The sequence below is a fragment of the Tindallia texcoconensis genome (assembly GCF_055383815.1).
Genome location: NZ_AP042431.1, coordinates 461082 through 518752 on the forward strand (window position 1 = coordinate 461082; position 57671 = coordinate 518752).

General features: G+C 38.4%; 58 protein-coding genes, 1 pseudogene and 1 riboswitch (2 of these 60 cut by a window edge). Of the genes and pseudogenes, 7 read left to right on the plus strand and 52 right to left on the minus strand.

Features of this window, described 5'->3' with window-relative positions:
- From ACZ47N_RS02190 to ACZ47N_RS02205, 4 genes are all read right to left on the minus strand, one after another.
- Window positions 1–535, minus strand: partial view of an RtcB family protein gene (locus ACZ47N_RS02190; RefSeq protein WP_464887509.1) — the beginning only. 680 nt of this gene lie to the left of the window's left edge; the window shows 535 of its 1215 coding nt (coding positions 1–535); its start codon is at window positions 533–535; the stop codon falls past the left edge of the window.
- Window positions 536–563: 28 nt separating this feature from the next.
- Complete coding sequence (locus ACZ47N_RS02195) at window positions 564–935, minus strand: hypothetical protein (RefSeq protein WP_464887510.1); 372 nt, start codon at window positions 933–935, stop codon at window positions 564–566.
- 71 nt (window positions 936–1006) lie between these two features.
- Window positions 1007–1633, minus strand: coding sequence for an aldehyde ferredoxin oxidoreductase N-terminal domain-containing protein (locus ACZ47N_RS02200; RefSeq protein ID WP_464887511.1), 627 nt, complete (start codon window positions 1631–1633; stop codon window positions 1007–1009).
- A 510-nt stretch (window positions 1634–2143) separates the two neighbouring features.
- Window positions 2144–3001, minus strand: coding sequence for a Cof-type HAD-IIB family hydrolase (locus tag ACZ47N_RS02205; RefSeq protein WP_464887512.1), 858 nt, complete (start codon window positions 2999–3001; stop codon window positions 2144–2146).
- Window positions 3002–3114: 113 nt separating this feature from the next.
- Here ACZ47N_RS02205 and ACZ47N_RS02210 point away from each other — a divergent pair, with 113 nt between their 5' ends.
- The gene (locus ACZ47N_RS02210) at window positions 3115–3609 is read left to right on the plus strand and encodes a ferritin (RefSeq protein ID WP_464887513.1); all 495 of its coding nucleotides are present in this window, start codon (window positions 3115–3117) and stop codon (window positions 3607–3609) included.
- Between the two features lie 47 nt (window positions 3610–3656).
- On the opposite strand, the gene ACZ47N_RS02215 is transcribed toward ACZ47N_RS02210, so the two are convergent.
- Window positions 3657–3908 carry a GIY-YIG nuclease family protein gene (locus ACZ47N_RS02215; RefSeq protein ID WP_464887514.1) on the minus strand — a complete coding sequence of 84 codons (252 nt, stop codon included), beginning with the start codon at window positions 3906–3908 and terminating at the stop codon, window positions 3657–3659.
- 160 nt (window positions 3909–4068) lie between these two features.
- Here ACZ47N_RS02215 and ACZ47N_RS02220 point away from each other — a divergent pair, with 160 nt between their 5' ends.
- Window positions 4069–5385 carry an aspartate kinase gene (locus ACZ47N_RS02220; protein ID WP_464887515.1) on the plus strand — a complete coding sequence of 439 codons (1317 nt, stop codon included), beginning with the start codon at window positions 4069–4071 and terminating at the stop codon, window positions 5383–5385.
- A gap of 125 nt (window positions 5386–5510) precedes the next feature.
- Entirely contained in the window at window positions 5511–6095 is a 585-nt protein-coding gene (locus ACZ47N_RS02225; RefSeq protein ID WP_464887516.1) for a nitroreductase family protein, read from the plus strand.
- 74 nt (window positions 6096–6169) lie between these two features.
- On the opposite strand, the gene ACZ47N_RS02230 is transcribed toward ACZ47N_RS02225, so the two are convergent.
- The 3 genes from ACZ47N_RS02230 to rpsD form a co-directional block, all read right to left on the minus strand.
- A complete protein-coding gene (locus ACZ47N_RS02230; protein ID WP_464887517.1) occupies window positions 6170–6928 on the minus strand; it encodes an alpha/beta fold hydrolase in 759 nt (252 codons plus the stop codon).
- A 378-nt stretch (window positions 6929–7306) separates the two neighbouring features.
- Complete coding sequence (locus ACZ47N_RS02235; RefSeq protein WP_464887518.1) at window positions 7307–7987, minus strand: hypothetical protein; 681 nt, start codon at window positions 7985–7987, stop codon at window positions 7307–7309.
- 150 nt (window positions 7988–8137) lie between these two features.
- Window positions 8138–8737, minus strand: a complete 600-nt coding sequence (rpsD, locus tag ACZ47N_RS02240) for a 30S ribosomal protein S4 (RefSeq protein ID WP_464887519.1) — start codon at window positions 8735–8737, stop codon at window positions 8138–8140.
- Window positions 8738–9379: 642 nt separating this feature from the next.
- Here rpsD and istA point away from each other — a divergent pair.
- Window positions 9380–10846 carry an IS21 family transposase gene (istA, locus tag ACZ47N_RS02245; protein WP_464887520.1) on the plus strand — a complete coding sequence of 489 codons (1467 nt, stop codon included), beginning with the start codon at window positions 9380–9382 and terminating at the stop codon, window positions 10844–10846.
- 414 nt (window positions 10847–11260) lie between these two features.
- Here istA and ACZ47N_RS02250 read toward each other — a convergent pair whose 3' ends face one another.
- Window positions 11261–11479 (minus strand): ATP-binding protein, encoded by a 219-nt coding sequence (locus ACZ47N_RS02250; RefSeq protein ID WP_464887521.1) that lies wholly within the window; start codon window positions 11477–11479, stop codon window positions 11261–11263.
- Between the two features lie 197 nt (window positions 11480–11676).
- Between ACZ47N_RS02250 and istB the strand changes: the two are divergent.
- Window positions 11677–12327 (plus strand): annotated as a pseudogene (gene istB / locus ACZ47N_RS02255) (IS21-like element helper ATPase IstB).
- Window positions 12328–12567: 240 nt separating this feature from the next.
- Here istB and ACZ47N_RS02260 read toward each other — a convergent pair.
- From ACZ47N_RS02260 to ACZ47N_RS02335, 16 genes are all read right to left on the minus strand, one after another.
- A complete protein-coding gene (locus ACZ47N_RS02260; protein ID WP_464887522.1) occupies window positions 12568–13005 on the minus strand; it encodes a plasmid pRiA4b ORF-3 family protein in 438 nt (145 codons plus the stop codon).
- A 33-nt stretch (window positions 13006–13038) separates the two neighbouring features.
- Complete coding sequence (locus ACZ47N_RS02265) at window positions 13039–13593, minus strand: super-infection exclusion protein B (RefSeq protein WP_464887523.1); 555 nt, start codon at window positions 13591–13593, stop codon at window positions 13039–13041.
- Between the two features lie 189 nt (window positions 13594–13782).
- Entirely contained in the window at window positions 13783–14724 is a 942-nt protein-coding gene (locus ACZ47N_RS02270; protein WP_464887524.1) for a hypothetical protein, read from the minus strand.
- A 146-nt stretch (window positions 14725–14870) separates the two neighbouring features.
- Entirely contained in the window at window positions 14871–15638 is a 768-nt protein-coding gene (locus ACZ47N_RS02275) for a hypothetical protein (protein ID WP_464887525.1), read from the minus strand.
- 10 nt (window positions 15639–15648) lie between these two features.
- Complete coding sequence (locus ACZ47N_RS02280; protein ID WP_464887526.1) at window positions 15649–16446, minus strand: SMODS domain-containing nucleotidyltransferase; 798 nt, start codon at window positions 16444–16446, stop codon at window positions 15649–15651.
- Between the two features lie 427 nt (window positions 16447–16873).
- Window positions 16874–19009, minus strand: coding sequence for a GmrSD restriction endonuclease domain-containing protein (locus ACZ47N_RS02285; protein ID WP_464887527.1), 2136 nt, complete (start codon window positions 19007–19009; stop codon window positions 16874–16876).
- Between the two features lie 37 nt (window positions 19010–19046).
- Entirely contained in the window at window positions 19047–19268 is a 222-nt protein-coding gene (locus tag ACZ47N_RS02290; RefSeq protein WP_464887528.1) for a YdbC family protein, read from the minus strand.
- Between the two features lie 21 nt (window positions 19269–19289).
- Window positions 19290–20006, minus strand: a complete 717-nt coding sequence (locus ACZ47N_RS02295; RefSeq protein ID WP_464887529.1) for a M48 family metallopeptidase — start codon at window positions 20004–20006, stop codon at window positions 19290–19292.
- 1 nt (window position 20007) lies between these two features.
- The gene (locus ACZ47N_RS02300; protein ID WP_464887530.1) at window positions 20008–23097 is read right to left on the minus strand and encodes a type I restriction endonuclease subunit R; all 3090 of its coding nucleotides are present in this window, start codon (window positions 23095–23097) and stop codon (window positions 20008–20010) included.
- Window positions 23094–24302, minus strand: a complete 1209-nt coding sequence (locus tag ACZ47N_RS02305; RefSeq protein WP_464887531.1) for a restriction endonuclease subunit S — start codon at window positions 24300–24302, stop codon at window positions 23094–23096. The genes ACZ47N_RS02300 and ACZ47N_RS02305 overlap by 4 nt, the downstream gene beginning before the upstream one ends.
- Window positions 24296–26656: a type I restriction-modification system subunit M gene (locus ACZ47N_RS02310; protein ID WP_464887532.1), complete on the minus strand. Its 2361-nt coding sequence runs from the start codon at window positions 26654–26656 to the stop codon at window positions 24296–24298. Before ACZ47N_RS02310 ends, ACZ47N_RS02305 begins: the two co-directional genes overlap by 7 nt.
- A 20-nt stretch (window positions 26657–26676) precedes the next feature.
- Window positions 26677–26859, minus strand: a complete 183-nt coding sequence (locus ACZ47N_RS02315) for a helix-turn-helix domain-containing protein (protein ID WP_464887533.1) — start codon at window positions 26857–26859, stop codon at window positions 26677–26679.
- A 381-nt stretch (window positions 26860–27240) separates the two neighbouring features.
- Window positions 27241–28608 carry a 23S rRNA (uracil(1939)-C(5))-methyltransferase RlmD gene (rlmD, locus tag ACZ47N_RS02320; protein ID WP_464887534.1) on the minus strand — a complete coding sequence of 456 codons (1368 nt, stop codon included), beginning with the start codon at window positions 28606–28608 and terminating at the stop codon, window positions 27241–27243.
- Window positions 28609–28690: 82 nt separating this feature from the next.
- Entirely contained in the window at window positions 28691–29455 is a 765-nt protein-coding gene (locus ACZ47N_RS02325; protein ID WP_464887535.1) for a class I SAM-dependent methyltransferase, read from the minus strand.
- Window positions 29456–29473: 18 nt separating this feature from the next.
- Window positions 29474–30025: a DUF6648 family protein gene (locus tag ACZ47N_RS02330; RefSeq protein WP_464887536.1), complete on the minus strand. Its 552-nt coding sequence runs from the start codon at window positions 30023–30025 to the stop codon at window positions 29474–29476.
- 94 nt (window positions 30026–30119) lie between these two features.
- A complete protein-coding gene (locus ACZ47N_RS02335; RefSeq protein ID WP_464887537.1) occupies window positions 30120–30635 on the minus strand; it encodes a CDP-alcohol phosphatidyltransferase family protein in 516 nt (171 codons plus the stop codon).
- Between the two features lie 200 nt (window positions 30636–30835).
- On the opposite strand from ACZ47N_RS02335, the gene fba reads away from it, so the two are divergent.
- Window positions 30836–31765, plus strand: a complete 930-nt coding sequence (fba, locus tag ACZ47N_RS02340; protein WP_464887538.1) for a class II fructose-1,6-bisphosphate aldolase — start codon at window positions 30836–30838, stop codon at window positions 31763–31765.
- Here the strand turns inward: fba and ACZ47N_RS02345 are convergent, their stop codons facing one another.
- The 8 genes from ACZ47N_RS02345 to ACZ47N_RS02380 form a co-directional block, all read right to left on the minus strand.
- Window positions 31766–32458 carry a metallophosphoesterase gene (locus tag ACZ47N_RS02345; protein WP_464887539.1) on the minus strand — a complete coding sequence of 231 codons (693 nt, stop codon included), beginning with the start codon at window positions 32456–32458 and terminating at the stop codon, window positions 31766–31768.
- A gap of 16 nt (window positions 32459–32474) precedes the next feature.
- The gene (locus ACZ47N_RS02350; protein ID WP_464887540.1) at window positions 32475–33296 is read right to left on the minus strand and encodes a GTP pyrophosphokinase; all 822 of its coding nucleotides are present in this window, start codon (window positions 33294–33296) and stop codon (window positions 32475–32477) included.
- Between the two features lie 149 nt (window positions 33297–33445).
- Window positions 33446–34462, minus strand: a complete 1017-nt coding sequence (gene gap, locus ACZ47N_RS02355) for a type I glyceraldehyde-3-phosphate dehydrogenase (RefSeq protein ID WP_464887541.1) — start codon at window positions 34460–34462, stop codon at window positions 33446–33448.
- Window positions 34463–34665: 203 nt separating this feature from the next.
- Window positions 34666–35088 carry an ATP-binding protein gene (locus ACZ47N_RS02360; RefSeq protein WP_464887542.1) on the minus strand — a complete coding sequence of 141 codons (423 nt, stop codon included), beginning with the start codon at window positions 35086–35088 and terminating at the stop codon, window positions 34666–34668.
- A 102-nt stretch (window positions 35089–35190) separates the two neighbouring features.
- Complete coding sequence (gene mnmL, locus ACZ47N_RS02365; protein ID WP_464887543.1) at window positions 35191–36150, minus strand: tRNA modification radical SAM protein MnmL/YtqA; 960 nt, start codon at window positions 36148–36150, stop codon at window positions 35191–35193.
- Window positions 36151–36175: 25 nt separating this feature from the next.
- Window positions 36176–36562: an adenine nucleotide alpha hydrolase family protein gene (locus ACZ47N_RS02370; RefSeq protein WP_464887544.1), complete on the minus strand. Its 387-nt coding sequence runs from the start codon at window positions 36560–36562 to the stop codon at window positions 36176–36178.
- 109 nt (window positions 36563–36671) lie between these two features.
- Complete coding sequence (locus tag ACZ47N_RS02375; RefSeq protein WP_464887545.1) at window positions 36672–38288, minus strand: peptide chain release factor 3; 1617 nt, start codon at window positions 38286–38288, stop codon at window positions 36672–36674.
- Window positions 38289–38381: 93 nt separating this feature from the next.
- Window positions 38382–39344: a DMT family transporter gene (locus ACZ47N_RS02380; protein WP_464887546.1), complete on the minus strand. Its 963-nt coding sequence runs from the start codon at window positions 39342–39344 to the stop codon at window positions 38382–38384.
- A gap of 194 nt (window positions 39345–39538) precedes the next feature.
- On the opposite strand from ACZ47N_RS02380, the gene ACZ47N_RS02385 reads away from it, so the two are divergent.
- Window positions 39539–40747 carry a 6-phosphofructokinase gene (locus tag ACZ47N_RS02385; protein WP_464887547.1) on the plus strand — a complete coding sequence of 403 codons (1209 nt, stop codon included), beginning with the start codon at window positions 39539–39541 and terminating at the stop codon, window positions 40745–40747.
- A 35-nt stretch (window positions 40748–40782) separates the two neighbouring features.
- Here the strand turns inward: ACZ47N_RS02385 and ribH are convergent, their stop codons facing one another.
- The 19 genes from ribH to mtaB all read right to left on the minus strand — a co-directional run.
- Window positions 40783–41244, minus strand: a complete 462-nt coding sequence (ribH, locus tag ACZ47N_RS02390) for a 6,7-dimethyl-8-ribityllumazine synthase (RefSeq protein WP_464887548.1) — start codon at window positions 41242–41244, stop codon at window positions 40783–40785.
- A 36-nt stretch (window positions 41245–41280) separates the two neighbouring features.
- Window positions 41281–42489, minus strand: coding sequence for a bifunctional 3,4-dihydroxy-2-butanone-4-phosphate synthase/GTP cyclohydrolase II (locus tag ACZ47N_RS02395; RefSeq protein ID WP_464887549.1), 1209 nt, complete (start codon window positions 42487–42489; stop codon window positions 41281–41283).
- A gap of 14 nt (window positions 42490–42503) precedes the next feature.
- Window positions 42504–43145, minus strand: a complete 642-nt coding sequence (gene ribE, locus ACZ47N_RS02400) for a riboflavin synthase (protein WP_464887550.1) — start codon at window positions 43143–43145, stop codon at window positions 42504–42506.
- A complete protein-coding gene (gene ribD, locus ACZ47N_RS02405) occupies window positions 43118–44245 on the minus strand; it encodes a bifunctional diaminohydroxyphosphoribosylaminopyrimidine deaminase/5-amino-6-(5-phosphoribosylamino)uracil reductase RibD (protein ID WP_464887551.1) in 1128 nt (375 codons plus the stop codon). Before ribD ends, ribE begins: the two co-directional genes overlap by 28 nt.
- Window positions 44246–44348: 103 nt before the next feature.
- Window positions 44349–44464: riboswitch (FMN riboswitch) on the minus strand.
- A gap of 61 nt (window positions 44465–44525) precedes the next feature.
- Complete coding sequence (gene recO / locus ACZ47N_RS02410; RefSeq protein ID WP_464887552.1) at window positions 44526–45266, minus strand: DNA repair protein RecO; 741 nt, start codon at window positions 45264–45266, stop codon at window positions 44526–44528.
- Between the two features lie 12 nt (window positions 45267–45278).
- Window positions 45279–46169, minus strand: coding sequence for a GTPase Era (gene era / locus ACZ47N_RS02415; RefSeq protein WP_464887553.1), 891 nt, complete (start codon window positions 46167–46169; stop codon window positions 45279–45281).
- Window positions 46159–46584: a cytidine deaminase gene (locus ACZ47N_RS02420; RefSeq protein ID WP_464888403.1), complete on the minus strand. Its 426-nt coding sequence runs from the start codon at window positions 46582–46584 to the stop codon at window positions 46159–46161. The genes era and ACZ47N_RS02420 overlap by 11 nt, the downstream gene beginning before the upstream one ends.
- A gap of 28 nt (window positions 46585–46612) precedes the next feature.
- Window positions 46613–47728: a DUF3048 domain-containing protein gene (locus tag ACZ47N_RS02425; RefSeq protein WP_464887554.1), complete on the minus strand. Its 1116-nt coding sequence runs from the start codon at window positions 47726–47728 to the stop codon at window positions 46613–46615.
- A 31-nt stretch (window positions 47729–47759) separates the two neighbouring features.
- A complete protein-coding gene (locus tag ACZ47N_RS02430) occupies window positions 47760–48461 on the minus strand; it encodes a diacylglycerol kinase (protein ID WP_464887555.1) in 702 nt (233 codons plus the stop codon).
- 18 nt (window positions 48462–48479) lie between these two features.
- Complete coding sequence (ybeY, locus tag ACZ47N_RS02435; RefSeq protein WP_464887556.1) at window positions 48480–48935, minus strand: rRNA maturation RNase YbeY; 456 nt, start codon at window positions 48933–48935, stop codon at window positions 48480–48482.
- A 1-nt stretch (window position 48936) separates the two neighbouring features.
- The gene (locus ACZ47N_RS02440) at window positions 48937–51078 is read right to left on the minus strand and encodes an HD family phosphohydrolase (RefSeq protein WP_464887557.1); all 2142 of its coding nucleotides are present in this window, start codon (window positions 51076–51078) and stop codon (window positions 48937–48939) included.
- 35 nt (window positions 51079–51113) lie between these two features.
- Window positions 51114–52070 carry a PhoH family protein gene (locus tag ACZ47N_RS02445; protein ID WP_464887558.1) on the minus strand — a complete coding sequence of 319 codons (957 nt, stop codon included), beginning with the start codon at window positions 52068–52070 and terminating at the stop codon, window positions 51114–51116.
- A 206-nt stretch (window positions 52071–52276) separates the two neighbouring features.
- On the minus strand, window positions 52277–52783 hold the full coding sequence (locus ACZ47N_RS02450; protein WP_464887559.1) for a hypothetical protein: 507 nt from the start codon (window positions 52781–52783) through the stop codon (window positions 52277–52279).
- A 12-nt stretch (window positions 52784–52795) separates the two neighbouring features.
- Window positions 52796–53791, minus strand: a complete 996-nt coding sequence (gene floA, locus ACZ47N_RS02455; RefSeq protein ID WP_464887560.1) for a flotillin-like protein FloA — start codon at window positions 53789–53791, stop codon at window positions 52796–52798.
- A gap of 12 nt (window positions 53792–53803) precedes the next feature.
- A complete protein-coding gene (locus tag ACZ47N_RS02460; RefSeq protein ID WP_464887561.1) occupies window positions 53804–55117 on the minus strand; it encodes an NfeD family protein in 1314 nt (437 codons plus the stop codon).
- Window positions 55118–55245: 128 nt separating this feature from the next.
- Entirely contained in the window at window positions 55246–55692 is a 447-nt protein-coding gene (locus ACZ47N_RS02465; RefSeq protein WP_464888404.1) for a GatB/YqeY domain-containing protein, read from the minus strand.
- 36 nt (window positions 55693–55728) lie between these two features.
- On the minus strand, window positions 55729–55911 hold the full coding sequence (gene rpsU, locus ACZ47N_RS02470) for a 30S ribosomal protein S21 (protein ID WP_464887562.1): 183 nt from the start codon (window positions 55909–55911) through the stop codon (window positions 55729–55731).
- A 130-nt stretch (window positions 55912–56041) separates the two neighbouring features.
- A complete protein-coding gene (locus ACZ47N_RS02475) occupies window positions 56042–56389 on the minus strand; it encodes a histidine triad nucleotide-binding protein (protein ID WP_464887563.1) in 348 nt (115 codons plus the stop codon).
- Window positions 56390–56477: 88 nt separating this feature from the next.
- Window positions 56478–57671: the 3' portion of a tRNA (N(6)-L-threonylcarbamoyladenosine(37)-C(2))-methylthiotransferase MtaB gene (gene mtaB / locus ACZ47N_RS02480; RefSeq protein WP_464887564.1), read on the minus strand. Its footprint extends 117 nt past the window's final position; only the last 1194 of its 1311 coding nucleotides appear in the window; its start codon lies beyond the right edge, outside the window; it ends in the stop codon at window positions 56478–56480.

Here is a 57671-nt window from a genome sequence, read left to right on the forward strand (position 1 = left end):
TGCACAGATTGCCGCTCTCATTTTCCTGAAACTCAATGAAGTGATTGCCTCCACCTAAAGTTCCCATTTGATAAGAAGCCGCCTCCAGTTCCTGCCAGAGTTGAAAATGTTGTTTTTCTTCTGGATATTGTTTTTTATACTGTTTGATGCATTCTGGATTTTTAGGGGTTTTATGACGATTAAACCCTTGGGGAATCTGACGCATGGTTTCTTTAACCAGTGTATCTAATTGATCCCTTGAAATTTCTTCCATGGGGATATTCGTTTCACTAAAAGCAACGCCACATCCAATATCTACGCCAACCGCATTAGGCACTAGAACCTCTCTAGTAGCCATCACACCACCTATAGGCATTCCAAATCCTTGATGCGTATCAGCCATTAAGGCAATTTGATTCACGGCATAGGGATAGCGGGACAAATTTTCAGCTTGATGAAGACACCCTTTCTCTAGCCAGTTTGGATCTGGAAGCCATACTTTAATGGGTAAATTTTCCTGTTTTACAGCATTTTTCTCAGGGATAATTGTAAACATATCTCCACACGGCCTTTCTACCTGTTCATCATACGCGACTCAAGTAATAAATAATTCCAGAAATGGAAAAGATAAACATAATTATTAAATTCATCCGATAGGAATCTTCTTTACGCTTGTTTCGAGTTTTATTGATCAATAGACCTGTTCCAGATAAAAACATTAATAAAAGCATTAAATAGAATGCATACCGCAGTACTTCGTAATCCCACCCAGCTTTAACTTGAATATCAAAGTAACGATCAAAGAAGGTTTCAAATTGCGGCTGTGCTCTATCCATTAATACTAATAGCGGAACCATTAAAATCCATGATATCAACCCAATCCATTGAATTAGCTTGAGCCCTACATCCTGTCCTTTACGCCTGTTTCTTCGATCCTTTGCTGGTTTTTGAAGCATCGGCTAAACACCCTTTCTTCATTTCACTGCTTTGCATATACGTGTCTTCCGCCTTCGAACCTATTCTTTAGCTATTCTATTGAACGGTTCATCACAATCGCTTTTAAATTCTTGGATCCCATGACGGCACCGGTACCACTTCTCCCATTGGCTCTATTCGTCATCGAAATAATACAAGAATATTTTACCATGTTTTCTCCAGCAGGCCCAATCTGAACAATTTCTACATTCTCTTCATCAGACTCTTTTTTAAGGATTCTTGCTGCTTCATCAGACACTTTTCCCCATACACCCTTTGCGCTTCTTATGGAAAGATGGTCCCTGCCTATATGCAGATAAACAGGTGTTTTCGCTTTTCCTCTGAAAACAATAGCATGAATTTCTCTTTCCTTCAAAAGATTTGGCAAAGCACTAATCACTTTACTATCTCCAATGGAATTGTTTAAGGGACTCTTCGTGGTAATTATCAGATCATTCTCTGCTTTTTTTAAATCTATACTTGCCGCATAGGTAAAAATAAGGGCATTAGATGGAGACAACGGGTCTGCATTCTGGTCCATTTCCTGAAGCAATAAGTATAAGCCAAAAGAAGCTCCATCCGAATATAGCTTTACTATTTCCTGCGGCAACTCACGTTCTTCAATGATTTCATTGCTTAAATTAATATCGAGTACGTTTACTTTCGGATTAGACTCCATTCTTTTAATCCTCCCACATATTTAACGGTTTTTCACTACCTTCGGAAACCTGTCGATATCTTCTGTGTTTTTCATTATATCTGAATATTTGATCCAAATCACGAGTTTTATTTTATTATTACTTGTTTTGGGTAAGATAGTTAAAGTACTCTCTAAGAACACAATCCTATCTATAGAAAGGCATGATCCCTATGAAAGAAATTAAGTCAAAACTTATGAGCATTGGAGCCATTGGTGGAGCTGGACTATCGGCTTTTTGCTGAGTGATGCCTATATTATTTGTGTCGCTCGGTCTGGGCGGCCTCAGTCTTTCCTTCGCTTCAGCTTTAGCTCCATTTCAAACTTACTTTCAGCTTTTCGCTATTGGAATGATTTTCTGGGCTCATTATCGGATGGATCGCGATTCTATGAAAAAAAGCACCCAACGCTTTATATGGATTGCAACCATTCTGGTGATTGCCATCACCATGCTCCCCTTCATCCTTCGACTACTTTTGCTTTCAAATTGATTTATGGATGAAACAACCTATCGAAAGCACAGGACAATGCATCTTGATTGTTCTCGCAGACTACCAAGTCTGCATTTTTTTTAAGCAATGGTGTTGCATTTTCCACTGCTATACCCACGCCCGCATACTCAATCATCGTAAGATCATTATCATGATCTCCTATGGCAACAATGGTTTCTGGCAATATATCAAGATGATCCGCTAAAACTTTCAAAGCATTTCCTTTGGTTGCACTTTTGTCTAAAATTTCTATATTGTCTTCACCAGACCGGGTTACAAATAGACCAGGCAATTTTTTTATTTGTTTTTTCTTTGCCTCTAGCAAAGAATGATCAGCAGAAATAACAATTAAATTTGTCATGCGATATCCCCGCTCTATAAAGGTTTTAAACTCAACCAATTGGTAAGTCGATGTAAACCAAGCTGAATTCAGTGCACGTCCCAATGAACTTAAGGCACTCTTTTTACTTTTCCTTTCAAAACGATATGCCTTTTCAAAGTGGCTCCATCTACTTTTAACATAGGTACACCCTTCATCAGATCCATGAAAGTACAAAGAGGGTTTTTCAGCAAGAATTTTCAACACCTGACTCAAGGATCTTTCATCAATGTACTGAGTTTTTACTATTTCTTGATCTGGTGTTCGAATCACGGCGCCATTATTTGTAATCAACCAGCACTTCATTCCAATTTGTTTTAAGTATGGTTCCACATTATGAAATGGTCTGCCCGTACACAAAGCAACCTCCACTCCCATTTTATATGCTTTTTGCAATGCACGAACATTTTTTTCCGACAGATTCTTCCCATCATCCAGTAATGTTCCATCCATATCCGTAGCCAACAGTCTATATCTCAATGCAATGCACTCCTTTTATTCAAATAAACTTGTTTAATTTCTTGGTATTTGCGTATATATAAATAGAGTATTATTTTAATAGGATCATCAGTATCCCAATAGGAGGAATTTGAATGCTTTCAGAAAAACTTTTAAAAGAAATGAACGATCAGGTTAAACACGAAATGTTTTCAGCTAATTATTACCTTGCCATGTCTGCCTACTTTATGGATTCAGATCTCCCTGGCTTTGCACAATTTTTTCGAATCCAAGCACAGGAAGAACAAATGCATGCCATGAAGTTTTTTGATTTTATCGATGAGGTGAATGGACGAGTTCGCATCCAAGCCATGGATGAACCAAAAGGCGACTTTGAATCTGTAGAATCCGTTATCGAAGATGCCCTTGCACATGAACAGTTTGTCACAAAGAAAATCCATTCCCTAATGGAAATTGCCATCGAAGAAAAAAATTATCCAGCTGTTTCTTTTTTGAACTGGTTCGTTGACGAGCAGGTAGAAGAAGAAGCAACCTTCCAAGAACTACTGGCTAAAATCAAGCGAGTTGGTGCTAAGGGGCATATCCTTTACCTTCTTGATAAAGAAATGGGAGCCAGACAACCCGAATAAGCATTTCTACATTAACTATCGATTTTATATTTTAAGATACCGCAGGCTTAGCCTGCGGTATCTTTATTGATCAATTGATGCTTATGTATCCTGCTTAATTGTTTAATAAAATACTCTCGCCTTAATGCTTCATTTTTATTCGTCAACTGTTCACAATATACCAATCGAATCGGAAGTCTACTTCTCGTATAACGAGACCCTTTACCTCTCGCATGCATTTTAATTCTCTTCTCCAGAGCATTCGTCCACCCAGTATAGTAAGAGTTATCCCTACACTTTAACATATACACCCAAACCATATCTTTCTCCTATCCCTTATTTTTAGCATTATGTACCCTTAGTATACCAGAGTCGTTTTCTTGGATCAATCCATCTGTTCCAAATATGAATAAACCATTGACTATTTCTGAAAATTTGAATTATAATGCTTGTATCATAAAAGTAGGGAGTGTCGTTTCTATGAATATAAAAGTAGCAAAATTTGGTGGGAGTTCCTTATGCGATGCCAACCAATTTCAAAAAGTGAAACAAATAATCGCTCAAGACCCAAATCGAAAATTCATCGTCCCTTCTGCCCCAGGCAAAAGGCATCATGAAGATATTAAAATTACAGATTTACTTTATTTATGCCACGCCCAGGTCTCTCACCGGGTTCCTTTTACAGAAATTTTCAAGGTCATTTCAGATCGATATATTCAGATCGCAAAAGATCTATCCATCTCCATAGATCTGAACGCCATCCTTCAAGATATACAAGACCAAATTTCCTCAGGTGCTTCCTTAGATTACGTGGCAAGCAGAGGCGAATACCTAAATGCACTTTTACTGGCAGCTTATTTGGATTGCAAATTTCTGGATGCCGCTGATGTTATAAAGTTCCACCCAGATGAAACCATCGACCTAGCATCAACACAAGAAAAAATGGAGTCTTATGTATTGGATGAACACACATATATCATTCCCGGCTTTTATGGTAGTCTTCCAGATGGTGCCATTAAAATATTTCCAAGAGGTGGATCAGATATTTCTGGTGCTATTATTGCAAAAATAAGCAACGCTACCATTTATGAGAACTGGACAGACGTATCTGGTTTTTTAGTCACAGATCCTAGAATCGTACCTGGCTGTCAACCTATTAAAACCATCACCTATCGGGAACTCCGAGAGTTATCTTATATGGGAGCACAAGTATTGCATGAAGAAACTATATTTCCAGTTTTAGAAGCTGGCATCCCAATTAATGTAAAAAACACCAACGAACCAGAAAATCCTGGAACGATGATTGTGAGCTACCGAGATCCTATTGATCCACCAGGATCTATCACTGGAATTGCAGGCCGAAAAGATTTTACCGTCTTAGCTATTGAGAAGAACTTAATGAAAAATGATATTAGTTTTGTCCGAAAACTCCTTTCTATTTTAGAGAATCACCAAGTGCGTTTTGAACACACACCTTCCGGCATCGATAGTTTATCTTTGATTATTAAAAGCGATGAACTCTGTGGTAAATTAGATGCTTTAATTCAAGATATCCATGTTCACTGTAAACCTGACCTAGTTGAAGTGCATCCTAATATGGCTCTAGTTGCTACGGTTGGTCACGGAATGGCTTACACGCCAGGCATTTCTTCCAGACTTTTTACGGCTTTATATGAAGCAGATGTCAATGTACGAATGATTGATCAAGGATCTAGCGAAATTAATATTATTGTTGGAGTAGAAAACAAAGATTTCGAAAAAGCCGTCACTTCCATTTATCACGCTTTTATTGAATAACATCGCTAAAAACAAACATCAATATTTTTGTTTTGAAGCCTGTGTAAAATGGGTATCCTATTCATAATTAAGAATATTCACATTCAACTATCAAAGCTTGTATCTATAAGAAATGGAGGGTTACTATGTCTTTTCAATCCGAAAAAACTGCTTTTATGAAAGATATTCGGAGTATTCGTTCTTACAAAAGCGATCCCATTAATAAAGAAATACTAATGGATATCGTAGATGCCGCCCGAATGGCTCCCACAGCACGAAACATCCAGCCTTGGGAGTTCATCGTAGTGACAGACAGATCTATTTTGCAGGCACTTGGAGAGATTCATGTAAATGGTAAGTTTCTTAAAGATTCACCAGCTTGTATAATCGTACTGTGCAATACCCATACAGAGTACTTTGTAGAAGATGGTTCTGCAGCCACTCAAAACCTTATCGTAGCTGCCAAAATTCACGGATTGAAGAGTTGTTGGATCGGAGGATGCAAAGGACCTTTCTACGAAAATGATGATATTCCCATGTGCGAAGGAGAACCTTGCCAAATTTTACCACTTTATGATGATTTATCTTTAAAACTCAAGGAGGTTGTAAACGCTCCTAAAGAGCTTGAATTAATATCCATTGTCTCTTTAGGGTATAGTGATGAGTCTTTTGTGGCAGAAAAGCGACCTTTAAATGAAGTTCTTCATTGGAACACTTTCGGACAAAAATAGAGAACCTTTTCATTTTATTTTCTTACAGATTAGAAAGAACCCACCAAGTCTGGGTTCTTTCTTGATTATATGCATTAGTAGCTATCTGTTTTTTCTAGATTTAGTATCTCGTCCAAATCTTTCGTAAATTCCTTTTGATGATCTAGCATCATGAAATGACTGCTATTAGGATAATAATAGAGTCTTTCTTCCTTTATGCTTTTGATCCCTGCTTTTTCCCTCATATTTTTGATTTCTTGCCTATTCTTTCCTGCAATAGAGGAATAAAAACAATGAATTGGCGCATGTAATCGATTGAGCTTATTAGTGTAATCCGCTTCCAACAATTCTTTCATATACTCATAATAAGCTGTTTCATCGGTCATCAATGCCTCTTTTACGACGACATCTCTTAAATCCTCATCTTCAATTAAATGCTTATAATGGGCTTGAATAACAACTGTTCTATTTCTTTTCAACTGTTCCAAATCAAGCTGTCTAATTAGTTTAAATGATTTCCGTCTAGGAAACATATCCATGAGGATAAGACGAACTACCTTACTGCGATTATAAAAGGCTAGTTCTGTAGCAATCATACCACCAAGGCCATGCCCTACTAAAACCGCATTTTCAATCTTCATTTCTTCCAGCTTCTTATTTAAATCTTCCGCTGTTTTTTCAATACTAATATGATCTGGCACGTCCGTACATGTTCCATGTCCATAATAATCCACCAAAATCAACTGGTATTTTTCCTTTAATTCGTCAACCTGATACTTCCATATTCCATAAGATGACCCTATTTGGTGCAACAGTACCGCTGGTCTTCCCGATCCCTGAACACAAAGTTTCATCTTGCATCTTCCTTCCTATTAGACCTTCCAACCCACCTACACATAAACCTCAGCTACACATCTCCTTTTAGTAAGGACCTTGACAGTCAGGATTGTTAATTTTTCAGATTATTCCCTTTCTTTTTTAGGCTTTATACCCAAGGATAGATCTTCCTACCAAAAAGCTATTGATTGAAACAAAATTCTACCTTTCAAAAAAGCCATGGAACTTTCCTTAATACATGATGGACTCCCTTATTCTCTATTTCCAACATCCTAATTTACTAATGACAAAAAATCAACCATCCTCCTCTTATCAGTAAGAAAACTTGTTCTTTCATCATAATTAACGGGTGTGTTTGTGATTTAGGCTGATTACATACAACTCTTTTTTGAGTATTAAAACCATAGAGGAATTATATTATTTAACATTTTGATCATATTCCTATTAATCAATGGCTGCTCGTAAGCTTGATCACAAATAAACTTCAAGTCTTCCAAAGGCATAGATATTTCTTCTTCAATCACTTCTTGGAATTCACCTTCACAGATATGCTGATATATCTCTGCAGGTTTCTGGAAAATTCGTATATATATTTTTTGATCTGGTTCTCTATTCCATATTTTATTAAAATCATCACAAAAAATTTTCAATTTCATCAGCTTTTCCTTCTGCCCTATCCCCCACATATTACTTAACAAACCATATTTTTTTTCCATCTTTTCAGCGTCTACCAATACCCTCTCTTCTACCCCATCTACTGCCTTCAGCACCTCATGCTTTAGAACATCAAATGGTGATAAAGGAATCCACAATCCTTCACTTTTCCTTTCTACCCATGTATAATAAGCTGTTGGTATAAACACATATTGCAAAAATCCATGGGCTGTATCTATGTCTTCATAGCTGCTCCATCCTGATCTTAAGATATTTTTTTGCCTATCGATAATTTCTATGTACATCATGATCGTTTCTGAAGTTATTCTTCTCTCATCATTTCCTCCAATTAAAAGACGATCCGTTTTTTTTATTTGATCTTCCCAGAAATGAAAATTATCTTTTACATGTCCTCTCTTCATAAGATTTCTCCTAACTTTGGTTGTCTACCAGATTAATCCATAGATTGTTTAGCTACCACTAAAAAAAGAACTATTTCAGATTATTTTCACCATAAGTAATCCGAAATAGTTAATGAGGATTTAGAAAAAAATTACGACTACAAGAATTTGTTACACTATTTTTGAATAAAATTCAACAACTAACTGATCGTTTATCTCTATTGGCACTTCATGGCGCTCAGGCAATTTTATCAGCTCACCCGAATAGTTAGTTTCATCTTTTGTAAGGTAGGGATATAACGACGCTGGATTTTTAAGAAAGTTTTCTTGAAACATATCATTTTTGCAAGACTTTTCTTTAAGTGATATTTTATCGCCTACTGAGACAGCAAAAGAAGGCCTATCTATCTTTTGTCCGTTCACACATATATGTCCATGAACAACCAATTGTCTTGCCTGCCTAATCGTACTTCCAAATCCGATCCTATATACTAAATTATCTAATCGACACTCTAATCGTTTAATTAAAGAGTCTCCAGTGGTTCCACTATCTTTCATAGCTGCCTTCACATAAATCTTAAATTGTTTTTCCATCACTTCATAATAAGCTCGCAACCTCTGCTTTTCCAAAAGATGAGTTCCATAGGTGGATAGCTTTCTATTATTCCTCGCTTGTCCATTATTAGCTCTTTTCATTGCTTTTGGAAGTCCAACAACATTTAATCCTAATCTTCTACATTTTTTTATTCTTGGGTCTCTCATTCTTGCCAAAAAATCATCTCCATCACATAAATTTGCCGCGATAATTTATGCCTTATTCTTGAAATTGATAATCATTTTCGATTAAATGGTATCAGAAGATTTTTTATTTGTCAAGAAACACAATAAAATTATTTAAGTTACGCCGAATGGGGGTATACCACTCCATCAAGAGGGAGCAGGATTACTTTTAGAAATTATGAGTATGTGTTATCAGCAAAATAACTTGATCATTACAACCAACCTGGAGTGTAGCCACTGAAAAATTTCTTATTCGATGAAAAACTGACTGCTGCCATCATTGACTGTGTCATTGATTATGCACATTTATTTTTCTTTTATGGGCTTAGTTTCAGAAAAGAAAACGCATTATTAAAGTAAAGCGAAACTTCGGATTGTACTATCAAAAAGTTTTGCCATTTTTATTAAAAAACGATTGCCACACACACTTTGATTATTACATGGAAATGCAGCTCCACCTACTTGGTTGCGTATGCTAATCTAAAAGTGAGCCAAAAACAGCTCTTGTGCTGATGAAAAAGTGAGCCACTCTGCGAATTTTAACAACAAAAATGCTGACGAAAAAGTGAGCCACCAAACCCAAACTCCGATACAATTGAGAGAAATAATTCAATTGACAGGAGTGTGAAAGGTGTGATCGTGGACGTGGACATTTATGGCCGAATCCGGCATATTCATACCCAGGAAGGCATCGGTCAACGTGAAATAGCCCGCAGGCTGGGTATATCAAGAAACACGGTAAAAAAATACTGTGAAGGCGACCATGTACCCTGGGAGAGAAAACCCTATGAACGAGCAGCCACTGTTGTAACAGAAGAAGTCAGAGAGTTCATTCAGAACTGCCTGAAACAAGACCAGACAGAAGGCCTGAAAAAACAGCGCCATACCGCGAGAAGGATTTATCACCGCCTGAAGAAAGAAAAAGGATACACTGGTGGCGAGTCCACCATTCGCAATATGGTCAAGGAAATGAGGCCCAAGTATAAAGAAGCCTTTATGCCCCTGGAATTCGATCCCGGTGAAGCCGCCCAGGTGGATTGGGGTGAAGCTACCATCTATCTGAAAGGCGTCAAAACCAAAATCCAACTGTTCTGTTACCGATTATGTTACAGTGCGGACATCTATGTGAAAGCCTTTCATCGGCAGAACCAGGAATCTTTTTTAGAAGGCCACGTAGATGCCTTCACCCACTTTAACGGCGTTCCCAGTAAAGTCATCTTCGACAACGCCCGGGTTGCGGTAAAAGAAGGCTTCGGATTTCATGCTAAACCACAAGCTACCTACCAAGCACTCGGTGCCCATTACGCCTTTGAGATGCATTTTACCAATATTAACAGCGGCAACGAAAAATCCTTGGTGGAAAACCTGGTGGGCTGGTTTCGCCGTAACCTGATGGTTCCGATCCCACGAGTAGACAGTATCGATGAACTTAACCAGCTTTTTAGAACCGGCTGCCTGGAATACCGACAACACCAAATACAAGGCCGAAACCAAACCGTGGGAGAACAATCAACAGCGGATTGCCACGCCCTACACAAATTACCGGCCTACACCTTTGACACCAGTCGAACAGCCAGCGCAAGGGTCTATGATGACAGCACTGTTCAGTTTGATCGAAACCGTTACTCCGTTCCTGTCAAGTTGGTCGATCGTCAGATCAGCGTCAAAGCCTACGGTAACGAAGTTATCTGCTATTACAAGGCAGAGAAAGTCGCTATCCATCAACGAAGTTACAAGCGGGGAGATGTCTTGTACCAGTTGGAGCACTACCTGCCCCTACTGGAACAAAAACCCCGGTCCGTATACCATGCAAAGCCTGTTCGCAAGTCCGAGGCAATCGCCCTCCTTGATTGGGGTAGAACCTTTCCCAACGAGGCCAAAGACACTGTCAAACTGTTAAAACTGAGTGTCGATCATGGTGTTGACCGCCTACTGGCCATCCGAGATAGGCTACCAACAGGCATTCAACCCACTATTGAACTGGTCAGAAGTGAGCTAAGTCCACCCATGGAACCTATTACAAGTCTTCCTACCGGCATCCCCGTTCATCCCGTGGATCTGTCAGCCTATGACCGAAAATACCAGGTGGTGGCTCAATGAAAGGAAAAAAAGAAGTCATCGCACTGTATGTGTTTACAGCGATCAAAACGAGCCAGTAGTGTGAAGATTTAGAGCCACTGTGTTCAACATATAGAGCCATCCTGTGATTTGGAGAGATCCAGTAAATACATTATTGGTAAATCCTTCATTAATCAATTCGATCTTTGAAATAGTAAAAGAAGAAATCATGGTCAAAAACCATTACCTTTATCAGGCCAAATGCGAGAGGTCGCGGCAAAGCATTCTTTGCTTTGCCTTTCCAAGGCGACCAGCTCGCATAGAGGCCCCGTAGTTTGGGGCCGTGACCCTCTTTTCTTTAAAGCGTTGTTGTTTTAGCTAAGAGACTTTCTTCGCGACGATTCGCTAACGATTTGGCACTTCCTTGTTCGCGCCTTAAAGACCATGTTTTCCTTCTTAAGCTCCGTGAAGCCCTTGCCGTTCTCGCATGGATACTTTCCCATCAATAAAGATGACGTGTGAATCATGTACGATTCGATCCAGGATGGCGTCAGCAAGTGTCAGTTCACCAATACGACCATGCCAGTCTTTTGTTGGAAACGGGGTACAAAAGACAGTGGAAGCCGTTTGATGACGCACCTCTATGAGTTCCAAAAGCTCTCGGTACTTAGTCATTTGATCTACCTCCTGATACATAATTTGTACAGTGTTGTACATGGATTCATTATATATCAGGTGGCTCTCGTCAGGACCATCGTGGCTCCTTATGACGAACATGGTGGCTCTATTTTGTCACACATGTGGCTCATTTTGAAAATATTACTCAGTATGCCAAGCAATTGCGAATTCCTAGTTTTTCCCGGTATCAGGAAGTGCTCCGCCAAACAGACCAGCCGGGGTATGAAGATTTTCTCCTGGCCATCATGAAACAAGAACTGGAATCCCGCCGGATCAATCAAGAGAAAAGAAGAATCAAAGCAGCCGGATTTTCCTATCTCAAAACTCTGGATGAACTGGATCTGAAACGACTGCACCACGTGGAAGATGCCTTTATCCACGAACTGGCCTCCTGTGATTACATCCGAAACCGACAAAACATCGTTATGATCGGCAGTTCAGGCGGCGGCAAAACCCACTTGAGCATTGCCCTTGGTCTAAAAGCCTGCGAAGCTGGGTTTCGGGTCAAGTTTTTTACAGCTGCCAACCTGGCCACACAATTAGTAGAAGCGAAAGACCAACGGGAACTGCAAAAGCTAGAAAAACAGCTTCAAAAAACAGAACTGCTAATCATTGATGAACTGTCCTATCTGAGTTTTAACCGCCATCAATCCGAACTTCTCTTCAAGGTCATTTCTGACCGGGCGGAAAAAAGCAGTGTCATCATCAGCAGTAACCTGGAATTCTCAAGGTAGACCGAACTTTTTGAAAATCCTACCCTGATCACTGCCTTAGTCGATCGCCTCACGTTTCGGTCCCATATCATTAACATGAACAACCCCTCCTACCGAATGGAGCAGGGATGAAGGGCCATTAAGATGCCGCAGTTATGGATTCTATGGATAACTCCCTTACAGGAGTTACCCACAGAGCCCACAACTGCTTGGAAAACGCCTTTGGCGTTGACCACATCTTAACAGCCTCGGCGACGGACTTTTTGATTATTTCTGGTTGCCAAAGATCAAAAGAGAAAAAATTCAAGCTTACTGGCTCATTTATTCGATAGCACAGTGGCTCAAAAATTAATCAGCACATGGCTCAAAAATTCATTGACATTCGGAGAAGCGCCAGTTATCACCAAAATCATAGGTATATCTGATTTCCTGATACTTCTCCAAGTAATCATCTACCTTTAAGCCACTTGGTTTTCTTACTTCTATCTTTAGTCTTTCCTGGTGATGCTTTTCAAACTCTAGCATATCCTCTGGCATGGTCTTTAACCGCTCTTCATACATTTTTCTATTCTTCTTATAGTGTTGATGTTCCAGATATGCTTCTTCATCATCAGTAACAATTCTGTTTTCCTCTACCAGTTGAATTTCGTAGAGGTGATATCCTGAATGCGGATACCCACTTTGAAAATTCGTCACGTTTTGAATAATATCATGAAGCCTTTTAAACGTCGCTCCTACTGGCATAATGACCCTTCTCCAAATGAGTGGATTTGATTCTTCTAGTTCTATTTTAATGATATATGATTTCATTTTGGTTTTACCTCCTTTCCGACTCCATACATATTAGTAAAATAGACTATTATAACGTTTGTAAAGGTTTTCTAATTCTGACTTGCTGTAACCTTCAATCAACTCAGGATTCCTATCAATATACTCTTGCGCAATCGGTGTGATGGTAAAAGGTATATGCAAATCATCTCCGTAAGCAAGATTATTTGATGAAGTGAACTGTATTACTTTCTTGCTAATAAGGCGTACTGTAACTCCATCCGTGTATGGTAACCTAGATGTGTAATTCGGTGACCTATATAGTAGTGCAACAACAGCAAGCTCCTCGCTTCTCAAATTCTTCATTACTTTAGGAAATATTTTCTTGAATCGTATTCTATAATAAGTTGATACAATAGACTTCACAACTTTGATTATAAAATAAATGACAAGTAAAGATGAAGAAATAATAAATGATAGCCCTAGGATGGTTCTCCAAAGTTCTGGTATATTTTCAAGGCCCAATCTTTGAAGAATATTAGACGGAAGAAATAAAATCAACCCTGTACCCAGCGTGATTGCCGCTAATATCGATGGTGGTAATTTCAATAATTGTATAAAATCTTTCATTTTCCACTTCCTCTTCACACTATTTAACAACTATTCCTATGACTCCCTATGATTAGCCATTTCTTAGTTTACTCACTCTTCGTGTATCCTAAGATATACAACTTCTAGCTCACTTAGAATAGAACCCACTTCATATAAGTTCCTACTGGATGTGCCATTAATAATGTCTTTCTTTACTTCTCGCTATACTTATTTTCCATTAATATTTCTAGATTCCATAAGCTTTATAAGATGTTCTTGTTGCTCAATAAGCCTCTTCTTTTTGTCCTCAGATAAACAAACCTTTTTATCTTTGGTTAGAAATGCAAAGTGTATTATATTCATATCTGTAAAATTTATAGCATCCATCTTGTTCTTGAGATAAATTTTCCATCTTAAATTAAAATCAGTATTATCTTCACAATCTGCATAAAAAGTATTTTTAACATAAAGATTATCATCAAAGCATAAATATAATTCAGCAATAATATCTAGCAACAAAAATATTCTTGTATTATTATCCCTTAAAACTCGAGGATCTTCTATATTATCTAAAAGGTGTAAAACTCTATTTCTGTTAAACTCTCTCTGTACACCATCTTCCGAATCTTTAAACCTAAGATAAAAGACTTTATCCATCATAAACTGAAAATATTTAATCTGATTACTTACCCACTGTTGAAACTTAGGGTTCGTGTTTCTTTGCTTATTCTTTTCCTCTAAATAACTGACTAGATTTTTTGAAAAGATTTTTATCTTGAAATCACTATTCTTATTTGATGATTCAATTTCATCAAATTTCTCAGCAGTCCATTCTCTTAATACCGCTTCAACAACCGGAACTAAGCTAATATATGAACATACGTAGTTACCAATCATTAAATCATACGTAGCACTTTCAATAACTCTCATCGAACCTGCAAATACTTTTGATGGCTTGTATCTATATTCGATTTGATATGCTCGTTGCCAAGGGTTAATAACCATCCTTAATATTTCTCCATCCAATCCTCCCCAAGCTGGATCTGGATTTTCTAGACAATCTAATAACTTCTTTACCATACCTCCTGAAACGCATGGATACGGGGGAATTGTAAGTAATTTTTCATTCAGATATTCATCGATTTTATCATACGCTTCCCACAAGTTCATACAATCACCTCCAATTTAATAGCATAGACAAGATATGTATGAGAGGCCTCATCTAAGGATCTAGTTAACCTTATTTTTGGTTGAATTGATGTTATGATATCTATGAAGGTTTATTTGTCTATAATCTGTAGGCCTCAATTTTACATTTACTTTATATCCAATTTTTCTTTTATTCGCTCCCATTCTTCAGTAAATTCATCATTTATTTCGAAGAAGATTTTTGATGATTGTTTAACTCCTGAATATGCTTTTGAAGCTTCATATGAAACGAAACAGTCTAAGAATTTAGCAGATAATCTTTCATCGTTATTTTCTTTATACAATAAAAATAAATCATATAAACATTGGTATATTTGCTCATTTTTATTTCTCAAAAATTCTAACTTCAACCATTTAGTTAGCAAAGTTGTTGCAAATAGTGTCTGAGATATAATTGTTAAGAATTCTAGATTAACCGTTCTTAATAGTAGAGCACCAACCCATAATAGTGCATATAATATTATTTTTTTCCTTTCTTGTGAACACATTCTTATTGTAACTTCTTTAGAGAATAAAGAATTCTCAAAAATATGAGCTCCTAGTTTCAAAATTGATGGCTCTAAATCATTATTGTAATATTTATTAGTTATTTCATTATCTAAGGGAACATCAAGTGACTTAGAAATAAGGTGTACCCTTCTCTTCCCTTCTACTGAAGGTATCAAATAAATACTAAGGTAATTATCAGTTATAAAATACAACACAGTATTAATAATGAAGATATATGTCAAAACTGTTCTAACTTCTGGATAGCCTTTCAAAAAAAATATTAATATCGAAAACGAAGCATTTAACCAGAAAAGCACACTACTAACCCGGTCAACAAAGTTTAATTGTTCATAATACTTATCTAAGGAATCAACACGCTCACTCATAATACCACCTCTACATTTCTAGAAAGAGTTTTTTTATTTCGCTTAAAGCAGAATATGACATCCCATTTGCTTCATATTCTTTGCACTTCTTAATAATATCTTTAGAAGAGTTTAGATTGCTTTTAAATGTTTCAGAGGCATCCCCATTATATGAAAGAGATTCTATAACTTCATAAACATAATCTTTAACTGAAGTCTTAGAAAGATATGAGTACTTATCTACAATCCATTCTTCAAGAGCATATGATGAATAATATCCTTTCAATTTCCCTCGGTTCCAATATTTCATAAGACGAATTACTGGTTTTAATTTTGAGCTATTTCTGGTATTTGCGTCAGTAAGCTTCTTATTAAATCCCGTTGGATCGGTACTCATCCACTCTGTAAGTAAATTTGATTTTGATGGAATTGATAAGTTTCCAAAATAATCTTGAGTTGCAGGTACTAACTCAAATTTTATGTGGTTCAGATTTAACACCATTGTTGGGCTATCTCTGTAAATTTCTGATGTTGAATAATAGGTTTCCATAAATTTCCTAAGATATCCAAGTAAAGTATCAGGCTTATAATTATTAGGATTCTTAAAAACCACCATATAATCAATATCCGATCGCGAGTCAGCTTTTCTAGGTAAAATTGTCCCTCTGGTACTAGACCCAAACCGAAAATGCTTGTGTAGTTCTCCATTGTTAAAGTACAAATCTAATCTTCTTGATAATGTATCAATAGAAATTCCTATACTTGACTTTTCATCAGATGACAAAACAAGATCACTTGCTAATTCTGTTAAATATGAATTAATTGACATGATTTTCCCCCCTTAACTTATAGGTTCTTTCCGCAACAACTTTATAACAACTAATATTTACTTTAAATCCTAAAGATCAGGCACCCAGCTTCCCAAATTTTATAATAGCAAAAACGAGCAATCCTTTATCCAAATTCATGCCCGTCCCAGATGTCTATTTTCTAATATTAGATGTCTACTCTCTCCTGCAACAATAACTCAGCTAAAGTGCTTGATTGCATCTCAAGTGACTCTAGGTGTTAGCGATAGGACAACAGTCGTTGTAAAACATGGTATCTGACACTTTTGCCATCATGCTACTATTGCCTTTTTGGCAGTTCTCATTTTAAGACATACTAGCTGCATTGAAATGACAGTGTTCTTAAATTATGAATTACTGAACTTCCAGATTGGTGTCATCTACTCTAATCGATCAGTCTTTTATTAACTATTCAGAACCATTACTGTTATTCATCTGTCTCTCAAAGGATTGTCTCACCAAACTCATGATATAAGGCAAATCATCAATATGTGAAAATCCTACCTCGACATCTCCATTTCCCCAGCGACCAACACCTGCAACATTTTCACAGATGCCTCGAGGATCGGATATCTCAAAAAACGGCATATTTAGAGAAAGTCTGAGTCTTTTAGCTTGTGGAACCACATCTATAAAGTTGGTTTCAGCCTTAAAAGCGATGTATAACTTCAGATGTTCTTCTACAACTACTGGATCAATTGCAAGGACCTCTTTTCTTAACGCGTCAAATAAATTCCTCATCTTTTCAACATATGAGGTACTTTTTGGAGATAAAAAAGGATAATCGTCTATTGTGTAACCATTTTTCTCTTTAGTGCTTGGCCGATAACTATCCAGTACATCATTCGATAACTTTGGGGACTCCCAAACCTTTACTGCAATATCACTCAGAGCCTTAGCTCTTTCAGTTATGGCCTCTTCATTCCAAATATCAATATTTCTTAATGTCTGATTCATCTTTATGGGACTATCTCTGAAGCCATTTTCCATATCTCTTTTTTCAATAAAGGATCGATCGCTGTACTCAGAATTATACCCAGTTAAGGTTAAGTTACCTAGTGTATGTAACCAGATCTCATGCACCCTTTCCCACTCCGGGCCGAGTTCTTGCTTCCACTGTTCTGATAAGTTGGGGTTTTGTGGCATAATATGCTCAATTGTATACTGATCTACTTCAACATGCTCTTTACGATTAAAGTTTTCAAGTCTCCTTAACCAGTAGCTCCTTCGCGGAACATTGTATAAATCCCTTGTTTTGAGTTCTTTGATAAATTCAGTATCATTAGGAAATCTCCTATAGGATGGTAAAAGAATAAACTGAGCTTTAACGCTCTCAACATAGCTTTTTCGATCAACTGTTTTCATAAAAGTAGCAAATGTCTTATTCAAAGAGTTCGTTGGGATTGAACAAATATTCCTCCTGAATACATAGGCCTCTACTAGTCTAATAATATCTTCAAACTCTTCCTTTGTTATCTCACCTGATTCATAGTTGTCGTATACCTCTAATAGCATCGGGTATGCAACATCTACTTTAAGCTCTTTAAGGTCATTAAAAGCGATACGTAGCCCCTTGTCATTTTCCTGATTTAAAGTCATAGAGCAGTAAAACTTAGAGAACTTTCTTATGTCTTCAACGATATCCCCTATATCAGTTCCTTTAGATTTCATTGTAGATGAGTACTCTTTGAAAGCGTCATACACTTCTCCAATTCGTGGTATTCTACCTGTTTTTACTGTCAGGTAATGTCTCATAAAACCATCAAAATCGGAAGAGTACGCTTCTTGACCAAAATCCATCTCCATTGGCCGCCAGTAATTTTCGTATAAAGACGTTTGCTTTTTAATTTCTAACCCCATCAGAATATAATTACGAATCAAATCTGCCTGAGTTAATTCTTTGCCTGTTGAATTCATGCTTTCAAAAATCAATTGAGGGTTATCTTGATCCCTACTAAGGGCGATATCAACAACAATAAGCTTTGCAATACCTTTACAAAGGAACTCTAGATCATCAGCATATTCTTCTATCCACTCCTGAAAATGTTGGTAATTCTTCACAATTCTAATGGAATGGTTTTTAGGGATTTCTTTACTACCAACAACAGCAATTAAAGAATCTCTATCGGTCTTTGAAAGGATCAACTTATAATGTCTATCCCCTTCCTCTTCCGGATTTAGTAGATAATAATTCCTTAGTTTTCTTGGTGAAAATCCATCAATTAATTCTTGCTCACCTTGTGGCTGCTGTTCCAGTTTATTAGCAAGCGCAGCAAGTAATAAGGATAATGTTGTCAATCTTTGCTGCCCATCGATCACCAACAAAGGTGACTGGCTTGTGATTTGATAAATTCCTTTTTCAATATACACTATTGAGCCAACAAAATGTGCATTAATTTCTTCATTTTCTCCCGTCCTAATAATATCATCCCAAAGTTGACGGCACTCTCTTTCGGACCATGAGTATGTCCTTTGATATATTGGGATCACAAACTGTGGAGACTTTTTCATAAATTCCAGTAGTTTTGCTTCTGTGGCTTTCAATCCTACACCCCCTTAGTTGAAACTAGTAAGCTAATAATTACAATTCTAATCCGTTAAGCAAATCTTTAAGTTTTTTGAGTTCCTCCGTACTTAAAGTTACACCCTTGCCCATCTTCTCATGTTCTGGTGCCCAATCTCTGATGTCATATGTAGGCTCTCTATCATTCCAACTGATCAAATTGAGTTCCTTTGACCAGCCCTTATTATTTTCTGATAGAGTGCCTATGGTTTCTTTAATTTCATATTTTATTTCTGCCATCTAAATTCAGTCCTTTCTTGTTTAATACGTCCATTGACTACTTTCATAAATCATTTCATTAAGCTCATCTCGAATGCTCTTCCAGTTTGGAAGAAACTCATCCATATACGCTTTAAACCTGTCATTATGGTTTCTTTCAAGAAGATGAACCATTTCATGAACTATGATGTATTCTAAGCATCTTGGATTTTTCTTGCCTAGTTCAAGATTGATCCATATCCGTTTGTCCTGTTCATTGCAGGTTCCCCACTTTGTTTTCATGAGTTTGACGCCCCATTCATTAACAGTTACACCGATTGTATCTTCCCATTTCTCTATATACTCAGGTATCAGGCGCTTTAGCTCCTCTCGATACCACTGACTGACAATCCGTTCACGTTTTTCTTTCGTATGCCCTGGTCTAACATAAAGGTCCATGTACTTCTTATTTCGCAGTTCCACTCGCTGTTTTTCACTGGATTCAACGACATTGAGTAGATATCGGGTTCCCATAAAGTAATGGCTTTCTCCTGATAAAAACTCTCTAACAGATTGACGTTCCTGCGTATCAAACTCTTTTCGTTGTTTCTTAATCCATGAAAGCTTGGATATGGCAAAGAGTCTTATAGCTTCATCATCCATATTCTCAGGAGCTGCAAGCCGCACTCTACCAGCCGGCGGATGAACAGAGAGATGAACATTCTTAATATTTTTCTTTATAACTTCAATTTCTATGTCATTGATTACGATGCTATTCATTCTAGTATTCACCTTGATTCTTCACAATTTCAAAGATCTCATCAAGTTTTTCATCATCTTCAACATATCTTCCAACGACATACTTGACCTTCCGCTCTTTGATTTTACTGCCTCTCCACCCATCTGGTCGGTTGTATGTTAGATCTTCATCGATAGCTAAAACCAAACTTTCATCTTGATCTAAGTTATCATATAAAGCTCTTTTTGCTCCGGAATTAATCGTCTTAGGATAACTTTCCGACTTTCCAGGATCCTTGGCTCTCTTAGCCAGCTCTACAATTTTTGCAAGGTATTCTTGATAATTAACTACCTGCTCTTTTCGTAGCTTTATAATTTCATCTAAAAGCACTGACATTTTTTCATAGTACTTAGGGTTTGTTGGTGTTTCATCAATGATAAGTTTTCTTACATTATTCTCAATGGTTTCTGCTGCAGCTTCCTTATCTTTCTTTATTCCTTCTGGCAGTGAATCTACTGCATCCTCCCCTTTCTCTACGATAAGGTCAATCAATGACATGTCATCAAAGGCAGAGATCTTCTCGCTGTCTTTTGCTGAAATATAAGAATCGATAAGATGTCTCATGCCGCCTTCATAGGCTTTAAGATCAATATAATCACCAGCTGCATGCATAACTTCATGGCGAACATTATCGTAGTATTTTGTTAAACGGATAATCTCATCCGCTTCCTGTTTTGAATAACCTGCATCTTCCATTTCATTGGCAAGACCTGCGTAGGCTCTTATAAAAGCTACAACATGCTTATAAAGAGCTAACCTCTTTTGCTCATTTTCCTTTACCGCCTCTTTATCAAGTGTGTCCTTCGCTACAAAATATCTGATATAAGCCAATGTATCTTTAGGTGGCGCTACAGGTTCACAAAGTGCTTCCAAACTTTCTAATGCCGTGTCTAGCTTTTCTCTAGCCTTATCCAATCGATTTGTCAATAGCCCTTCAATATCTTCTTTCTCATATCCATCAAAAGCTTCTGAAGTATAATCTCCAACAGACTTTTCTAGACTCTTAAAGAGATCCTTGTAATCCACGATATAGCCGTACTCTTTATCATCTCCATGAAGACGATTTACACGACAAATAGCCTGAAAAAGCCCATGATCTTGCATGCTCTTATCAATGTAAAGATAGGTTGCAGGTGGTGCATCAAAACCTGTAAGCAGTTTGTCTACGACAATTAGAAGCTTCATTTGAGCCGGATCATCGATGAATTGTTTCTTGACTTCTTCTTCAAAATCTTCAGGATTCTTTCCATCTAGCATTTTTTGATAGATCTCGTATTTTTCAATATTTTCCGTCTCTTGATCTTCACCAGTGCTTTCACCTTTTATATCTGAAATATTAGGAGAGTAGGAGGTGACAATTGCACACTTCTTAAATCCTTCTGACTGGAAAAGTTCATAATACTTACAAGCCTCGTAAATACTACCCGCCACCAGCATGGCATTTCCTCTTCCATTTTGAAGACGGTCCTTTGTTTCCATATCGTATATGATGTCATTCACGATTCTCACTAATCTTGACTTTGAGCTAAGTACTTTCTGAAGTGTTCCCCATCGTTGTTTTAATTTAACGATAGCATAGTCTGTGAGCCCTCTTGTTTTCGCTTCAAACCATTTGTCGATTTTTTCTTGGGAAGTAATGTCTTGATCTACATCCCGGGCCTCGTACTGAAGATCAAGCACGACATTATCCTTTACCGCTTCATCAAACTTGTAAGTATGGATATAGCCTCCAAAGACTTCAATGCTTTTTTGCTTATCTTTCTTAAGTAAAGGTGTACCGGTAAAACCAATAAACAAGGCATTGGGTAAAATGACCTTCATAGCATCATGAAGCTTACCTGATTGTGTTCTATGACATTCATCTACAAAAACATAGATGTCCCCCTTAGCCTTGAAGTCCTTAGGCAAGCTCTTCTTAAGGTCAGCTATGTACTGATCATAATCTGATTCTTTCAACTCTCCTTCTTTTCTGCCAAACTTATGGATCAACGAACCTAATAACAGAGGAGTTGTAGCATTGAGCTTCTCTATCAGATCGGCCCCGCTTTTGGTTCGATAAAGATCCTCATCTACCCCTCTAAATACTTTTTCTATCTGCTTATCCAGTTCATCTCGGTCTGTGATAATCAAAATTCTGGAATCAGAAATATTTTCTCTGATCCATTTTGCCAGCCAAACCATGGTCAAACTTTTGCCGCTGCCTTGGGTATGCCAAATGATGCCACCTTCACGCTGTTTCACTTTTTGTGAAGCTGCTCTCACACCAAAATACTGATTTTGTCGGCACAGTTTCTTTACCCCTCTATCAAAAACAACAAAGTCATGGATGATTTCCAAAAGTCGTTCTTTATGGCACATCCCGACAATCTGGTTATCCAGAACGTAATCAAGGGACCCAGTAATCGACTCAACTTCTAATGATAATCTATCATCCGCTTTATCGTCCTCTTTCCATGTCAGGTAATATTTTTCTTTGGTTTCTATGGTTCCGTAACGCATACCTGCTGTATCATTTCCAGCCATGATCAATTGCATGGTGTGAAAAAAGGGTCTTATAAAATTGGACGTTTGATTATCCAGATTCTGCCTTATCCCTTCAGAAATTGAAACCGTGCTGCGCTTTAGTTCAATGACCCCCAGAGCAATACCATTAACGTAAATAACGATATCCGGACGCTTTTTGTGTTCTCCTTTGATAGAGACTTCTTCTGCAATATAGAAGTCATTGTCATACACATCATCAAAGTTAATAAAAGAAACCGTCTGGTTGTTCTCTCCCATATGCTCTTTCACCTGAGCACCATATCGAATCAAAGAGTATACCGCCTTGTTAGCATAGTATAGCTTATCCACCTGATTTCCAGCCGCTTTGACCAGCTTATCCACTGCGCGATTTATAAGATCAGGAGTATACCCTTTTCGAACTAAGTACTTTCTTAGATATTCTTCTTCAATAGCTGCATTGTTCTCTCTTTCATGCCAGTTGCCAAGATAGGTATAGTCAAGCGTATGAGAAAAAAGCTTGACGATTCTATCTTGAGTTTTTCTTTCCACTTGACCTACACCACTCATATCAACCGAATCCTCCCTGTCAAGAGTTCTTGCATCATTCCTTGTTTAATGGTTTTAACTTTCTCTAATTTTTCTTCCAATGCTTCAATTTCTAAGTCCATATCAGATAAAACTTGTGCTATAGCTTTTTGTTCTTGGATTTCTGGTAGAAGTATCTCCATATCTGCAATCATCTCCATTCGGACCGAATCCACAGATGATTTTGCTGTCATAGCCATGATTCTATCTAAAAAATTAAAACTAAAATATAAGTAAAAATAATATCCATGCACTCGACTACAAAAATCACTAATTTTATATACACGTTGATGAATATCAAACTTTCCATTTATATAATGAAACACTTTTCCTGTGCCAACCCCATCACCTGCTGTTAAAACGGCTTCTCCATCAAATGAATACGTATCTATCCTTTCAACTATCGACGATCTTACAAAAAAAGGATATTCCCCATTAGGATCGTTATCTTGTGTGTTTTTTGAACCAGTTGAAACACTTGCAATATTCTTCACTTTATCATTTTCCCAATCCCCACTAAACCCTGGCAATCGTTTTTTACCGGTCAGTAGTTGTTGCATAGCTCCTTGCTTGATTTTCTTCTTTTTATCAATCAGCTTTTCAAGAGAGAGGATCAAATTATCTGTGTCAGATAGAGCTTCTGCCATAGCTTTTTGTTCAGTAATCGATGGAATTGGAAACTCAAAATGCACAAAATCTTTTTGATACAAATGAGAAATTGTTGAGCCTGCAGCTAGTCTATCCAAAAAATCTCTGAAAACACGTGACATAAGGATATGATATAAATACTCAGGTTCATAAGTACTTTTAAGTGGACGAATTGCAAATACACCACTATTTAGAGTAGCTCTTCCCATGGCTTGATCAATAAATGCTACTTTACCAATAGTACCATCTTTGGTAACCAGGATATCTTTTTTTCGAACTTGAATATTTCTATCTTGTTCATATCTTTGTTTCTCGACATAATAACAATTATCCCAATCAATTCTTCCATTAACAAAATCAGTTCCTGTAATCAGATAGTATTCTCCATCAGTTAAATACTCAGCAGTAGTCAATCCTTGCCAACCAATTCTAGCTTTTAATATTGAATTGGTCCCTAATGATTGCACATCCCAATCTTCTGGTATAATTCCAATTTCTGTACCTTTGTATCCCTCTGGTGTTTTTCTTTCCTCTACCATGTGAATCCCATCCTTTCCAAGTGTTCTTCAACTTTCTCAGAATAGGATTTCAATTTATCTTCTAGTCGAGACAATGTTTCACCATATCTTTCTGATAGCTCATTAATTCTTGATGCCAAACGATGAGAAACTCTGTCCATCTCATTATTCACTGCGCCCACTAAATAAGAAATCCATTTCATGTCGACTACCAGGGTCTTGATTTCATCCTCTGTGAGCACTTTGTATCTTTCATTAACCTTTTTATCGAGTGCCTTCATGGCATCTTTCACCTTTTTATTTGCATCAGATTCTTCATCTACCAGTTGTAGATAGGCTTCCAATATTCCCAACTCTTCTACCGAATCTGGATCATCCTTGATTTCTTTGATGCGACTCTTCAAGCTACCTTTGGTAATATTTCCTTTATCGTTTTTAATTTCTTCAAGATAACCTTCCTCACCACTGTTTTCTTCTTCAAACTCTTCTTTCTGTCTAATTATCTCATCTTTATCAGCTTCAATACTCTCAATAGCTGCTTTTTCCTCATAGAAGTATTTGTCTATAACAAGGTTCTCTGGTATAAGATCTTTATCTAGAATCCATCCATTTTCTACAATCATATAGACATCATCCTTCATCTCTTCCAGCCAGTAAGTCATCATGTATTGATAGATATCATACTTATCAATAAGTGTTTTCGACGAGAAAGATTCTAAAATATCTTCTGCTATGTCATGGATTAGTGCTTTGGGATCGATGTCTGAACTTATATGGAGAAAACGGTCTCTATGACGCTCTGCCCAACTATTAGTAATGGCATTAACTTCTTCTGAGTATAGAATAAACTCCTGATGATTAAAGATGACTTCTTTGATTTTTTCCTTTTCAACCTTTAAATTATAATAGCCTTCTCTTCCATTTATTTTAAATAGAGTCTCTTTCATCGTAGGATAAACATCCCAATACTTCTGCAGCGCATCTATATCTACAACAGGAATTCCCCCTTGAAGGTGAGCAGCAATATCCTGGATATCTTCTTCTTCCTGATTATCTATATATCTTGGAATGTTGAGATTGTATTCATTGCTCTCGATTTCTTCAACAGATACCATTCTTGAGAATTTTGGTACCTCAAGTTGTTTGTTAAACACATCTACGATCTTATGGACGTCCTGCTCTCGAAGTCTATTTTTATTTCCATCCTTAATAAAGCCTTTGCTGGCATCAATCATGAAGATACCTTTTCTCGCTTCAGCATTTTCTTTATCGATTACTAGAATTGCTGCAGGAATTCCTGTGCCATAAAACAAATTGGCAGGTAACCCAATGATTCCTTTGAAATAGCCTTTTCTAATGATGTTCTTTCTGATTTCCGCTTCTGCGTTTCCTCTGAAAAGTACACCATGGGGTAGAATGATTGCCCCTTTACCCTTGCTCTTAAGTGATTTAATAAAGTGCAAAAGGAAAGCATAATCACCATTCTTTGCTGGTGGTATCCCATATCCTGTGAAACGATCAAATTCATCATTTTGTGGATCTAATCCACTACTCCACGATTTTGTTGAAAATGGAGGATTTGCTACAGCGAAATCAAATGTTTTGAGGGTTCCGTCAGGATTTTTAAACTCAGGGGATGAAATGGTATCACCTTGCTGAATTTCTGCTATCTCATTTCCATGAAGAATCATGTTCATCTTAGCCAAAGCTACTGTGGCTACATCTTTTTCTTGGCCGTAGATGGTAACGCCTCTCTGGGCTTCATCGGCGACTTTTAACAGCAGTGAACCACTACCACATGTTGGATCATATATGGTCTGAGATTGACTTTTAGCCTTCTCGATACCTATAACCTTCGCCATGATTCTGGATACCTCAGACGGAGTGTAGAACTGCCCTTTGCTTTTACCCGATTCAGTGGCAAAGTGTTTCATTAGATACTCATAAGCATCACCAAGAATGTCATCTCCATCTGCGCCATTTCCACCAAAATCAAGCTCAGGATCCTCAAAAATTGCCACCAAGTTGGTAAGGCGATCAACCATTTCTTTACCTTTACCAAGCTTGTCCGCATCATTAAAATCAGCAACTGTAATGACGCCTACCAAGTCATTGGCATCAGCCATTTTTCTGATGACAACGTTGGTTTTATCACCAATTTCCTTGTCACCTTTTAGCTTTATTAAATCATGGAAGCTTCCGCCCTCCGGTACTTCTATGAGCACATCTCTTTTTCCATAATATTTATCTGTCACATATCTCATGAACAGCAACACCAGAATATAATCTTTATATTGTGAGGCATCCATTCCACCTCTTAATTGGTCACAACTTTTCCATAATCTACTGTATAGCTCGCTCTTTTTCATCGCCATATTACTTCACCTTCCGTTACTTATTTTTTGTCAGTATTCCTATTGTATCTACCATCTTCTGGCTTCTGTGCATCTTTAGGTATGGCCCATGCCCAGCCAAGACGGGCTACACCAGGTATCTTCCCTTGCCTACATAAGACTTGTACTCGGCGTTCGGTTAAACCCCATTTTTCAGCAGCTTCTTTAGTTGTGATATAATCCATGAACCCACCTTCTTAATTTTTATTAATGTATACTATATATTATAATCGTAGAAACGAACAATAACAAGCTTAAGCTGGTATTTCTGACAACTGCAATCTGTAATTATTATCTTTAATAAGTATACATTGTGGTCAAATATTTTCTTATTTAGTCTATGCAAAGGTAGTCTTACACTACTACACATCTATCCTGTCTCCTCACACCCTGTAAAAATAGGTGATATCTAATCTGTCAACTCAACCCTATTACTTTAAGGGCAGTTGATATGTTACCACAAACACTAAAAATAAGGGTTTCCCTACATTGGTATCTCTAGCGAAATAGTCGAGATAAAATCTCAATGTTTGGAAACCCTTTGTTTATAAGCATTTTCAGTTTTTCTATTTATCCACTCTTGACATCAACACAACACACTCCACGTGCGGAGTCGAAGGAAAAAGATCTACGCATTGAACCCACTCAATGATATATCCCTTAGCAATGGCCTGTTTAAGGTTTTGAACTAGGGTCTTTGGATTACATGAAACGTATAGTATTTTAGCTGGATTCATATGAATTAAATCCTCCATTGCTTCTGGATGAACTCCTGGTCTTGGCGGATCTAATACCAACATATCAGGAACTTTTTTTAACATACTAAGTTTTTCCTTTACATCTCCTGCAATAAATTCACAGTTTGGTAACCCATTTTCCTCAGCGCTTTTTTGGGCCTGTTGGATAGCTTCCTCCACAATATCAATCCCTACTACTTTTTCTGCATTTTGGGCCAAAATCTGTGTAATCGTTCCTAAACCGCAATATAAGTCAAATATGGTTTTATCTGATTTTGCCACACTGTTTGCAACTACTTGATAAAGCTTGTTGGCAGCTGAACTGTTTGTTTGAAAAAAAGAAAATGGGGTGATTTTAAAAGTGATTCCTTGCAATTTTTCTGTAATGCTGCTTTCACCATACATTAAAATAGTTTTATCGCTTTTTACCATATCTGCCAAAGCATCATTTATAGTCCACAAAACACTTTTTAAACTTCCTTCAAGTGCCAGTTTTTTGAGGCCTTCTGTCCAACTGCTAATGAGTTGATCCTGCGGTGTTGATGTGGTCACCAGATTAACCATTATTTCTCCAGTATAATAGGCTTTCCTAACAACTAAGTGCCTTAGGGTGCCTTCTCGACTAATTTTATGATATGGCTTTAACTGATTCTCTTTAAAAAAGTTCACCGTGTAAGTCCTTACACGACGTAAATCTTCGTCGATAAGCCGACACTCATAAGTGTCCACAATATCAAATCGACGACGCCTTTGGTGCATGCCAAGGGTTAAGGGTCCTTCTTTATATTCATTCCCAAAGGTAAACTCCATTTTATTTCGATATTCCTGTTCTTGTGGGCTGCCTATGGGTTGACGCCACTCCTCTACAGATATATGTTCCTCTTTAAAGAGTTTTATAACCTGTTTGTTTTTCATTGCCAGTTGATACTGATATCCCACTCCTTGCATTGAACAACCACCGCACACACCCGAATGGATACAGGCTTTTTCTGTTTCTATGGATGATTTTTCCAGCACTTCAATTGTTTTTCCTTCTAGTTTTTCTGGCCTTCGTTTCGTAATTCTAACTAGTAATTTTTGCCCTGGAACCCCTCGATCTGTTGTCACTTTTATTTGGTCAAGATAGCCAATGGCTTTCCCTCCAAAAAGGCTATCTTTTACTACTAATTCAATATCTTGTCCTTTTTTAATATCCATTGCTCCGCTCCTCCATTCATCTAAAGAAGCCCGGAAATAAGTATCCGGGCTTCTTGTTTTATCTTTATATTTTGCATTATTGTTATTTGATGGCTTTCATAATATAAGCCGGAGCCGCAAATGACTCTTCTGTTTCCAATTCTTTTACAAGTTTTTCTGTGATTTCCACAAAGCCTTTTGTTAAATTTTCGTTCTCAATATCATTATATCCTTTAAGCAAGGTCTGTTTGCGTTTATCCAAAAATCGTTTGGCCAAACTTGAATCAATAGCCTCTTTAAATTCCTGGTATTTCACCTCTTGAAAGTTCATCATTTTTAAGGTTGCTTCCAAATCTGTTGGATGGACTTCGTTAAAATATGCCATTGCTTTTAAAACACTAATGCTCTTAATCACTCTTAATCGTTTAGACCAATACGGGTAGTCTCGATGATCTACGGCCCATATGGGCATTTCATCCATGATTAATAACTGACCACCTTTTTTCAAAACACGATAAAAGGCGGCTAATGCCTGAACAGCTCTCATAGGAAACTGATTAACAGAAGCCAATGTGTAATTACATATAATCACATCAACGCAATTATCTTCCATAAAATCTAAACGACTCAAGTCTTCTTTTCGAAGGGTTAACTCTATAAATACATCTGAGATTCTGTCTTTGATTTCATCAAAATGACTATCATCAATGTCTACTGAAATCAACTTTGTTTTCCACTTATTCTCTTTAACCTTGCTTGCAATTCGATCGGTAGTGTTACCCCAACTTGTTCCACCTTCTAATACCACTTTTCCATCTAGATTTAAACCATCCCATAGGTACTGGTCCGCTGTATAAATTTGATACATAAAACCACTCCTTTAGTTTTAGTATTTTTCATTGACATATTTCTCAATAACAGAGCGTTTGGTGTGTCCACTAAAGACCCCTTCTTTTTCTAGTCGTTCTCTTAGCCAGTGGCTTTTAGAATGAAATACAACGGTAGGATGCTCCGTAAAAACAACTTCGTACAGTACTCTTTTAAGATGACTAGAGCTCACTTTAATAAAATATGCTTCTATGTCGTAAAATTCTTTTAATTCTGCTGCTCTCCATGTCATTTTATCTTTTAAGTGATAGTGTTTATCTCTCTTTTCCTGATACTTTCTGGATAATTCAGGATGTTTTGACGAGTTTTTAAATGAGTCACATTTAATATGAAAATACTTGGCCATGATATTATAGTATTGATAGTTGAAAACTACTTTATCAAAACTATCTACGTTTTTAAAGGGTTTTACATCCTGTTGGACTAAATATGCATGGCTTTCTTGAATGTACTCTTTTTTGGTTAAATCACCTTTTTTATACTGAAATATAAGGCTTTCTCGCTGTTGAAAAAATTTTTCGAACAGATTTTGTCCTGGAACATACTGCATCCTAAACATCCTTTACGTCTCAAAATAAAAACCCCAATAATGTTCCCATCACCGAAACAGCTCTTAACGAAAGAAACTCCTTCTATTTCTGACTCTAACGCTTTTTCAGTTTTATTCGCTTACTGACCATGGCGTAGGATAAAAGAATCATGATAAACCCTAGCACATAAATATTGGTTGCATAATTAACGGAATAAATAGCCATCAATGCTACTATCCCACCACACAATGTTATTGGAATCCCCATGTAAACACCATCAAACTCCACGATATTGAAAAAAGCTAATCGATAAGCCCCACTTACTGCAAACAAAACCATAATGAAAAAACCTATGACACCAATATCTGCAAGATGAAAACTCCACATTAAGATGGCTGGTGCCACTCCAAATGAAATTAAATCACAGAGGGAATCTAGTTCTTTTCCTAATTCACTTTCTACGTCAAGTTTTCTGGCAAGACTTCCATCAAAACGATCCATCAGTGCAGCTAGTATAATTAACAAAGCCGAAAACAAATATCTTTCTCTTATGATACAAACAATTGCCAAAAGTCCCAACGTTAGATTTAAAAACGTAACCATATTTGGTATGTTTGATTTTACCTTCATATCAATCACCTCATTTCAGCTTACTGTTCAGTAACGAACTGGTGCATACTTATTTATTATTTTACCCTATTTCCAGATAAAATAATAGTCTTGTCTTTAAAAATCCCAATTTATACAGGTTTCAAATGGATTGCACCTTTCATTTCACTGTGTTAGAATATCCTTAGTCATTATTAAAAATTTCTGACAGGAGTGATATTATGCCTCTGGTTACTAGCAAAGCTTTGTTTCAACAAGCCTATGCGAACCATTATGCTATCGGTGCTTTTAATGTAAACAATATGGAAATTATCCAAGGAATTGTAGATGCAGCCAAGGAAGAAAGATCACCTCTGATTCTTCAAGTATCTGCTGGCGCTCGAAAATATGCAAAACCAATCTATTTAAAAAAACTTGTAGAGGCAGCCGTAGAAGACTCTGACTTGCCTATTGTTCTTCATTTAGATCATGGCGAAGACTTTGAAATATGCAAGCAATGCATTGATGACGGTTTTACTTCCGTTATGATCGATGCATCTCATCATCCTTTAGACGAAAACATCGCTATCACCAAAAGAGTCGTCGAGTATGCTCATGCCCATGGTGTTGTGGTGGAAGCAGAATTAGGGCGATTAGCTGGAATTGAAGATGCTGTTCAAGTTAGTGAAAAAGACGCTGCCTTTACAAATCCAGATGAAGCACTAGAGTTTGTGGCAAAAACAGGTGTTGATTCTCTTGCTGTTGCCATAGGAACTAGTCATGGTGCTTATAAGTTTAAGGGCACACCTTCCCTAGACTTTGAACGTTTGAAAGCTATCGACAAAAAGTTAAATGGCACTCCTTTAGTATTGCATGGCGCATCATCGGTTTTACCTGAGTTTGTCGAACTCTGCAATCAACACGGTGGGACTATCCCGGATGCCCAAGGCGTACCAGAATCAATGATTCAAAAGGCTGCAGGTTTAGGGGTATGCAAAGTCAACATTGATACAGACCTTCGACTAGCCATAACATCCGCCATCCGCAAAGAGCTAGACGAAAATACAGAAAACTTTGATCCCAGAAAGTATTTAGGCCCAGGAAGAGATGCTATTAAACGCATGGTTCAACATAAAATCAAAAATGTATTGGGATCTAGTGGGCTTATTTAGTTAATCTAGATAAATCATAGCAGGTGAAAAATCTAAAAAATCAGAGGATACCAATTGGTAGTCGGTTTCTTCAACCTGCCCAATAGATCCATTTCCCCAGGAATCTTCTCCGTGCAAATGGCCATATACAACTTTCTTCACATTGTATTGGGCCATTAGACGGGTAAAATGAGAAGGTTCCTTTTTTTCGTTTACAGGAGGATAGTGCATCATGACAATAATCTGATCCTGCCCAGCCTTGTTAGCCGCTTTTAAAGATGCTTCCAACCTTAAGGCTTCTCTCAAGTATATTTTTTCATCATGTTCATTAAAATCTGATGATCCAGGAAGTACCCATCCTCTTGCCCCACAAATCCCATATTGACCATAGGTAAAAAACTGGTTTTGAATGAAATGTAGGGTTTTAAACGCTTCATTCATTTTGGTGATGCTTTTCCACCAATAATCATGATTTCCACGAATTAAATATTTTTTTCCAGGTAAATTTTCAATCCATAATAGATCTTCCCAGGCTTCTTCCTGGGTCATGGCCCAAGAAATATCACCTGGTATCAAAACTGCATCTTCGGAAGAAACCCTTTGTTTCCAATTTTTTTCTATTTTATGCTGATGATTTTGCCAAACTTCGCCAAAAATAGACATGGGTTTTTCACCAGAATGGCTTAAATGAAGGTCACCTATTCCAAAAATCATACCTTCCCTCCCAGCACTACTCGCTTTTATCCTGTTCTTCATTTAAATCATATTGATCCACTACAGACCTCAGCTGATAGGCCATTTTTTTTAGTTCAATCATTTCTCCCTTTTCCCAAAGAGATTCAAATTCAGTGTAGTATTTTTCTGCCTGACTGTGTAGTCCTCTCACCCTAAGTTTTTGAATCATGGTTAAAGCGTTGGATACAATGTTTGATTTGATTTCAAACATTTTTTGTGCTTCTCTAATCTCATATCGAATTTCCGACATTTCTTGATCTAAGACCATGGCCGCATCTGCAGATCGTTTTAGCCTATTTTTAACATGTTCCGGAATTCGCGACTTATATTTATAGTTCAAGGAATGTTCAATAGTAGCCCAAAAATTCATTGCTAATGTTCTTACTTGAATTTCAGCCAATATTTTTTTATGACCAAAAGCCGTTTGTATTGGATACCGAACTACCACATGATAACTTCGATATCCGCTTTCTTTTTGGTTGGTAATATAATCTTTCACTGCTACAATTTCCATATCTTTTCCATCTCGCTCGTGAATGTAGTCCATTACCGTATAAATGTCTTCCACAAACTGGCACATAATACGTATCCCAGCAATATCTTCAATTCCATTTTCTATTTCATCCAACTCTAACTCTAATAGTTTTGCTTTCTCTAATATACTAGAAACTTTCTTAACTCTCCCTACTACGAATTCTATGGGTGAATAAGCACCAAAAATTAGTAGCTCTGTTCGAATACTCCTAAACTTCACTTTCAGTTCTTCCACGGCATTTTCATAGGGAATTAAGAATTTATTCCATTCGATATTCTCCATTCGAGTCACTCCCTATCATTTATTTCAATTATTCCGCTTATATTATACCTTAATTCCCTAAAAAATACCAGAATACAAAAGACCGACATCTCCCGGCTCATCAAAAGGGAATGTCGGTCTGGCATTAGCTGTTCACTCTGATTCCTTGCTTAGATACCTTTCTTTGAAACATACGCCATCAAATCAATTAGTCTTTGTGAGTAGCCCCACTCATTGTCATACCAAGAAACTATCTTAACTAGTTTAGGCCCATTCATCATTGTGGATAATCCATCTACAATACTGGATCGTTTATCTTGTTTATAATCGATGGAAACCAAAGGCTCATCTGAGTAGCCTAAAATTCCCTTCATAGAGGATTCTGATGCTTCTTTTAGCTTCTGATTCACTTCTTCTTCTGTGGTTTCTTTTGATAATTCAGCTACAAAGTCTACAACGGATACCACTGGAGTTGGTACACGCATCGAAAACCCATTCAAACGGCCTTCAAGCTCTGGTATCACTTTTGTTACGGCTTTTGCCGCTCCAGTAGTTGTTGGTATAATAGACATTTGTGCTGCCCTAGAACGCCTAGGGTCGCTATGAGGCATATCGAGTAAGTTTTGATCATTGGTATAAGCATGTACTGTTGTCATCAACCCGTGCTGGATTCCAAAGGCATCATTTAGAATTTTAACCACCGGGGCCAAACAATTTGTTGTGCAGGAAGCATTTGACAAGAAATCATGTTCTTCTGGTAGGTATGTTTCTTCATTTACTCCCATTACAATCTGCTTCACCTCTGCATCTTTTGGTGGTGCCGACAAAACCACTTTCCGAGCACCGCCAACAAGGTGTTTTTCCATAGCTTCTTTCGAGGCAAACTTACCTGTACTTTCTAAAACCACCTCTACGCCCATTTCTTTCCAAGGAATCTCTGCTGGATCCCTATATGCAGTAAATTGGATTTGTTTATTCCCTATACTCAAGCTGTTTTCAGTTGCTTTCACGTCTTCTGGCCAGGTACCGTATAAACTATCATATTTGAACACATGTGCATGTTTTTCCGGGCCACTGGTACTGTTTATTGCTACAATTTCTAAACCACGTTCATCTTCTAACCACGCTTTTAAGGCCGCTTTTCCTATTCGACCAAATCCATTGATACCTACTTTCGTTTTTTTCATCGTTATTCTCCTTCAAAGATTGATTCGGGACACCGAAAGTCCCTTTTGCTTATTTGGTATGGCATACATTTTTAATGAATGTTCTCTCGGTGCTGAATATATCACAAGATAAACAATATATCAACTAGCTCAAGGCTCCGTAACATAACAACTGTTTTCCAACCCCTTGTGTTTCATATGATTTCTCGTTTACAACCCATAATTTAGGAAAGTTTTTCGACTTTATAACGATGAAGAAATTCTGGTACTTCTTCCTCTTCCCAACTTATGCCAATAACAAAGGAAATATTATATTTTTTCTCCAGTTTATCTAAACGATCAAACCAAGGAGCCATGTCTTCGAGATTCGTCTTGCTCATCTGCATTAAACCGTCAATAAAGATATGATCTATATCATAATTCGAAGCAACAACACCGCATAAAAATCCAAAGAATTCATGTTCATCTTCGATGTTATATTCTTTTAAATGCATGAACCTAGCTCGATAATCTACTTGAAACATTCGACTGTTGTCCACATCCAAAAATACGACATGTCCTTTGGTCTTTTTCACTGCTTCATTGGCCATTTCTACCATCAATTTAGTTTTCCCACTGCCTTTTTTTCCAACCACTACTTTTATCATTTAGCACCCCTCCATCGACGATTTTTATGATTCTTTTACACTTGACATATTCGTCATGATACCCAAATCACCTTCTCTTCTTGCAAAAAAAGTTAAATATTTTTAAAATTTCGCCTGTTTGCCTTGGTAGACATTTTCTTCTCTCATCATTGCGATGATTTCATCTCTAATTTTCCACCAGCTCATGTTCCAATTTACAAATAAGCTGTTTTCTTCTGGGGCACGTCCAATAAGTCGTTGCACTGCAATTTCTGGGTTCAAATGAATCAGGAATCCTATCACTCTTTTTTGATACGCTTCTTTGGATATGATGGTTATTTCACCTTGTTCATATTGATTCCCCATAACTGTGTTTTTCATAATATAAAGAGCATGGAGTTTCACCTGCTCTACTTTTAGAGCCGACAAAATATTAGCCGTCTCTATCATATCCAAGTCTGTGTCTCCAGGCAAATTAAGGATCACATGGGCACAGGTTTCTAGGCCTTTTTCCTTGATTCTATTCACTACATCAATAAAATCAGCTAGGCCATGCCCACGATTAATATTGGCTAAAGTATGGTAGTTAGCAGTTTGTAGCCCTATTTCCAAGACGACATTTTTTCCATACGTTTCTTTATACGCTTTAAGGTAGTCCAGTTGTTCATCTGAAACACTGTCTGGTCTTGTAGAGACAGCAAGCTCCACCACTCTTTTATCCAATACAGCTTCCATATACTCCTTAAACGCTGGCATCGGCATATGGGTATTGGTATAGTTTTGAAAATAGGCAGAAAACATCTGGGCTCCATAACGCTTTCCGATATACTTTATGTTTTCTTCTAACTGCTCTCTCACTGGTTTTTCAGAAGAAAGCACTTCAAATCCTGCTCCCTCTTCCCCACAGAAATCACAACCACCAAATCCTAAGGAACCGTCACGATTGGGACAAGTGACTGGAAGGTTAATCGGTGTTTTATAGACTTTCCCCCCGTATTTTTTCTTTTGATACGCTGAATAGGGGTAATATGGCAAACTGGATTTCAAATCAGCACCTCTTTTATCGGGTTCCTTCTTGTTCATTTCGGCCTTCTATTTTATAAGAATCTTAAACGGGCACTATTTTTATCGCCACTTTTTTTCCTAGTCTTTTTTGGAGGTCATTAATAATGGTATTCTCTTTGGATGCTTTTAATGATTCTCCTAGAACAATGGTAGATACATTGTTTTTTTTCGCAAAGGTTTCCAAGGTGTCAATGGTATCCTTGGAGCGAATCACCGTCATTTCGGCTGACATTGATTTAGATATTTCATATAGGTAATCCAATGCCTCTGGTTGTTGATAATTCCCTAACACCTGTAGTGCATTAGGTGTAACATGGATCACCAGTAGTTTTCCTTGGATTTCATCTCGTATTTCGGCACCCTTACGAATGAGTCTTTCACATGTCTTTTGCTGGGTTACACACACCATCGTATTCTGAACTTCCGCCATTCACTTCACCTCTTTGGCTGCATTTATTTATGAAGGAAATTTCTCACTATTATTATAGCATAGCTACCCTGTCTATTCATTGTTTCTGTTTTTTAAATTATTCCTCGACTCAATGTCCTTTCGTATTTCTCATAGAGATATTATGCAAAATAACTCCTCGATTGCGATCTTCTACTTTATCCACGGTCCATTCATTTTGGAACAAAATAACAGGAGAACCAAAATCATCTACACCTAAAATGGAATCCATAGTTAAACTAAAGCGATCTGGATCAAATTTTTCTATTTCAATCCAGCGAACATGTCTGTAAGGTAGCTGGGTTAGCTTTATATCTACATTATATTCATTCGTTAGTCGATATTCCAAAACTTCAAACTGCAATACTCCTACCACACCAACAAATATTTCTTCTATACCTGTGTTTAGAGGCTTGAAAATTTGGATTGCTCCCTCTTCTGACAATTGTTGAATCCCTTTAATAAATTGCTTGCGTTTCATTGTATCCACTGGTGCAACTCGAGCAAAATGTTCTGGCGCAAAGACTGGTATGCCTTGATAATCTATCTTTAAATCTTTTTCCGTTAAGGTATCTCCAATTTGAAATACCCCCGGGTCATGTACGCCAATAATATCACCTGGCCAAGCTTCCTCCACGGTTGCTCGATCCTGCGCAAAAAATTGCTGTGGTTGCGCTAGTCTAACTTTTTTCTGATTTCTACTTAAATATACAGACATCCCTTTGGAGAATTTACCTGAACAAATACGCATAAAAGCAATTCTATCACGATGAGCAGGGTTCATATTGGCCTGTATTTTAAAGATAAAAGAAGTGAATTCCTCCTTTTCTGGGCTCACTTCTTCACCATCACTCATTCTACCCTCTGGTGGCAAAGTCAAATTGAGAAAAGACTCTAAAAATGGTTGTACGCCAAAATTTGTCATGGCGCTTCCAAAAAAAACTGGTGTTAAGGTGCCTTTGAGTACTCGCTTGTGATCAAATTGATTTCCTGCTTCATCTAGAAGTTCTATGTCTTCTATTAGTTGTTGATGAAGTTGGTCTCCCAATAAGTCTTCAAAAATAGGATCTTCTATATTCCCTGTTATTGCTGAGGTTTTTGCTTGCCCATGATGCCCCCCTTCAAATATTTCCATTTGTGCCTTGACGCGGTTATAGACCCCTTTAAAGTTTCCATCCGTGCCCACTGGCCAATTCATGGGATACGCCTCAATATCCAGAATTTTTTCAATTTCTTCCATTAGCTCAAAAGGATCTTTTCCCGCACGATCCATTTTATTAATAAACGTAAAAATCGGAATATTTCTCAGTTTACATACTTGAAATAATTTTTTCGTTTGAGCTTCAACGCCTTTGGCACAATCAATAACCATCACAGCACTATCCGCCGCCATTAGTGTTCTATAGGTATCTTCACTAAAGTCTTGATGACCTGGGGTATCCAGAATATTAACCACGTGATCATCGTATTCAAACTGGAGCACACTTGATGTCACAGAGATTCCACGTTGCTTTTCGATTTCCATCCAATCAGACACAGCATGTTTTTGGGCTCTCCTTGACTTTACAGATCCAGCAAGTCTAATGGCCCCCCCATAAAGCAGTAATTTCTCTGTGAGAGTTGTTTTTCCAGCATCTGGGTGAGAGATAATTGCAAAGGTTCTTCTTCTACTAACTTCATAGGCTAGTTTATTTTCATGAGATTTCATAAGCAACTCCTTTTCTACTGTATATCAAAAAATCCTTAACCTTTCAAATTTTATACCATAGCGTCTATCAAAGTCAATACAAACGCCACTTCGTCATTGGTTAAATGAATGACTCTCACAAGGAGCAACCATTTCTTTGGATCCAGCAGCCTGTGGTTTTGAAAAATAATTTGTTCCCCACACGCCAACAATAATCAACAGCCCTCCTATGATATGGTACCAATAAAAAGGGTCTTTTAAAAATAGGACACCAGCAGAAATAGAAATCACCGTGATCAAATTACTAAAAACAGAAGCTTTGGTTGCTTCTACTTTTGAAAGCATGTAGTTCATCATAAAAAAACCAATGACAGAAGATAAAAATCCGAGGTATATAATGCTAATTAGTGCCTGCTTATTTCTCAGTGGCTGAAAAAACAGATTTAATTCCCCGTGTAGAAGGTGTTGGAATATGGAAATACTGCTAAACACCAAAAACCCTACCGTCATCATCACGTATGTTATTTCAATGGATGTAAAGTGTAGAGATGATTTTTTCGCCAAAATATTATAGGTTGATGCTGCAAAAACCGCTCCCAGAAGGATTAACATTCCCTGAAAATTACCTCCTACATCCACACTCCCAGCCATAGCCATGATAAAAAATACGCCCACTACTGAGCATGCAATAAAAAACAACTGAGCTCTCGTAGGGCGCTCCTTTAAAAACAGTACCGCCAAAATCACAGATGCTACAGGAATAAGTGCAATCATCATTCCAGCCTCCGAAGCTGTGGTTTTATTAAGCCCCACCATTTCACAAATAAAATAAATCACAGGCTGGAATAAGGAAAGTGAAAACAAGGTTTTCATTCGTTTTGTTTTTAAATCAATTCGAATCATCCCTAAGCATCTAAGCACATTAAGCAGCAAAACCGCTGCGGCAAAACGAAACGTTAACAGATGAAAAGGACTAAGGATCTCTAAGCCCTCTTTTGAAAAAATAAAAGACAACCCAAATAAAAAGGAAAAACAGATTCCAGCTAAATATGGTAATATACTTTTATTTTCACTCACTTTATCTACTCCTTCTCTGTTCCTTCCTCACCAGTTCAAACTGTGTACTTTATTGATCTGATGCATAAATAATAACACAAACTAAGCTATGTCTACAACATTGTTCTATACTAATATGACTCCCTGGCGTGTGACACTTCTTCCAAAGGGTAGAATCATAAAATAATGTATCTATTTCAATGGAGGTGTATCAGATGAAACTTGAAGGAAAAGTTTTAGTAGCACAAGGAGGAGGCCCTACAGCGGTTATTAATCAATCCTTGGTAGGTGCTGTGCTGGAGTCAAGAAAGTTCCCACAGGTAACCCAAGTTTATGGTGCCATTAACGGCGTCAATGGTATTATTAACGAAAATTTTATTGATCTAACTCAAGAAACAACTCATAATCTAGAACAGATTGCTGTAACCCCTTCTTCTGCTTTGGGGTCTACTCGTGACAAACCAGATAAAGCCTATTGCCTGGAAATATTTCGAATGATGCAGGCTCATGAAATCCGATATTTTTTCTATATAGGTGGCAACGATTCTGCCGATACCCTCCGCATTGTAAATGCTTATGCAGAAAAATCGAATTATGACTTTAGAGCTATCCATATCCCCAAAACCATCGATAACGATTTGCTAATCAATGACCACACTCCCGGATATGGATCTGCCGCTAAATTTGTTGCCCAAGGGTTTACTGGAGTTGACTTGGATAATCGTGCACTTCCTGGTGTCTATATTGGTGTGGTCATGGGTCGTCATGCTGGGTTTTTAACAGCAGCTTCCTCTTTAGCAAAAAAATATCATGATGACGGCCCTCATTTAATTTACTTTCCAGAACGAAAGTTTTCACTGGAGAGATTCTTGGTAGATGTGACTCATACGCTTCGTCAATATGGTCGCTGTGTTGTTGCCGTATCTGAAGGAATTTCTGATCATGAAGGAACTCCTATTGCAACCACAGTTATGAACTCTGTCGAAAAAGATGCTCATGGAAACCTAAGTCTTTCCGGAGGTGGTCTCGGAGATCTACTTGCTGCTTATGTAAAAGAAAAGCTATCCGTAGGACGTGTTCGTTCCGATACCTTTGGATATCTTCAAAGGTCTTTCCCTTTAGCGATATCCAGTGTTGACCAGAGCGAAGCACGGGAAGTAGGGGAGAAAGCGGCTCAGTTTGCAATTTGGTATGATGCGGATGGCTCTGTCACGATTCATCGTTCTGGAGATTATTCTGTAGACTATCAACTGACCCCCCTGGAAAAGGTAGCCCGGCATACGAAACATATGCCGGATCATTTTATCAATAAAGAGGGAAATCATGTAACGGATGCTTTTAAACAATATGCTCGCCCTTTAGTGGGTTCTTTGCCTTATGTTGCTAGCTTAAGGGCACCTATTGTCCAAAAGAAATTGACTTAACTCTGAAAAAGAGCCTCTTATAGGCTCTTTTTCAGTTATAATTGCTTGAGTAAACTTGCCATTTCAATGGCCGACATGGCAGCATCCCATCCTTTGTTACCAGCTTTTGTCCCTGCTCTTTCAATGGCTTGCTCAATTGTATCGGTCGTTAATACTCCGAAAATAACCGGAATTCCAGCATCTAAACTTACTTTAGCTACCCCTTTCGTCGTCTCACTAGAAACATAATCAAAGTGTGGCGTTGATCCTCGAATAACCGCACCCAATGTAATCACCGCATCATACTCATTTCTTCCTGCCATTTTTTGTGCTGCAAGTGGAATTTCAAAAGCTCCTGGGACCCAACAAATGTTTATATCCTCCTCCTCTGCCCCATGTCTTATCAGTGCATCAATTGCTGCTGATAGCAGTTTGCTACTAATAAATTCGTTGAATCTGCCCACCACTATTCCAAATTTCAATCCTTCAGCAAGTAATTTTCCTTCAAAATGTTTCATGTTTCCACGCTCCTTTTTCGTTTATAGTTGACATTTTTATTGTTGAAACAAGTCATCCAATAGATGGCCCATTTTTTCATGTTTTGTTTTCATATATTGTTCATTTTCTTTGCTGCAGGGCATTTCGATTGATACTCTTTCTACAATTTCCAGTTCATACCCTTGCAATCCCACAAGTTTTTTGGGATTATTGGTCATCAAGCGGATTTTTTGAGCTCCTAAATCTTTTAAAATCTGTGCACCTATGCCATAATCCCTCATGTCCTCAGGGAAACCCAACATCAAATTAGCCTCTACCGTGTCTTTACCCTGATCCTGTAGGGCATAGGCTCTGATTTTATTGACCAGTCCTATCCCTCTCCCTTCTTGCCGCATGTATAATAATATCCCTCCTCCTTCTTTGGTTATTTGGTCCAAGGCATAGGCCAATTGATTTCCACAATCGCATCGCTTTGATCCAAAAGCGTCTCCTGTCAGGCATTCCGAATGAACTCGCACTAGGGTTGGTTTTTCTCGGTGAATCTCTCCTGCCACCAGGGCCACATGATGCTCTTTATTGAGTTTGTTTTCATAGGCAATAATTCTAAACTTGCCGTACTGTGTTGGCATTTCTGCTTGTGCCGCAGGATGAACAAGTTTTTCAAAGCGACGTCTGTGTTTAACCATGTCTGCAATGGTAATAATTGCTAAATCGTGTTTTTTGGCAAAGTCCATCAACTCTGGTACCCTTGACATGGTTCCATCATCATTCATGATTTCACAAATAACTCCAACAGGTTGAAGCCCTGCCATTTCAGCCAGATCTACTGCAGCCTCTGTATGTCCCATTCTACTGAGGACACCACCTGGATTGGCTACTAAGGGAAATATATGGCCCGGTTGGATAAAGTTTTTCGCCGTAGCCTTGGGATCTACTAGAGCTTGGATCGTCTGGGCTCTTTCAAAAGCGGATATTCCAGTACTTACCCCTAGTACATCAACGGATACTGTAAAAGCGGTCTCACGGCTATCTGTATTCTTCATTGTCATTGGATTTAGTTCTAAATGATGTGCTTTCTCTTCTTTTAACGGACAACAGATGAGTCCCCTACCAAACCTTGCCATAAAATTAATGGCTTCTGGTGTCGCAAACTGAGCTGCCATTAGGAGATCTCCTTCATTTTCACGATCCTCATCGTCTACTACAATAATCATTTTTCCGTTTCTAATTTCTTCCAAGGCTTTTTCTATTGTATCGAATTTCATATTTACTCACCTTTCTAAAAACCATATTTTTTTAAGGTATCCATGGTAATTCCTGATTTATTTTTTTCCTGAGGCTGCATAAACTTTTCGATATATTTCCCAAGAATATCACATTCTAAGTTAACGACGGATCCTATTTCTTTATGGGACAAAATGGTCATCTCTGCCGTGTGCGGAATTAAAGAAACTGAAAAAGAGTCTTCTTCCATTTTAGCCACTGTCAAGCTGGTACCATCAATTGCAATGGATCCTTTGTGAAGAATGTATTTCATTATTTCTGCCTGTGTTTGAATGGCAAGCCATAGGGCATTACCTTCCCTGTATTTTCTTTGGATCTTTCCTGTACCATCAATATGCCCAGATACAATATGCCCACCCAATCTTCCATTAACTGGCAACGCTCTTTCTAGGTTCACTGGCTTCCCTGGTTTTGCCTCTGCTAAACTGGTGGTTCTCAGGGTTTCTGGCATTACATCTGCCTCCATATCCATGGAGGTAAAGGTGGTAACCGTCAGGCAAATCCCGTTAACTGCAATGCTATCCCCTACTACTACATCCCTCAGGACTTTCTGGCATTGGATACAAAGTTTCATACTCCCGTCCCGATAAACAACCTCCTTCACTTTTCCTATTTCCTCGATGATTCCTGTAAACATTCGCTCACCTCTTTCATATATCCAGTCATTAACCAATCCTCCCCAAGCTTCTTACTTTCCATGGCTAATACGGGCAGCGACTGATCCATATGAAGGATTCCTGATCCACCCACTGGGCCAGGTGCTTTAGATCCACCAATGATCTTAGGGGCTATGTACCACAGCAACTTATGCACTAGTTTCTCCTGCATAAAAGAGGCCAGCACCTCCCCACCACCTTCTATCATTAGGCTATCTATCTCTTTGTCTGCAAGATACCCAATCAAAGCTCTGATATCCACCTGGGTATTTTTTTCTGGTAATCGACATACCATAACCCCTGATTCTTTTAATCTTTTTTCTTTTTCACAGGACATTCTATGAGTAGTGGCAACCAGTGTTGGTATGTTGGTTGCCGAAGATACTATCTTAGACTTCAATGGAATCCTGCCTTTGCTATCCAAGATAATCCGCATAGGGTTTTCTGTTTTTTCAAGATTTAAACGAACCGTCAGCATAGGATCATCCTTAATGACAGTGTTTACCCCTACTAGAATGGAAGAAATTCGCTGCCGAATCCAATGAGCATGTTCACGAGCTTTTTCTCCGGTAATCCACTGGGAATGACCACTATTAGCAGCGATTTTCCCATCTATACTCATAGCTACTTTCGCTATCACAAAAGGTGTTTTTCGGGTAATATAGTGGATAAATATTTCATTTTGCTTCATGGCTTCTTCTTCCATCACTCCGCTGATCACTTCAATACCTGCAGCACGAAGCTTTGCTTCACCTCTACCAGATACCTTTTCATTAGGATCCTGTATGGCAATAATGGTTCTACGAATACCAGCTTTAATAATGGCATCAACACAGGGAGGCGTTTTTCCATAGTGACTGCAAGGTTCCAAGGTTACATATAAATCGCTCCCCTTTGCTAAGTCTCCTGCTTTTTCCAAGGCATTCACCTCTGCATGGGGACCTCCATAGATCTCGTGGGTTCCTGTTGCAATTCGTGCTCCCTCTTTTACGACAACAGCTCCTACCAACGGATTTGGGTTTGTATGCCCCCATCCTTTTTCGGCTATTTTAAGGGCTTCTTTCATCCATACCGTATGCAATCCAACCATCTCCTCACGTCAGATTTTAAAGAATAATACAAAAAATTCCTGAACTAAAATAAGTTCAGGAACTTGTTTCCACAACGTATTACATTGTACACCAAGTACACTTCTTCCATCCAGACTTTAACTGTCGGCTCTGGAATTTCACCAGATCAACCATAGTGGCTCGCGGGCTTTACCGCCGGTAAGGAATTTCACCTGTCCCTGAAGTTATTCATTTTCTACATTCTACCAAATCTCTCAGAAATGTCAACGTCCAATCAACTAATAAATCCTATTAAGTCTCTATCAACCGCAAGCTTTTAGAAGCAAAGTATCCAAAATGGCATTGAATATATCCACCCATCAATTGGTGCAATTGCTTGTCCAAAGAAGGAGAAACCTTTATCTTTGCTGCTGCTCTTAGGTCGCTCATCAGAAAGCTCTGTGCTAATGTCATCAAGTTTTTCGATACCCGTATCCTATCTTTGGATTTATCTTGACAAGCATGGCACACAACACCTCCTTGGGAGTGACTAAAAAAAAGAGGATCTTTCAGTTCCTCAGTGCCGCAAGATGTGCAACCCATTAAATTAGGCTGATAACCGGCATTCGCCATAAATTTTATCTCAAAAGCCCGTATCAAAGATGTCTGTATGGTGCCTTCACGGCAGAGAAGCGTCAACGTATTTCCAAGCAGAGAAAAAATAGTGGTATTTCCTTGTCCTTCTATGGCTTCAGATAAAACCAATTCCACTATATAAGAAGCATATGCCAAGCGCTCGTAATCCTCTCGCAAGGCATAAAACCCATGTTTTACTTCCGCTTGATTGACTGTATACATGTTCCTTCCCTTATAAAGGACGTATTCCCCATGAGAAAAAGGCTGTACTCCAGCCAGCATCTTGCTTTTTGGTTTTCTAGATCCTTTCGCCACTGCACTTAATTTTCCATATTGGCGACTGTATAAAGTCAATAAACTATCGGATTCCCGATATTTTTGGCTTTTAAGCACAAAGGCTTCTGTATTGATCAGCATTGATTTTCACCTTTATTCTTTGTATCCCAGATCTTTTAGGGTTGTTTCCTGATCTCTCCAGCCTTCTTTAACTTTCACCCAAAGTTCTAAATGTACTTGATGCCCCAAAAGGTTCTGGATATCCATGCGTGCGGCTTTACCGATCCCCTTTAGTTTTCTTCCGTTTTTGCCAATAATAATTCCTTTATGTGATTTTTTCTCACAAAAGATGGCTGCTTGTATCTCTGTTAGGTTTTTTTCTGGACGATAGGTCATTTTTTCTGTCGTTACGGCTACTCCATGTGGTATTTCCTGCTCCAAGTATTGCAATACTTTTTCCCTTATTAACTCTTCCACCATCACCCTTTCTGGCTGATCCGTATATTCTTCTTCTGGAAAGTAGCGAGGACCTTCAGGCAAAAAGGATTCTAGGGTTTTTAATAATTGGCTCATGTTTTCTCCAAGGGTGGCTGAAACTGGCAAAATTCGTTGAAAAAGGTCGGTCTTTTCATAATTATCAAAGCACACCTCAAGCTGTTCCGCATTTGATAAGTCCATTTTATTAATCGCCAACACAATGGGAGTACTGACTTTTTCCAATTGTTCCATTATATACCGGTCTCCTGGCCCTATTCTATTTTCCGACTCTACTAAGTAAAGAATCACATCTACATCTTGTAAGGTGTTTAAGGCACTTTGCACCATAAAGTCCCCTAGCTTTGATGACGGCTTATGAAGTCCCGGTGTATCTACAAGGATCATTTGACTGGTTTCGCTGGTCAAGATTCCTCTAATTGTATTTCGAGTCGTTTGGGGTTTTGAGGACATAATCGCAACTTTTTCTCCTACCAAACGATTCATCAATGTTGATTTTCCAACATTAGGTCTTCCAACTACAGCAACAAATCCTGATTTAAAGGTCATGTTTATCCTCCTGTTTTTTTGGCTTTTCTAGATCTTCTGGTGTAAATGAATGTGGCAATAGTGCGTCCAGTCCATGCACTCGATAATCTGTCTCGGATTTCGCCACAATGACCTTAAGGTCCTTTCCAAACTCTACCAACACCTGTCGGCAAATACCGCAGGGATATGTGTATTGATCTGGATCTCCAGTCACGGCAATCGCCTGAAAACTAGTCTCGCCTTCGGAAATGGCTTTAAACAATGCGGTTCTTTCTGCACAGTTTGTCCCTCCCAAAGAGGCACATTCCACATTGCACCCTGTGTAAATAGCACCAGACCCCCCTAGCAGAGCTGCTCCCACTTTAAAGGAAGAGTATGGAACGTAGGCTTTTTCCCGCACTTCCATTGCTTTTTGAATGAGCTTCTTTTCCATCATTAACATCCTTTCAAATCCTTATTCTTCTCTAGTCCTTTTGATAAAATGATATTTCTTTTCCTCGAGGTACAATCCCAATATAAGTCTTTCCAGGATTCAATTTAATTGGTTGACCCGTTTTCTTTTCAATATAGTGAGTAGGAGAAGCATAATTTGGCTTGTTCCATTGAATCGCAACTCCCCGTCCAGCAGAAATAAAGAAACCATCCCCACTTCCAATAATGGCTACATCCCTTCTTCCAGCATCATCCCCTGGAATTATCCGAATATCCGTACGCTGAATAATCAAGTTCGTAAACATAAGCGGTTGATCAACTTCTTCATCCATGTGAAGTTTACCAGATTGATACTTTGTGTACTTCTGGGATTCACGATCATAATCAAAAGAAGACACATATGAATTGGAAAAGGGGATGGTTATGTAGTCCGCTCTTTGTCCCCAAGGGATGGTTGTTTCTATTTCAAAGTTAAGGCCAGAAACAAAGTCATCCGCCAGTTCTGTTCTTAATTCTCTTCTCTCCCATCCATCTTCTAAATGAGCAGCATTCGTATAAACACTGTGTTCCAACATTCTTGGAATAGCTCTTCGTTCTGGATCTCTCCAACATACGATTCCATCAAGCCAAGATAAACCGTCCATATTCGGAGCATTCATCTGGCGAATATAGCTATACGCCTGAGGGCTCCCTCCATAATGCATATATACTGCATCATGATTTGCCACCATATCTAAATAGTAATGACGCGCACTGCGAATCGGGCCGATTTTTTCTGATTCAAATAGGTGAAAAACCGCTACTAACCTTGTTATATTCCCTTCAGCTAAGGTTTCATATATAATATCTGCCTGAGCGATTCCACTTTGTGGATAAGCAGCTGTACTGTTGTTAATCTGAAGTGCAACTGGTCTTTGATTCCTTTTTTCTTCTGGAATCCATTGTCCATTAAAGGGGCTTTGCACCATCCCTTCTGGAATTAGGTTCTCCTCCGACTCATTTAATGCTTCTGGGCGTTCATCAGACTCCTGAACCTCCAACTCGTCTTCAATAATGGATTCAGACCCGCATGCCATTAACGTTAAGATAAGTAGAAGTCCAATCGTGAAGAATAGAATTTTCTCCTTAGAACTCAATTTTTCTATCAATGGTTTTTCCCCTTTCCTCTTCCAAAGATGCTTATGTCAACAAAAGTTGAAATAACAGCGTTGTTAGTATGACTCCCAATAGAGCGCCTACTACTACTTCTAAAAAGGTATGAATATTAGCTTCCACTCGGCTTTGGGATACCAATAAGGCTAACAACATCGACAACCCGCTTACCAAAAGATTGGCGGTAATAAGACTAATGGCTGTTGCAATAGAAAAAGCTAGGGTGGCATGCCCGCTTGGCATCCCACCAGAAAGAGGAGATCCCTTGCCAAGATACACTTTAATACCCAAGGTAGCTGTCATCACCACTACCAATACAATAAAGGTGATATGAACGTCCGACTCTCTCACTACCATAATAACCTGCTGTGAGGCCGGATTTAAATGGGATGCAAAAAGAAGGTATCCCATAATCACAGCATTCAAAGATGCAATAAGTACCGCACCAGCCGCTACATTTTTCGCTATTTTTGCAAAAATATTGTATTGGTCTGTCATTAAATCAATGGTCGCTTCGATAGCGGTATTGATCATTTCTGCAACAATGACCATCGTAATCGTCGCAAAAAGAATCATCATTTCCCAGCGATTTAACCGAAAAAAAAGGCTCATCAACAGAACAAAGGCGGAAACCGTTACATGAATCCGCATATTTCTTTGTGTTCGCAAGGTATATACAATGCCTTGAAAAGCATAATTAAAACTGCTCATCAGTTTTTTTACTTTCATATTTAATCCTCCGGTTACTTATTCGGTAAGATTCATTAATATCATCACCTGTTCTTCTTTTTGCCGCATTATTTTCTTATTAGCTTCATCCATATGGTCATACCCCATTAAATGAAATACACTGTGGACCACCAAATAAATCATTTCACGATTCTCACTGTGACCGTATTCTTTCGCCTGTTCTATTACTTTCTCTGTTGATATAACAATATCCCCTAGGAGCTTTTCCCCCACTTCTGGACCCTCAAAATCCAAAGGAAATGACAACACATCCGTTGGTTCATCTTTGCCACGATAAGACTGATTAAGCCCTTGAATTTCTTCATTCTCCACAAAAGATAAGCTCACCTGATATGTTTTTGAATAATTTTCCATTTCATAACAAAACGCAATGGATTGGTGAATCTGCTGTATGGTGGTTTCTGTCAAAGCAAGTACATCTTGTCTATTATCAATATCAATCACTATATCCATTTTATTTCCTGCCTTTCAATTCTTTTATGTCCATTTCCGGGTATTTGATTCGTTCATGCATAATTCCAGCTAACATTTGACTAAATACTTGTCTTATTTCCTTTAGTTCTGTGAGGGTTAACTGACTATCTTCTAGCTGCCCATCTTCCAGTTTTGTTTGAATTATTTTTTTAATAATTTGTTCGATCTTATCTCGATTAGGACTTTCAAGACTCCGAACCGCCGCTTCTGCCGAGTCTGCCAACATAAGGACTGCAGTTTCTCGACTTTGTGGCACTGGGCCAGGGTATCGGTACATCATTTCATCAATCATCTTAGGATCGCTACACTCTTGTTGGGCTTTATGAAAAAAGAATGCCGCCAATGTTGTGCCATGATGCTCTTTGATAAAAGCAATAATTTCCTGAGGCAATTTGCTCTTTTCGGCTATTTCCACCCCATCTTTTACATGACCCGTTATAATTAATGCACTAAGGGATGGCGCCAATTTATCATGTGGGTTTTCGCTCACAAATTGATTTTCTTTGAAAAAATACGGTCTCTTTACTTTTCCTATGTCATGGTAAAAAGCGCCTACTCTTACCAGTAATCCATCTCCACCAATATGATTCACAGCGGCTTCTGCTAAGTTGCCTACGACAATACTATGATGATAGGTTCCAGGAGCTTCCATCAACAATTTCTTTAGCAAAGGATGCGAAGGATTAGATAATTCGATGAGTTTGACTGACGTCAAGATAGAAAAGCTATATTCCCAAAACGGCAGCGTCCCTATGGCTAAAACTGCACATAACACCCCACTAAACATGCCCATTCCAGCATCCTGTAATACATAGAGGGTTTGATGGTTGCCAATCAGGCCAAAGCTAGTAATAATAACAACGTTGGAAATTCCAACAACTAAACCAGAAAAAAATATTTTTCCCCTCTGTTTGGTGTTCACCATGCTTAATACACCGGCTGTTCCTCCAGCTACACCCATTACCAAAAGCATTAAATCATTTCCTGCCATAATCGCCACTAGGATGCTTAAAATAGCATTGGTAACAATAGCCAATCTTGCTTCCAACAGCAAGGCTAAAAGCATGGCACCCGTAGCGATAGGGATCAAATAGATGGATAAAATACCGATGGGTTTTGCTGCTATCAGCACCAATAACATAATCAATACCAATAAGCCTAATTTTTTCGTTTTATAAAAATAATCAGGATGAAACAAATAGATATAGCCTGTCATAATAAACATCATTAAAAAAGTGACAGCCGATGCTCCTGCATACAATCGAGCATCGGGCCTAAACCCACTTTCAACCAAACCCAGTTCCTGCATAATCGCATAGGTGTTGGAAGATATTCTTTCTCCCTGCTCCGCCAAAACATCTCCTCTGCGAATAACAACAGGAGAGACAGCTTCTCTTGATTCCTGACGCAACCGCTCCGTTGCTTCCACATCCATAAACTGATTGGGTCGAATAGTTGCATTAATGATAACAATGGCAGATTCTTTCAATTGTTCTTCTAATTCTGTTAAAGTCGCAAAAAATTCTCTTATTTCGCTTTTTTCTTCCTGAAGTTCCGCTACTTTAATTCCGTTATTCATGCGCTGTGCAACGATTTCATAAAGATAGTTTTCAACATTATTCAATCGTTCAATAGGGGTCTCCAATAAAACCTGAAGATGAATCCCTGTAATACCCAGGTGGTTTTCTTCCAAGGCTTCTACTTTTTCATTTAGGCTTCTGTCTCCGTCCTGTTTAATGGAATAGAGATCATTAAAAAACCCATCGATATCGTTTTTTACCTCATTAAAAACAGCGGTATCCGTTCGATATACAGACGATATTCCTTCTGCTGCCTCCTCTCGAAGCTTTTGTGTTGAATGTTCATCTACAATCATCCTAGGAGATGTAATGTTTTCTGGTGCAACTTGACCAGCTCTCAAATCATATTGGGAAGGCTGTAAACTGATTAATAGTAAATAAAAAGTAACCCCAAAAAATACAACTCCTAGAGCGATATAATGCCATGTTAGTTTTCTTGATAAAAGGTTTTTTTCTTCATGTGCAGATAATTTTTTTTTCTCTGTAATTCGTTTTTTTTGCATACGCATTCTCCGCTGATTTAATCGGTCCAATATTCCCATAGAATCCTCCTCGCAGCTCCTTGAATACGTGGATATTACTCCGCTTTTTCATAGGCATTTATTATTTTTTGCACCAAAGAATGACGCACAACATCTTGCTGCGTCAAATACACTCGTCCAATTTCTGGAATATCTTTAAGAACCTCCAGTGCTTGTACTAATCCGGAAGACTTACCTCGAGGCAAATCAATTTGTGTGATATCCCCCGTCACCACTGCCTTTGATCCAACTCCAATTCTGGTAAGAAACATTTTCATCTGCTCTTGTGTCGTGTTTTGCGCTTCATCCAGTATTACAAAAGCATAATCTAAAGTTCTGCCACGCATATAGGCCAATGGCGCCACTTCAATAAGCCCTCGTTCCATGTATTTTTGAAATTTTTCCTGCCCAAGAATATCAAACAAGGAATCATATAAAGGTCGCAAATAAGGGTCTACCTTTTCTTTCAAATCTCCTGGAAGAAATCCAAGGCTCTCTCCAGCTTCAATGGCTGGTCTTGTCAAAATAATTTTATTCACCTCTTTTTGACCAAATGCTTTCACTGCCATTGCCACGGCCAAATAGGTCTTGCCAGTACCTGCTGGTCCTATTCCAAAACTCATATCTTTTTCTTCCATTACAGAAACGTAATGGGCCTGTCCTGCGGTTTTAGGTTGAATGGTTTTTCCCTTAGCTGTCATATACATTGGCTCGGCGACAAATTGTTGCACTGTCTCGGATTTCCCTCTTAAAAGCTGCTGTAGAAAATACTCTACTTTCTGTACAGAAATATCTCCAATCCTATTTTTTTCTTTAATTAAAAGCTGCAGTAGTTCTTCTGCCATAAGCACATTGGAAGGATCTCCTTGCAACAGTATCTCATCATCTCTATTAATTAGGTCCACGCCAAGCTCTTTCCGTATCATCTGTGCATGTTGATCACCCGATCCAAAGAGTTCACGAATCAACATCGCATCGGGAATTTGAATGGACTTATGCGTATTTTGCGTCAAATAAAAACCTCCATTTCAAGCTGTTATCGCAATGGCTATTCATAGCTTATTATACCTTATAATCCACTGTCTCTCCATAGTTTTTGAAATAATGTGGATGAGGTCGATTGAATGTGCTCTAAGATATCTAGCGCCAGTTTTAAAACAGAAAAAGGAGCGCTTTCTATCCTGCGCTCCTCTCTTGTCAAAAATGTTAATCCTTGTCTTTAACGCTTCCCTTTGGGTTTTCCAAGAATCTCTGAAAAAATAATCCCATTAAAGACCGTATGTTGATTTATATCCAGTTTCTTAAAAGGAGTTCTATCTTTAATCTCAGATGCATAGATAGGGCTTTTTTGTTTTAACTCCTCTGTAGGTTCTGGTGGTTTCATGTTTTTCTTCTTTTTTTCTGTCCCTAATACTTTTTTCTCTTTCAAATCTGTTTTCTGACTTGGGACTGTTTGCTCTAGATCTGGATCCTTCCTTTGGCTATCTGCCTTTTTGTTGTATTCGGTCTCCAGCTCACTTTGCATTTCTTTAAATACGTCTTGCAGAGATCTTTTTTTGGTTTGTGGAGCCGATGTAACTGGCGGTGTCTTTTGGGTTTGTCTCTGCTGCTGAGAAGTAGCTGTCCCTTGTTGCTTCTTACGTTGTTGCTGAGCTTGCTTTTTTTTGTTTGAAAAAGATGTTAGGGCAATTAAAACAACAAATATGAGGATGCTTTCAATTTGCATGCCATCACTTCCTTATTTATCCGATTCTTCATTAGGGGACTGATTTATTTTCGATATGGCATTTCTCATTTCTGTATCGGACATAACGTTTTTCATATTATAGTAATCCATAGCACCTAAGTTGCCATCTTTTAATGCTTGAGAAATTGCTTTTGGTACCTCTGCTTCTGCTTCCACTACTTTTGCACGCATTTCTTCAACAGCTGCTTTCATTTCCTGCTCTTTGGCTACAGCCATGGCACGTCTTTCTTCTGCTTTAGCTTGAGCAATACGCTTATCTGCATCTGCTTGATCTGTCTGCAACTGAGCTCCAATGTTTCGGCCGATATCAATGTCTGCAATATCGATGGATAGGATCTCAAACGCTGTTCCTGCATCTAGGCCTTTTGATAAAACCGTTCTGGAAATTAAGTCTGGGTTTTCCAAGACCGCTTTATGGGTTTCCGCAGAACCTACTGTCGTAACAATTCCTTCTCCTACACGAGCTATAATGGTTTCTTCTCCTGCACCACCCACAAGGCGTTCAATATTGGCACGAACCGTCACCCTTGCTTTTACCATTACTTCAATTCCATTTTTTGCTACAGCCGCTATCTTAGGTGTTTCGATGACTTTTGGGTTAACACTCACCTGCACTGCCTGCAACACGTCTCGACCTGCTAAGTCAATAGCAGCAGCTCTTTCAAAAACAAGGTTAATTTCAGCACGCTGTGCTGCAATCAATGCATCTACCACTCGATTAACATCGCCACCCGCTAGAAAATGTGCTTCTAGCTTATCGGAGTTTAAATCCAAACCCGCCTTCGTCGCTTTAATGAGTGGGTTAACAATATTAGAGGGCTTTACTCTTCGGAAACGCATGCCCACTAATGTAAATATACCGATCCGCACACCAGAAAAAATGGCTGTAATCCATAAACCAATGGGGAAAAAGCTTAAAAACACACTCAATATTACAAGAACAACTGCTAAAATGACCATAATCCCAATAAGACTTTCAATAGGCATCGACTATTCCTCCTAATCCAATTTTCTAACGACAATTCTTCGACCTTCCATACTAATGACCTTGACCCGAACTCCCTGTTCAAGGTAGATTCCTTCAGAAACAGCGTCAATACGTTCTCCTTCGATTTCTACTGTTCCAGATGGACGCAAATAACTCTTTACAACCCCTTCTTTTCCAATTAACTCCTCCTTTCGTTCCGTACTAATGTAACCTGAATCCGACGTCATCTCAGTTCCTAAGAACAGACGGTCAAAATAGCTGCTTTTAGGTGCATATTTTAAAATGAGGATCAATGCGATGATAGACATGATGAACGCAACAATCAGGGACACGATTGCACCTCCTGTCGTATTAGATGCCATCACAACACTGACAACAATTAATCCTAATCCACCAATGCCTGCAATCCCAAATCCAGGTGCTACGGCTTCAATGAGTAAAAGGGCAATGGCTGCTAAAAACACAAGTACCACGGCCATCCCAGTGTTTCCTGCTAAAATGCTCCCTCCAAAATACAAGGAAAATGCAATGAAACTAATGGTTCCCCCTAGGCCAAATCCAGCTGTCATCACTTCAATAATCAAGCCAACCATACCAAGAGATAGGAGAACCGGAGCCACAAATGCACTGGTTAGTACCTGAGCAATGCGAACAGCCCTTCCCATTTCTATTTCTATTGTATTGGCATTCGGAAGTTCCATCACTGCTAAAACCTCACTAATACCCCTTGCTGTGTAATCTGACAGCCCTAGCTCTTCGGACTCAGAAGCGGTGAGATTCAATAGTTCTCCTTTATCCACCACATTTTCTATAGCAATCCGTTGATCAGCCATGGCGGCCACTAATTCTGGGTCTCGTCCTTTTTCCTGGGCAACGGATCGCAATTCGCCAGTCCACGCAGATAAGGCCTTTTCTGTATCTGGAATTGTCTCTGCTGAACCAATATTGCTGCCAGGGGCCATAGTTACATAATCAGCAGATATGGTAAGAAGAACGCCTGCGGAAATAGCTCTAGGTGCCACAAAAGAGGCAGTAGTAACAGGAACATCCATGATCATCTCACTAATATTTTCTGCAACATCAACACGTCCGCCATACGTATCAATCGCAAAAATAATTCCTTGAATATCCGGATCTTCTAATGCAGAATCCAAGGAGGAAGCAACAAACTGTTCCATCGCTGGTCCCACTTCCCCTTCCAAGGGGATGATGTACACATTTCCTTCTTCTGGAGCCTCGGCACTTAAGAACGAGGAAAAGAGCAGAACCATCATTAGTACGGACAGGACAATTCTATTATATCGTCTGATCATTTTTTTATTCACAACGCACCCCTTCTTTCATCCCAATAACAAACCCATCTACCCGCAACCTCTCTCTTACTATTATATCTTTATTTTTACTTTTTAATCATAATTTGTGTATTTAAAAACCCGGCAAAGCCGGGTTTTTATTATGATTGGAGCTTTTGTCGCACCATCTGACTGACAAGTTTACCATCTGCTTTTCCTCCAGAGTCTGCCATGACCATCGTCATTACAGCCCCCATTTCTTTCATGGTACTAGCACCAGTTTTGTCAATCGCTTTTTGGACTAATTGGCATAACTCTTCTTCTGATAATGGTGTCGGAAGATAGGCTTCCAAAAGAGCAATTTCCTCTTTTGTTTGATCAACCAAATCATCTCTCCCACCATTCTGAAATGCTTCCAGAGAATCTTTACGCTGTTTAACTTGCTTTTTGATGATTTTCAATACATCATCGTCAGATATTTCTTTGCGTTCATCAACTTCGATTTGCTTTACGGAGGAACGAATCATCGTAATGACATTTTTCCGTGTAAGCTCTTTCTGTTTCATCGCTGTTTTTAGATCTACAGCTAGTTGATCTTTAAGAGACATATGCTTCACCTGACGCTTCCATTTCGATTCTTCTTATTAAAATTTCTTAGCATTCTTTCTTCTTGCCGCTTCAGACTTCTTTTTACGACGAACGCTGGGCTTTTCATAATGCTCTTTTTTTCGTACATCTGCTAAAACCCCGGATTTCGCGCACTGACGTTTAAAGCGACGAAGAGCGTTGTCCAATGATTCATTGTCTTTCACTTTAATCTCTGACATTGACTTCTCCCTCCCTCCGCTTGCACAAGCATGTGCGTAATTCATGACAGAATCTCTGTCATCCTTGCATTCGAGTTGATTGAACACGTTCCAATTATAACCTAAATGAGTTTCTAATGCAACAAAGATTTTAACCCGGAGGCCATTGCATCTCTCGGCCAGCTATCAAATGAAAATGCAAATGATCAACTGTTTGTCCACCATTTTCGCCACAATTATTGACAACTCGATATCCCGCTTCCCTCAAGCCTTCTTTTTTTACTAGGAAGTCAATGCATTCAAATATTTCCGGTAAGATTGTTTTTCTTTGATCCGCATCCAACTCATTCAAGGATTTCACATGCTGATGAGGAATTACTAGAATATGAATCGGAGCGATGGGTGCTACATCTCGAAAAGCAATCACATGTTCATTTTCAAAAACAACTTCTGACGACAATTCTTTTTGGGCGATTTTGCAGAAAATACACTCATTCAATCAGAACACCTCCTTATTCAGTACCGTCTCTTTTAATAAATTCGACAAGCTTACAAAAATTCCTTCTATCTTTTTCATAATTTTACTTCTATAAGACTACTCCTATCAAATTTTCCGCTTCCATATCAACAATTTTTACAGAAACCATTTTTTTCAATAGACGTTCCTCATACTTGGTTTCCACTTTCAAGTATTCAGCCGTATGGCCTATCATCTTTGCTGGATTACTAGAAATCTGTTGTTCAAAAATTACTTCTAGGGTTTTCCCTATAAATTGCTGCCTATATTTTTTCTTTTCCTTCCCCACAATAGATTCCAGGATTTCACTGCGTTTCACTTTTGTTTTTTCTGGTATTTGATCTGAATCCGCTGCAGCGATGGTTCCTTTTCTAGGTGAATACTTGAAAATATGAACTTCACTAAAGCCTAGGGTTTCTAAGAATCTGCTAGTCTCCTCAAAATCTTCTTCTGTTTCTCCTGGATACCCTGTGATCACATCCGTAGTGATGGCTGTTTTGGGGTCGTGCTTTCGAAATTCTTTTACAATATCCATATATTCATCTACACCATAGCGCCGATTCATTCTCTTAAGAATTCGATCTGTACCGCTTTGAAGAGATAAATGAAAGTGATGGCACAATTTGTTATAGTTCATCAGTATTGCAATAACCTCTTTATCAAACCAGGCTGGATCCAAAGAACCTAATCGTATTCGTTCTAATCCAGGTAACAAATCCAATTTATTTAATAGTCCTAATAAAGCTTTTGGTTCTTTTCTATCCATCCCATAGGATGTCAAATGTATCCCAGTCAATACAATTTCCTGGTACCCCTTGGAAATAAGGCCTTCCACTTCATCAAGAATGTCCTGCTGCTGTCTGCTCCTAACAGGACCTCGAGCGAATGGAATAATACAATAACTACAGTACTGATTACACCCATCCTGGATTTTTACATAAGCCCTTGTCATTTCTGCCTGTTTATGGATACTCAAAGCTTCATACGGAGGATTCTTTTCATATTCCTTTACTTGAATGCTTTGGCCCTTTTGATCTGCTACTGCTTCTACTTCATCGACGATTCGATGACGATTTTGAGTTCCTAAAATAACGTGGACCCCTTGAATTCCTTGAACCGCTTCTGGCTCAAGCTGGGAATAGCATCCCACTACTGCCACAATGGCTCGCGGATTATTTTTAAGTGCTCTTCGAATCATCTGTCGTGATTTTTTATCTCCTGTATGCGTGACCGTACAGGTATTAATCACAAAAACATCTGCTGC

Excerpts from the sequence above, each read along its gene's own strand:
- ACZ47N_RS02195 (WP_464887510.1), bottom strand. The coding sequence starts at position 935 with ATGCTTCAAAAACCAGCAAAGGATCGAAGAAACAGGCGTAAAGGACAG.
- ACZ47N_RS02200 (WP_464887511.1), bottom strand. The coding sequence starts at position 1,633 with ATGGAGTCTAATCCGAAAGTAAACGTACTCGATATTAATTTAAGCAAT.
- ACZ47N_RS02210 (WP_464887513.1), top strand. The coding sequence starts at position 3,115 with ATGCTTTCAGAAAAACTTTTAAAAGAAATGAACGATCAGGTTAAACAC.
- ACZ47N_RS02215 (WP_464887514.1), bottom strand. The coding sequence starts at position 3,908 with ATGGTTTGGGTGTATATGTTAAAGTGTAGGGATAACTCTTACTATACT.
- ACZ47N_RS02220 (WP_464887515.1), top strand. The coding sequence starts at position 4,069 with ATGAATATAAAAGTAGCAAAATTTGGTGGGAGTTCCTTATGCGATGCC.
- ACZ47N_RS02225 (WP_464887516.1), top strand. The coding sequence starts at position 5,511 with ATGTCTTTTCAATCCGAAAAAACTGCTTTTATGAAAGATATTCGGAGT.
- ACZ47N_RS02230 (WP_464887517.1), bottom strand. The coding sequence starts at position 6,928 with ATGAAACTTTGTGTTCAGGGATCGGGAAGACCAGCGGTACTGTTGCAC.
- ACZ47N_RS02235 (WP_464887518.1), bottom strand. The coding sequence starts at position 7,987 with ATGAAGAGAGGACATGTAAAAGATAATTTTCATTTCTGGGAAGATCAA.
- ACZ47N_RS02250 (WP_464887521.1), bottom strand. The coding sequence starts at position 11,479 with ATGACTAAGTACCGAGAGCTTTTGGAACTCATAGAGGTGCGTCATCAA.
- ACZ47N_RS02260 (WP_464887522.1), bottom strand. The coding sequence starts at position 13,005 with ATGAAATCATATATCATTAAAATAGAACTAGAAGAATCAAATCCACTC.
- ACZ47N_RS02265 (WP_464887523.1), bottom strand. The coding sequence starts at position 13,593 with ATGAAAGATTTTATACAATTATTGAAATTACCACCATCGATATTAGCG.
- ACZ47N_RS02270 (WP_464887524.1), bottom strand. The coding sequence starts at position 14,724 with ATGAACTTGTGGGAAGCGTATGATAAAATCGATGAATATCTGAATGAA.
- ACZ47N_RS02275 (WP_464887525.1), bottom strand. The coding sequence starts at position 15,638 with ATGAGTGAGCGTGTTGATTCCTTAGATAAGTATTATGAACAATTAAAC.
- ACZ47N_RS02280 (WP_464887526.1), bottom strand. The coding sequence starts at position 16,446 with ATGTCAATTAATTCATATTTAACAGAATTAGCAAGTGATCTTGTTTTG.
- ACZ47N_RS02290 (WP_464887528.1), bottom strand. The coding sequence starts at position 19,268 with ATGGCAGAAATAAAATATGAAATTAAAGAAACCATAGGCACTCTATCA.
- ACZ47N_RS02295 (WP_464887529.1), bottom strand. The coding sequence starts at position 20,006 with ATGAATAGCATCGTAATCAATGACATAGAAATTGAAGTTATAAAGAAA.
- ACZ47N_RS02300 (WP_464887530.1), bottom strand. The coding sequence starts at position 23,097 with ATGAGTGGTGTAGGTCAAGTGGAAAGAAAAACTCAAGATAGAATCGTC.
- ACZ47N_RS02305 (WP_464887531.1), bottom strand. The coding sequence starts at position 24,302 with ATGGTAGAGGAAAGAAAAACACCAGAGGGATACAAAGGTACAGAAATT.
- ACZ47N_RS02310 (WP_464887532.1), bottom strand. The coding sequence starts at position 26,656 with ATGGCGATGAAAAAGAGCGAGCTATACAGTAGATTATGGAAAAGTTGT.
- ACZ47N_RS02315 (WP_464887533.1), bottom strand. The coding sequence starts at position 26,859 with ATGGATTATATCACAACTAAAGAAGCTGCTGAAAAATGGGGTTTAACC.
- rlmD (WP_464887534.1), bottom strand. The coding sequence starts at position 28,608 with ATGGATATTAAAAAAGGACAAGATATTGAATTAGTAGTAAAAGATAGC.
- ACZ47N_RS02325 (WP_464887535.1), bottom strand. The coding sequence starts at position 29,455 with ATGTATCAAATTTATACAGCGGACCAGTACCTATGGGATGGTTTAAAT.
- ACZ47N_RS02330 (WP_464887536.1), bottom strand. The coding sequence starts at position 30,025 with ATGCAGTATGTTCCAGGACAAAATCTGTTCGAAAAATTTTTTCAACAG.
- ACZ47N_RS02335 (WP_464887537.1), bottom strand. The coding sequence starts at position 30,635 with ATGAAGGTAAAATCAAACATACCAAATATGGTTACGTTTTTAAATCTA.
- fba (WP_464887538.1), top strand. The coding sequence starts at position 30,836 with ATGCCTCTGGTTACTAGCAAAGCTTTGTTTCAACAAGCCTATGCGAAC.
- ACZ47N_RS02345 (WP_464887539.1), bottom strand. The coding sequence starts at position 32,458 with ATGATTTTTGGAATAGGTGACCTTCATTTAAGCCATTCTGGTGAAAAA.
- ACZ47N_RS02350 (WP_464887540.1), bottom strand. The coding sequence starts at position 33,296 with ATGGAGAATATCGAATGGAATAAATTCTTAATTCCCTATGAAAATGCC.
- gap (WP_464887541.1), bottom strand. The coding sequence starts at position 34,462 with ATGAAAAAAACGAAAGTAGGTATCAATGGATTTGGTCGAATAGGAAAA.
- ACZ47N_RS02360 (WP_464887542.1), bottom strand. The coding sequence starts at position 35,088 with ATGATAAAAGTAGTGGTTGGAAAAAAAGGCAGTGGGAAAACTAAATTG.
- mnmL (WP_464887543.1), bottom strand. The coding sequence starts at position 36,150 with ATGAACAAGAAGGAACCCGATAAAAGAGGTGCTGATTTGAAATCCAGT.
- ACZ47N_RS02370 (WP_464887544.1), bottom strand. The coding sequence starts at position 36,562 with ATGGCGGAAGTTCAGAATACGATGGTGTGTGTAACCCAGCAAAAGACA.
- ACZ47N_RS02375 (WP_464887545.1), bottom strand. The coding sequence starts at position 38,288 with ATGAAATCTCATGAAAATAAACTAGCCTATGAAGTTAGTAGAAGAAGA.
- ACZ47N_RS02385 (WP_464887547.1), top strand. The coding sequence starts at position 39,539 with ATGAAACTTGAAGGAAAAGTTTTAGTAGCACAAGGAGGAGGCCCTACA.
- ribH (WP_464887548.1), bottom strand. The coding sequence starts at position 41,244 with ATGAAACATTTTGAAGGAAAATTACTTGCTGAAGGATTGAAATTTGGA.
- ACZ47N_RS02395 (WP_464887549.1), bottom strand. The coding sequence starts at position 42,489 with ATGAAATTCGATACAATAGAAAAAGCCTTGGAAGAAATTAGAAACGGA.
- ribE (WP_464887550.1), bottom strand. The coding sequence starts at position 43,145 with ATGTTTACAGGAATCATCGAGGAAATAGGAAAAGTGAAGGAGGTTGTT.
- recO (WP_464887552.1), bottom strand. The coding sequence starts at position 45,266 with ATGCTGATCAATACAGAAGCCTTTGTGCTTAAAAGCCAAAAATATCGG.
- era (WP_464887553.1), bottom strand. The coding sequence starts at position 46,169 with ATGACCTTTAAATCAGGATTTGTTGCTGTAGTTGGAAGACCTAATGTT.
- ACZ47N_RS02420 (WP_464888403.1), bottom strand. The coding sequence starts at position 46,584 with ATGATGGAAAAGAAGCTCATTCAAAAAGCAATGGAAGTGCGGGAAAAA.
- ACZ47N_RS02430 (WP_464887555.1), bottom strand. The coding sequence starts at position 48,461 with ATGAAAGTAAAAAAACTGATGAGCAGTTTTAATTATGCTTTTCAAGGC.
- ybeY (WP_464887556.1), bottom strand. The coding sequence starts at position 48,935 with ATGGATATAGTGATTGATATTGATAATAGACAAGATGTACTTGCTTTG.
- ACZ47N_RS02440 (WP_464887557.1), bottom strand. The coding sequence starts at position 51,078 with ATGGGAATATTGGACCGATTAAATCAGCGGAGAATGCGTATGCAAAAA.
- ACZ47N_RS02450 (WP_464887559.1), bottom strand. The coding sequence starts at position 52,783 with ATGCAAATTGAAAGCATCCTCATATTTGTTGTTTTAATTGCCCTAACA.
- floA (WP_464887560.1), bottom strand. The coding sequence starts at position 53,791 with ATGCCTATTGAAAGTCTTATTGGGATTATGGTCATTTTAGCAGTTGTT.
- ACZ47N_RS02465 (WP_464888404.1), bottom strand. The coding sequence starts at position 55,692 with ATGTCTCTTAAAGATCAACTAGCTGTAGATCTAAAAACAGCGATGAAA.
- rpsU (WP_464887562.1), bottom strand. The coding sequence starts at position 55,911 with ATGTCAGAGATTAAAGTGAAAGACAATGAATCATTGGACAACGCTCTT.